This is a genomic window from Phaeodactylibacter xiamenensis (assembly GCF_965229835.1).
GTDB lineage: Bacteria > Bacteroidota > Bacteroidia > Chitinophagales > Saprospiraceae > Phaeodactylibacter > Phaeodactylibacter xiamenensis.
Genome location: NZ_OZ245931.1, coordinates 6310001 through 6367671, shown reverse-complemented (window position 1 = coordinate 6367671; position 57671 = coordinate 6310001). Strand labels below are relative to the sequence as shown.

At 51.0% G+C, this 57671-nt stretch carries 41 protein-coding genes and 2 rRNA genes (2 of these 43 running past the window's edge); 12 read left to right on the top strand and 31 right to left on the bottom strand.

The features are described 5' to 3' along the window. The 12 genes from ACO08I_RS24365 to thyA all read right to left on the bottom strand — a co-directional run. Nucleotides 1–575 carry the 5' portion of a cytochrome c oxidase subunit 3 gene (locus ACO08I_RS24365; RefSeq protein WP_052515653.1) on the bottom strand. Its footprint begins 367 nt before the window's first position, so the window shows 575 of its 942 coding nt (coding positions 1–575); it begins with the start codon at nt 573–575; its stop codon lies off the left edge, out of view. A 39-nt stretch (nt 576–614) separates the two neighbouring features. Continuing rightward, nucleotides 615–1196: a cytochrome c oxidase subunit 3 gene (locus ACO08I_RS24360; RefSeq protein ID WP_044215522.1), complete on the bottom strand. Its 582-nt coding sequence runs from the start codon at nt 1194–1196 to the stop codon at nt 615–617. A gap of 8 nt (nt 1197–1204) precedes the next feature. Continuing rightward, on the bottom strand, nt 1205–2098 hold the full coding sequence (gene cyoE, locus ACO08I_RS24355; protein WP_282777341.1) for a heme o synthase: 894 nt from the start codon (nt 2096–2098) through the stop codon (nt 1205–1207). A gap of 95 nt (nt 2099–2193) precedes the next feature. After that, the gene (locus ACO08I_RS24350; RefSeq protein WP_421947375.1) at nt 2194–4050 is read right to left on the bottom strand and encodes a cytochrome c oxidase subunit I; all 1857 of its coding nucleotides are present in this window, start codon (nt 4048–4050) and stop codon (nt 2194–2196) included. 79 nt (nt 4051–4129) lie between these two features. Continuing rightward, nucleotides 4130–5161, bottom strand: a complete 1032-nt coding sequence (locus tag ACO08I_RS24345) for a cytochrome c oxidase subunit II (protein ID WP_421947374.1) — start codon at nt 5159–5161, stop codon at nt 4130–4132. A gap of 298 nt (nt 5162–5459) precedes the next feature. Beyond that, the gene (locus ACO08I_RS24340) at nt 5460–6785 is read right to left on the bottom strand and encodes a hypothetical protein (protein WP_282783525.1); all 1326 of its coding nucleotides are present in this window, start codon (nt 6783–6785) and stop codon (nt 5460–5462) included. A gap of 192 nt (nt 6786–6977) precedes the next feature. After that, complete coding sequence (locus ACO08I_RS24335) at nt 6978–7913, bottom strand: c-type cytochrome (protein ID WP_282783527.1); 936 nt, start codon at nt 7911–7913, stop codon at nt 6978–6980. 25 nt (nt 7914–7938) lie between these two features. Then, nucleotides 7939–8469 carry a DUF3341 domain-containing protein gene (locus ACO08I_RS24330; RefSeq protein WP_282783529.1) on the bottom strand — a complete coding sequence of 177 codons (531 nt, stop codon included), beginning with the start codon at nt 8467–8469 and terminating at the stop codon, nt 7939–7941. A gap of 31 nt (nt 8470–8500) precedes the next feature. Next, complete coding sequence (gene nrfD / locus ACO08I_RS24325) at nt 8501–9910, bottom strand: NrfD/PsrC family molybdoenzyme membrane anchor subunit (RefSeq protein ID WP_044215531.1); 1410 nt, start codon at nt 9908–9910, stop codon at nt 8501–8503. Between the two features lie 64 nt (nt 9911–9974). Continuing rightward, nucleotides 9975–13319 carry a TAT-variant-translocated molybdopterin oxidoreductase gene (locus ACO08I_RS24320; RefSeq protein WP_421947373.1) on the bottom strand — a complete coding sequence of 1115 codons (3345 nt, stop codon included), beginning with the start codon at nt 13317–13319 and terminating at the stop codon, nt 9975–9977. Nucleotides 13320–13355: 36 nt separating this feature from the next. Further along, nucleotides 13356–14786 carry a c-type cytochrome gene (locus tag ACO08I_RS24315; protein WP_421947372.1) on the bottom strand — a complete coding sequence of 477 codons (1431 nt, stop codon included), beginning with the start codon at nt 14784–14786 and terminating at the stop codon, nt 13356–13358. 268 nt (nt 14787–15054) lie between these two features. Continuing rightward, complete coding sequence (gene thyA / locus ACO08I_RS24310) at nt 15055–15960, bottom strand: thymidylate synthase (protein WP_421947371.1); 906 nt, start codon at nt 15958–15960, stop codon at nt 15055–15057. 141 nt (nt 15961–16101) lie between these two features. Here thyA and ACO08I_RS24305 point away from each other — a divergent pair, with 141 nt between their 5' ends. After that, a complete protein-coding gene (locus ACO08I_RS24305; protein ID WP_282783537.1) occupies nt 16102–16764 on the top strand; it encodes an START domain-containing protein in 663 nt (220 codons plus the stop codon). 162 nt (nt 16765–16926) lie between these two features. Then, entirely contained in the window at nt 16927–18756 is a 1830-nt protein-coding gene (locus tag ACO08I_RS24300) for a UbiD family decarboxylase (protein WP_421947370.1), read from the top strand. A 7-nt stretch (nt 18757–18763) separates the two neighbouring features. On the opposite strand, the gene ACO08I_RS24295 is transcribed toward ACO08I_RS24300, so the two are convergent. Further along, on the bottom strand, nt 18764–19501 hold the full coding sequence (locus ACO08I_RS24295; protein WP_282783541.1) for a DUF3667 domain-containing protein: 738 nt from the start codon (nt 19499–19501) through the stop codon (nt 18764–18766). Nucleotides 19502–19656: 155 nt separating this feature from the next. Here ACO08I_RS24295 and cysM point away from each other — a divergent pair, with 155 nt between their 5' ends. Continuing rightward, nucleotides 19657–20541: a cysteine synthase CysM gene (gene cysM / locus ACO08I_RS24290; protein WP_282783543.1), complete on the top strand. Its 885-nt coding sequence runs from the start codon at nt 19657–19659 to the stop codon at nt 20539–20541. Here the strand turns inward: cysM and ACO08I_RS24285 are convergent. The 7 genes from ACO08I_RS24285 to ACO08I_RS24255 all read right to left on the bottom strand — a co-directional run bounded on the left by ACO08I_RS24285 (nt 20514) and on the right by ACO08I_RS24255 (nt 32401). Beyond that, a complete protein-coding gene (locus ACO08I_RS24285) occupies nt 20514–22583 on the bottom strand; it encodes an ATP-binding protein (protein WP_282783545.1) in 2070 nt (689 codons plus the stop codon). The two genes, cysM and ACO08I_RS24285, sit on opposite strands and share 28 nt — an antisense overlap. Nucleotides 22584–22711: 128 nt before the next feature. Then, the gene (locus ACO08I_RS24280; protein ID WP_421947369.1) at nt 22712–23833 is read right to left on the bottom strand and encodes an FIST signal transduction protein; all 1122 of its coding nucleotides are present in this window, start codon (nt 23831–23833) and stop codon (nt 22712–22714) included. Nucleotides 23834–24491: 658 nt separating this feature from the next. Beyond that, complete coding sequence (locus tag ACO08I_RS24275) at nt 24492–25691, bottom strand: FAD-dependent oxidoreductase (RefSeq protein ID WP_421947368.1); 1200 nt, start codon at nt 25689–25691, stop codon at nt 24492–24494. An 88-nt stretch (nt 25692–25779) separates the two neighbouring features. Beyond that, nucleotides 25780–26640 carry a DUF1641 domain-containing protein gene (locus ACO08I_RS24270; RefSeq protein WP_282783551.1) on the bottom strand — a complete coding sequence of 287 codons (861 nt, stop codon included), beginning with the start codon at nt 26638–26640 and terminating at the stop codon, nt 25780–25782. 307 nt (nt 26641–26947) lie between these two features. After that, nucleotides 26948–27868, bottom strand: a complete 921-nt coding sequence (locus tag ACO08I_RS24265; RefSeq protein ID WP_282783553.1) for an isoaspartyl peptidase/L-asparaginase family protein — start codon at nt 27866–27868, stop codon at nt 26948–26950. Between the two features lie 9 nt (nt 27869–27877). After that, nucleotides 27878–29227 (bottom strand): SusD/RagB family nutrient-binding outer membrane lipoprotein, encoded by a 1350-nt coding sequence (locus ACO08I_RS24260; RefSeq protein ID WP_421947367.1) that lies wholly within the window; start codon nt 29225–29227, stop codon nt 27878–27880. A gap of 21 nt (nt 29228–29248) precedes the next feature. Continuing rightward, the gene (locus ACO08I_RS24255) at nt 29249–32401 is read right to left on the bottom strand and encodes a SusC/RagA family TonB-linked outer membrane protein (RefSeq protein WP_421947366.1); all 3153 of its coding nucleotides are present in this window, start codon (nt 32399–32401) and stop codon (nt 29249–29251) included. Nucleotides 32402–32998: 597 nt separating this feature from the next. Here ACO08I_RS24255 and ACO08I_RS24250 point away from each other — a divergent pair. From ACO08I_RS24250 to ACO08I_RS24240, 3 genes are all read left to right on the top strand, one after another. Then, nucleotides 32999–33865 (top strand): T9SS-dependent choice-of-anchor J family protein, encoded by an 867-nt coding sequence (locus tag ACO08I_RS24250; protein WP_282783558.1) that lies wholly within the window; start codon nt 32999–33001, stop codon nt 33863–33865. Nucleotides 33866–33929: 64 nt separating this feature from the next. Further along, nucleotides 33930–35237, top strand: coding sequence for a Type 1 glutamine amidotransferase-like domain-containing protein (locus ACO08I_RS24245; RefSeq protein WP_421947365.1), 1308 nt, complete (start codon nt 33930–33932; stop codon nt 35235–35237). Between the two features lie 18 nt (nt 35238–35255). Continuing rightward, nucleotides 35256–36641 carry a YfcC family protein gene (locus tag ACO08I_RS24240; protein ID WP_282783561.1) on the top strand — a complete coding sequence of 462 codons (1386 nt, stop codon included), beginning with the start codon at nt 35256–35258 and terminating at the stop codon, nt 36639–36641. A gap of 2 nt (nt 36642–36643) precedes the next feature. Here the strand turns inward: ACO08I_RS24240 and ACO08I_RS24235 are convergent, their stop codons facing one another. From ACO08I_RS24235 to ACO08I_RS24225, 3 genes are all read right to left on the bottom strand, one after another. Further along, nucleotides 36644–37228, bottom strand: coding sequence for an OmpH family outer membrane protein (locus ACO08I_RS24235; RefSeq protein WP_044215556.1), 585 nt, complete (start codon nt 37226–37228; stop codon nt 36644–36646). 111 nt (nt 37229–37339) lie between these two features. Continuing rightward, nucleotides 37340–38956, bottom strand: coding sequence for a T9SS type A sorting domain-containing protein (locus tag ACO08I_RS24230; RefSeq protein ID WP_421947364.1), 1617 nt, complete (start codon nt 38954–38956; stop codon nt 37340–37342). A 422-nt stretch (nt 38957–39378) separates the two neighbouring features. After that, the gene (locus ACO08I_RS24225; protein ID WP_421947363.1) at nt 39379–40263 is read right to left on the bottom strand and encodes a cyanophycinase; all 885 of its coding nucleotides are present in this window, start codon (nt 40261–40263) and stop codon (nt 39379–39381) included. Nucleotides 40264–40533: 270 nt separating this feature from the next. Here ACO08I_RS24225 and ACO08I_RS24220 point away from each other — a divergent pair, with 270 nt between their 5' ends. The 5 genes from ACO08I_RS24220 to ACO08I_RS24200 all read left to right on the top strand — a co-directional run bounded on the left by ACO08I_RS24220 (nt 40534) and on the right by ACO08I_RS24200 (nt 48514). Beyond that, complete coding sequence (locus ACO08I_RS24220; protein ID WP_421947362.1) at nt 40534–41316, top strand: ParA family protein; 783 nt, start codon at nt 40534–40536, stop codon at nt 41314–41316. Between the two features lie 29 nt (nt 41317–41345). Then, the gene (locus ACO08I_RS24215) at nt 41346–41840 is read left to right on the top strand and encodes a hypothetical protein (RefSeq protein WP_421947361.1); all 495 of its coding nucleotides are present in this window, start codon (nt 41346–41348) and stop codon (nt 41838–41840) included. A gap of 173 nt (nt 41841–42013) precedes the next feature. Continuing rightward, nucleotides 42014–44281 (top strand): patatin-like phospholipase family protein, encoded by a 2268-nt coding sequence (locus ACO08I_RS24210; protein ID WP_421947360.1) that lies wholly within the window; start codon nt 42014–42016, stop codon nt 44279–44281. A 324-nt stretch (nt 44282–44605) separates the two neighbouring features. Next, the gene (locus ACO08I_RS24205) at nt 44606–47080 is read left to right on the top strand and encodes a DNA translocase FtsK (protein WP_421947359.1); all 2475 of its coding nucleotides are present in this window, start codon (nt 44606–44608) and stop codon (nt 47078–47080) included. Between the two features lie 96 nt (nt 47081–47176). Further along, nucleotides 47177–48514 carry an MBL fold metallo-hydrolase gene (locus tag ACO08I_RS24200; RefSeq protein ID WP_421947358.1) on the top strand — a complete coding sequence of 446 codons (1338 nt, stop codon included), beginning with the start codon at nt 47177–47179 and terminating at the stop codon, nt 48512–48514. On the opposite strand, the gene ACO08I_RS24195 is transcribed toward ACO08I_RS24200, so the two are convergent. The 3 genes from ACO08I_RS24195 to ACO08I_RS24185 form a co-directional block, all read right to left on the bottom strand. Further along, nucleotides 48511–49674, bottom strand: a complete 1164-nt coding sequence (locus ACO08I_RS24195) for a hypothetical protein (protein ID WP_421947357.1) — start codon at nt 49672–49674, stop codon at nt 48511–48513. The genes ACO08I_RS24200 and ACO08I_RS24195 overlap by 4 nt on opposite strands. Before the next feature lie 246 nt (nt 49675–49920). Further along, on the bottom strand, nt 49921–50274 hold the full coding sequence (locus ACO08I_RS24190; protein WP_421947356.1) for a single-stranded DNA-binding protein: 354 nt from the start codon (nt 50272–50274) through the stop codon (nt 49921–49923). A 118-nt stretch (nt 50275–50392) separates the two neighbouring features. Further along, nucleotides 50393–50722 carry a single-stranded DNA-binding protein gene (locus ACO08I_RS24185; RefSeq protein ID WP_044215573.1) on the bottom strand — a complete coding sequence of 110 codons (330 nt, stop codon included), beginning with the start codon at nt 50720–50722 and terminating at the stop codon, nt 50393–50395. Nucleotides 50723–51087: 365 nt separating this feature from the next. Here ACO08I_RS24185 and ACO08I_RS24180 point away from each other — a divergent pair, with 365 nt between their 5' ends. Beyond that, the gene (locus ACO08I_RS24180) at nt 51088–52254 is read left to right on the top strand and encodes a 3-hydroxyacyl-CoA dehydrogenase NAD-binding domain-containing protein (RefSeq protein ID WP_421949731.1); all 1167 of its coding nucleotides are present in this window, start codon (nt 51088–51090) and stop codon (nt 52252–52254) included. Between the two features lie 83 nt (nt 52255–52337). Here ACO08I_RS24180 and ACO08I_RS24175 read toward each other — a convergent pair whose 3' ends face one another. From ACO08I_RS24175 to ACO08I_RS24155, 5 genes are all read right to left on the bottom strand, one after another. Further along, entirely contained in the window at nt 52338–52787 is a 450-nt protein-coding gene (locus tag ACO08I_RS24175) for a T9SS type A sorting domain-containing protein (protein WP_421947355.1), read from the bottom strand. A gap of 143 nt (nt 52788–52930) precedes the next feature. After that, nucleotides 52931–53821, bottom strand: coding sequence for an IS982 family transposase (locus ACO08I_RS24170; RefSeq protein ID WP_421947354.1), 891 nt, complete (start codon nt 53819–53821; stop codon nt 52931–52933). A gap of 67 nt (nt 53822–53888) precedes the next feature. Continuing rightward, complete coding sequence (locus ACO08I_RS24165) at nt 53889–55085, bottom strand: hypothetical protein (protein ID WP_421947353.1); 1197 nt, start codon at nt 55083–55085, stop codon at nt 53889–53891. 299 nt (nt 55086–55384) lie between these two features. Then, nucleotides 55385–55493: ribosomal RNA gene (gene rrf, locus ACO08I_RS24160) — 5S ribosomal RNA — on the bottom strand. Nucleotides 55494–55598: 105 nt separating this feature from the next. Further along, a 23S ribosomal RNA gene (locus ACO08I_RS24155) occupies nt 55599–57671 on the bottom strand; it runs 712 nt beyond the window's last position.

Here is a 57671-nt window from a genome sequence, read left to right as displayed (position 1 = left end):
TCACCATGACCAGCACCCGCCTTGTGAATCAGATAGCTATCTCCGGCTTCGAATACTTCATCCGTTTCTTTGCCATTAGCATCCAGATACACGCCAGACTCCACATGTGTTCCGAATGGATTGACATTCACCGTCATATGCTCTGTAGCGATCAGGTTAGTCCATTCCCATGCCTGACAGCTTAGGAAGCCAATACCACCAATAATAGTCAGTAGCATCCAGAAAACAACCCCGTTTTTGTTCTCACGGTGCCCTTCCTGCACGGCACGTACCATCGTCACGGAGCTGATGATCAGCAGGAATGACATGATCGTTACGAAAATCAGCGGAGCGTGATGTACGCCGAATGGCGCTGTTGAGAAAACGAAGTCAGGAACAGGCCAGGTCGGGCTGCTGAAACGCAACGCACCGTATGCAATAAGGAAACCTGCAAACGTAAAAGCATCAGAAAGCAGGAAATACCACATCATCAGCTTGCCATAGCTCGCCTTAAATGGCGCTTCACCTCCATCCCAGGAGGAACCGCCCTGATTGTCCAAATCCTGTTTTTCCATTACGGAATCTGTTGTCGCCATCGGTCTTATCTATTTTGTTTGTTTCAGTTGTAGTTGAGATTAAGACTGCTGCAGGGTAAAAAATACCAGCAGGTACACCCACAGAAAGTCTACAAAATGCCAATAGATTAATGTCATTTCAAAACGCAGCTTCCGGGCGGGTGTCACCTTATGCGTTAAAGCAAAAGCGTGAATGATCGCCACAATTAAAGCTGCTATCCCACCCAGTATATGCGCGGCATGAACACCGGAGATCACATACACAAAGGAGCCGGAAGGGTTGGTAGTAAGCTCCACACCAATAGCGGTGAGCGTCTGCCACCCCTGATACTGCAAAGCTAAGAAAGCCAGCCCCAAAATTAAAGTAAACACCAGCAATACTCGGTAAGCCTGCGTTTTACCCCGCTTAAACGCAAGGTAAGAGCCGTGCACTGTTGCGCTGCTCAGCAGAATAACTAACGTATTAATGTAGAAAATGTCCGGTAAACGGAACTCCAGCCAGTTGCCCGCTGCCTGACGCACAATATAGGCGCTTGTGAAAGCAGCAAACATCATCAAAATACTCGCACAGGCTACGCCTAATGCAAATTTCTTGGGATGGATTTTACTTCTTGTATATTCAGTTGCCACAGTTGCATTCATAATTAAACCTAAATTTTATCTGCAAAAAAGGCTAATAGGGAAACAGGAATGTACAGAAAAGAAAAGAACATCAGCATCAAGGCTGACTTCCGGTCCGCTTTACGGTAAAAATTCCAGCTAAATCCTGCGTAAGCCAGGGATAAAACAACGACAATCCCGGCAGATACCACGCCGCTAACACCCATCCAGTAGGGAAACAACCCTACCGGCACGAGGCAAAGCGCAAAAATAAAAGATTGCAGCGCGATCGAACGATCTGGCTGCTGCCCGCTCTTGGGCACCAACTTATAGCCTGCTTTGTCGTAATCCTCAAACCCAAGCCAGCCAATAGACCAGAAGTGAGGGAACTGCCATAGAAACTGCAGTGTGAACAGGCTTAGTGCCAAAGGAGTAAGCGTACCCTGTGCCGCCACACAACCAATAAGCGTAGGCAATGCACCGGGTATAGCCCCAACAAAAACCGCAACGGGTGAAATGCGCTTGAGCGGGGTATAAAGAAAAGCATACAGCACCAGCGAAAACGTCCCAAAAAACGCCGCCCATGGATTGAACATCGCTAGCAGGGTGATGCCAAACAAACTCTGAAGCCCGGCAAACATCACCGCCTCTGAGACGGTCATGCGACCTGCCGCCAAAGGACGGTCAGCCGTACGCTTCATCAAACGGTCGTAATCTTTTTCAAGTACCTGATTCAGTGTATTTGCTGCACCAGTTACTAAAAAACCGCCTGCAGCAAGAATAGCTACAGCGCCCCAGTGCAGAACATCCGCTGCAATAGCGAAAGCCACTACCGATGAAAAAACAACAGTAAGGGTAAGGCGGAACTTCACCAGCATATGGTAGTCCTTTACCTTACGCAGCATCAGGCTGCCCCAACTTAATTGTTCTGCTCTTGTAGACACGTCTGTACCTATTGTATTACAGGAGGTAGACCCTGTACTTGAAGGCTACCTCCTGCAAAGTGAATTTATAATTTTAGCTTGACTGCCGGCTTAGATTAGTGTTCATCCTTAGACTCATCAGCGCCAACTGGCTGAATCTGAGGAATGAAATCCTTACCGTCCTTGCCGTAGTCATATGCCCACCGCTGAACAGTAGGAATCTTGCCTGGCCAGTTACCGTGGATGCCCTCGATCGGAGTAGTCCACTCCAGCGTTGAAGCTTTCCATGGGTTGCGGTCAGTCATCTTCTTACCTTTCCAGATGCTGTAGAAGAAGTTTACTACAAACAACAGCTGGAAGCCGAAGGTGATGATCGCAGCTATAGTAATGAACTGATTCATCAGGTCGAAAGAGCCAAAGGCTGCGAAACTGTCAAAACGGTAGTAACGACGTGGCACACCTGCCATACCAAGGTAGTGCATAGGCCAGAATACAGCGTAAGCACCCACTATCGTACCCCAGAAGTGCAACTTGCCAAGGGTCTCATTCATGAAACGGCCATACATCTTGGGGAACCAGTTGTAAATCCCCGCGAACATACCAAAGAAGGCCGCAACACCCATCACAATGTGGAAGTGAGCAACAACGAAGTAAGTATCGTGCAGCTGAATGTCAATGGCGGAGTTACCCAGGAAAATACCTGTCAAACCACCAGAGATAAACATGGATACGAAACCAATGGCAAATAAGCTGGCAGAGTTAAAGCGGACGTTACCGCCATAGAGGGTTGCAATCCAGTTGAACACCTTTACTGCTGATGGCACTGCAATAATCAGGGTGAAAATCACGAAGAAATTCGAGATGAATGGATTCACACCTGACATAAACATGTGGTGCGCCCACACAATAAAGGACAGGAAGGCAATTGCCAAAATAGAGTAAACCATCGCCTTGTATCCAAAGATTGGCTTACGGGAATGTACAGAAAGTACTTCCGATACAATACCCATTGCCGGCAGGATGATGATGTATACTTCAGGGTGACCCAGGAACCAGAACAAGTGCTGGTACAGAATCGGGCTGCCACCTACGTGGTCAAGCGCCTGACCACCAATGAAAATTTCACTAAGGAAGAAACTCGTTCCAAGGCTGCGGTCAAAAGTAACCAGCAGGAATGCAGATACCAGAACGGGGAACGAAAGCAGACCAATAATGGCGGTAATGAAAAACGCCCAGATGGTCAGTGGCATACGCCACATGCTCATACCCTTGGTACGCATATTAAGAACAGTAGTGATATAGTTGATACCGCCAAGCAGCACCGATACCACAAAGAAAACAAGGCTTACAATCCATAGAGTCATACCTGCACCAGAACCACTGGAGGCTTGAGGCAGCGCACTCAACGGCGGGTAAGCCGTCCAACCGCCTGCAAACGGTCCTGTATTCAGGAACAAAGAGAAAAACATGACCACTCCTGCCAGGAAAAAGAACCAGTAGGAAAGCATGTTCATGAATGGGGAAGCCATGTCCCTTGCACCAATCTGCAACGGAATAAGCAGGTTGGAGAATGTGCCACTCAGACCGGCGGTCAATACAAAGAATACCAGTATGGTACCGTGCATCGTCACCAGTGCATAGTAGAATTCAGGTGCCAGTGAGCCAATGCCCGCATCATTTACGGTAATCCATTTGCCCAGTACCGGCTTCAGCCATGCCATATTTTCCTCCGGGAAACCCAGCTGAAGACGGAAAACGAGAGACATCAGACCACCAATAATCGCCCAAAACATACCTGTGATCAGGAACTGTTTAGCGATCATCTTGTGATCCTGACTGAAAAAATAAGTTGTTACAAAATTAGATTGAAATTTATCGCCGTGGTGATGGTCATGAAAGTGATCATCGTAACCGTACTCTTCGATCAAAAGATCGTCTTCGTGTACTAGCGGCTTGTCTGCAACATTAGCCATCTGCTGAAAAATTTTATTGTTATCCGTTCTAATCGTTCTTGCAATACTCTAACACAAATGCCTGGTTCTTGTTCCGGAATTATTCGGCAGAACCGTCACCCTCGGGAGCTTCCTCCTGAATCGAACTGGCATCTGTGAGTTCGGCTTCCTCTTCTGCTGTTTCAGCAGCAAAAGGATCGTCCTCTGTACCTTTGATGGTAGAATCATAGTAAGACTGCTGTTCTGAAAGCCAGTTTTTGTACTCCGCTTCCGAAACAATACGGACTGCGCGGCGCATCGCGTAGTGGCCCTTGCCACAAAGCTCTGCACAAGCCAGTTCAAAGTTGAAATCTTCAAACTTTGTCGGGCCTTCAGGGTCCTCAGGATCCAAAGGTGCATGCCACTCCGGGTATTGAGGTTCTCCGCGGTCATTCAGAGCACCAAGCTTCGCACGGTACTCCTCTGTAGTCGTTGTCGGAGTGAAAACAAAGTAAGTCGGCATACCTGGCACAGCATCCATTTTTACACGGAAGTGAGGCAGGTAAAAGTTATGTAAAACGTCGCGGGAAGTAATCCGCACACGCACTTTCTTACCTACTGGCAGTACAATCTCACTCGGGTGGAAATCATCCAGGTTTTTCTCATCTGACCATACCTGACCAAGTGGGTTAGTCGCTGAGATCATCTTGTAATCCCGCGCACCCAGCTTTCCGTCGGGCCCGGGATAGCGCAGGTGCCAGGCAAACTGATAACCTGTCGCTTCGATTTCGATATAATCTTCACCCTCTTCCACATCAGCCATTACGTCATTCCAGGCATCAAGCCCTCCAACTACGAGGAAGGTCATTACTACCGCAGGAATGGCAGTCCAAATCACCTCCAGGCGGTTGTTGTGCGAAATGTACTCTGCCTTTGAGCCACGGCGTGCGCGGTACTTGTAAGCAAAGTAGAATAGCAGTATCTGTGTGATGAAGAATACAATGCCCGTGAAGAACAGTGTGATATTAAAAATGTAATCAATGCTGCTACCGTGAGCAGAAGCAGATTCATTAGGACCATACCATAGCATGCTGTCCTTATAATAAATGGCAGACACGGTACAAGCCAGAAGGAACACAATCATGAAAATCATGGAGTAGCCCGCCTGTGTACGGTTGGTCCGCTCCTGTGCTTCCTCTTCACCGCGAATTTACCCGCCAGCTCTGTCACCTTGCCGATCTGAACGACAATAATGCCAATGAGAATAACGCAAAGTAGTACGAATAAAGCAGTCATTATTCTTTATCTGATTTTGTGTGTAATCAATTCTTCTTGCTGTTGCTAAAATACACTCATTCAACAGCTTTAACCCCGTTTCTGATTTCAGACTAATTTTGTTTAGAATCAGTCTAAATAAACCAGTTTTTGCAGTTCCTGCTGAACCTCTTTGTTTAGTGTGCCTCTTCCCCGTGCAGCTCTACATGATGGTGCAGAGACTCCTCGAGGTAAGGATCGTTCTTTGGTGTCAGCGGTGCTTTAGACAGCTGATTCAAAATTACATAGATGAACAAAGCCAAAAAGCCCAGCATCGTTCCCAGTTCAAGCAAGCCAGGGATGGTAAAGCCCATCTCGAATGGCATAGCGTGCATAGCTGCTTCGGTGTGCCCGGCAAGCTCTGCACCGTGCTCTGCTCCATGGTGCGCACCTTCACCTCCGTGATGCTCCATCGCATGCATGGCAGTCAGTCGTGCACCAGGCTTGATCATCTGGAAGAAATCCCACCAGTGACCAAAGAAAACCACAACAGATGCAAAAACCATAGTACCGTACTTACGTTTGGTGTCATTGCGCATCAGTACAAAGAAAGGCGCAATGAAGTTCAGCAGCAGGTTACCGTAGAAAAGCACAGGGTAGTTCTCCTGACGCTCCTGGAAGTATACAGTTTCCTCACCGACGTTGCCGTACCAAATCAGCATGTACTGAGAGAACCATAGGTAGGTCCAAAAGATACTGAACGCAAACAGGTACTTACCGAGGTCATGCAGGTGCTCCTGCGTAACGTTCTGCAGATAGCCTTTGCCCTTCAGGTAGGCAATCAGTACAATAGTGGAAGCCATTGCGGCCACGAACCAGCTCGCCCCGGTGTACCACGCAAACAGCGTAGAGTACCAGTGGGCATCAATGGACATAATCCAAAGCCAAATTACCGCTGCACTGGAGAATCCTGCAATAGGAAGGAATGCGGCTGAATAAATCCGGATTTTACGGTGGTGCTCAAAGGAAGCGTCACCATTCTTGTCTTCATCAAGAGACAGCTGCCGCATTTTCCAGGCAAAAAAGATCCAAATGCCCATGATGATGATCGTTCCGGCAGAGAACCAGGTGAGGTTCAAAAAGCCAGACTTCCCATTCAGGATCGGATCATTAGCCACTTCCGATGCATCGGTCCAGTGATACAGGTGGTGCATGTGGCCTACTGTGGCAATTACCACAACTGCCATCAAAATTAAGCCCGGTATCAAAAACATGGAATATGCTTCCCAAATACGCTTAATCAATGTATGCCAGCCAGCCAGTGCTGTTGTAAAGGCAGACAGGATAAAAAGCGACATCAATGCAATACCCGTAAAGAAAACGGAATTGTGCAGGTAGTTCGTCCAGAAACGGGTATGGAACATATCGTCACCAAAAAAGGTGATGATCATGCACAACAAACCCAGCCCCATGAACCCAAAAAGGACGTTCCGCTGATTGCCAGTAATCGTGAATTGGTCCATTAGTTATTTTGTTTGAATAGTTTTTTCGATTGCTTTTCTTAAGGACGGATAAAAATAAAGGATGCAATTTTGATTCGTTAAAGTTTTCAATACAACTGACCAAAGGGAGGTTGCGTGGAAATTTTAGCGAATCCTAAAAGAAAATTGTATCATGTATTTCCGTTAAACTACTTGTGTAGCCCTTTCACAGAATTACTTTTTACCATGACCACCGTCGCCGTGGCTATGATCTCCACTGTGGTCACTTTCTTCCCCGCTGTGGTCGCCATCGCTGTGCCCTTCAGCTTCAGCAGGCATGCCCGCCTCATCTGTCATTTTCTGTGCCAGTGAAGGTGCCTCGCTTGCAGGCGTACCAAATTCCGGGTTAAGAGTATTGGCTTCGGCGTTGTATTCCAGCTTCTTCTCCTTAGCCTGCAAGGCACGGATCCAGTGGATCACCTGCCAGCGCTCTTCGTAGGAAATTTTGTCAGCGTAGCCGCCCATCACGTTCTTGCCATACATAATGGCATGATAGTAACGACCGTTGGAAGCTTCCAGAAACTGATCAAGCAGGAAGTTCGCAGGAGCAGCTGGGTAAGCCGCGTTGGGGTTTTCATCGGAAACCAGATAGCCCACGCCGTCCCCTTTCTCTCCGTGGCAAATGCCGCAGAACTTATTGTAAAGGTCCTCTCCTTTTGCCAGCCCTTCAGCAGTGATTGGGAAAGGGTTATTAATGATCTCAGCAGTAGCACGCTCGCGCTCAGGTTCTGTATCCTCGTAATAATAAGGTACAGAGCCATTGACGGGCACCGCGATACCTTGGATCTGATCTTTGCCATTCATATAGGCCATTACGGCATCTGTAGAGGCGCCGCCTTCCTGATTCGCAGCCAGATAAGCACCTGCGTAACCACGGGGCACGGCACCTTTAGCAGGCAGACCTGCAATGGGCAGCTCCTTGAGCTTTACCACACTGGCACTGTCCCAGGTATTGTAGTAATAATCGGTAAAGACGTTCGCTTCCTGAGCAATGGAATGCCCCATGTCAGGCATGTATTCACTGCCCGGATAGTTGCCATCCGCAGGAGCACAGGAGTGTAATACCACCACTGCAACGAATGCCCAAAGTATATGCTTGATGTTTTTCATCACATCTGTTGTTTATAGTTCTTTCTTAAATGTTCTTGGTATTCACCTCCGCTGCACCCGTTTGTGAAAAGAAGCCTTTTAGCTTTTCAGTCAGGGATTCTTCTGCATTCGTCACATCAAATGCAATGCAGAATTTATCATCTGTAATGCGGTCGTCCAGCGTCGGGATAGTGACGCCCGGACCAAGGCCACAGATGATGTAGAAGGTAACCACCATACCTACCGCTGCAAACAGTACCGTCAACTCAAAGGTGATCGGAATGAATGCCGGCGCAGAAAAGTAAGGCTTGCCTCCAAAAATGATCGGCCAGTCCCGGGTGAAAACCCAGGTCATGAACAGAAAAGCCGTTAGTGTACCGAGCATGCCATATACAAAACCGGTAATGTGCAGGCGGCTTTCCGCAAAGCCCAGCTTAGGATCAAGCCCGTGGACCGGAAAAGGCGTAAACACTTCTGTTATTTCAAGCCCTTCGGCATTGGCATGGTCTACCGCCTTGAGCAGGTACTCCTCGTCGTTGTACAATCCGTACAGAATATCTTTATTTTGATTGCTCATTATTCTAGCGTTACAGATTCTTCAAATTGGATTAGTGGGCGGCTTCTTTGCTGCCGTGGTGGGTTTTATTGGCATTTGGGCCAATGTACTGATCACCACCCGCCTTTAGGATACTCTTGACTTCCGCTACCGCAACCACTGGCGCTACACGCACGAAGATGAGGTAAAGGGTAAAGAACAGCCCCAGAGAACCAATGAAAATGATGATTTCCACCCAGGTTGGCACGTAGTAGCTCCAGCTTGATGGGAGGTAATCCCGTGCCAGTGTGGTCGCAATAATCACAAAGCGCTCAAACCACATACCGATATTCACGAAGATGGACATCACAAAGGTAACGAAGACGTTCCGGCGCAGGCTCTTCCACCAGAAAATCTGCGGTGAAAGTACGTTGCAGGACATCATACCGATGTAGGACCAGTAATACGGCCCCAGTACACGGTTGTAAAAAGCAAACTGCTCATAAATGTACCCGGAGTACCAGGCGATGAAGAGCTCCGTCAGGTAAGCCACACCAACGATGGTTCCGGTGGCCAGGATTACCTTGTTCATGCTCTCAATATGCTCAAGTGTGATGTAGTCTTCCAGTTTGAGAATCTTCCGTGTCATGATCATCAGGGTCTGTACCATGGCAAAACCGGAGAAGATCGCGCCCGCAACAAAGTAGGGCGGGAAGATCGTGGTATGCCAGCCCGGAATCACGGAAGTGGCGAAGTCAAAGGATACGATGGTGTGCACCGAAAGTACCAGTGGCGTCGCAAGACCTGCCAGTACCAGGGAGAGTGCTTCCCAACGCTGCCAGTGCTTGGCGCTGCCCGTCCAGCCGAAGGACAGAAAGTTATAAAGCTTGCGGCGGATGCCTTTTGCCCGGTCACGTACCGTCGCAAAGTCAGGCACCAGACCGGTGTACCAGAACAACAGCGATACCGTAAAGTAAGTCGAGATCGCAAATACGTCCCAAAGCAGCGGTGAGTTGAAGTTTACCCACAGCGGTCCGCGTGTGTTCGGGTAAGGGAAAATGAAAAACGCCAGCCAGATACGCCCCATGTGAATAAGGGGGAACTGACCTGCGCAAATAACCGCAAAGATGGTCATCGCCTCCGCAGCCCGGTTTACACCAGTCCGCCAGCGTTGACGGAATAGCAGAAGAATGGCTGAGATAAGTGTACCGGCGTGGCCAATACCCACCCACCATACGAAGTTGGTAATGTCCCAACTCCAACCGATAGTCCGGTTGAGGTCCCAGGTACCAATGCCCTGCCAGATCGTCCAGGCTACACCAAAGACGAACAGCGCCAGGCCGGTCACCGCTACAATGAAAGCCAGCACCCAGGCAGCGCTCGGCGTACGCTCCGTTGGCGAGCAAATATCTTCAGTAATCTGATGGTAGGTCTTACCACCGGTTACTAAGGGTTCACGAATTGGAGATACTACTGCACTCATTATAATCGAGTCGTTAAATGTTATTTAATTATAGAGGCGGTGGGGAGCCTGCTCCCCACCAGCTTTATGCATCGAGTTCTTCGTTCTTGTTGTTGACACGTGCCTGGTAACGCACTGCGGACTGGGTGTTGATTTCTTCAAGCACCAGATAGTTCAGTGGGTTTTCCAGACGCTCTGCCAGGATGCCTTCCTTGTCGTTGTCGTCACCAAAGACGATAGCGCCGGTTGGGCATGCCGTCTGACAAGCGGTCTTCACGTCCTGATCGCGCAGTTTACGCTGCTCGCGCTTAGCCGTCAGCTTACCTTCCTGAATACGCTGTACGCAGAAGCTGCACTTCTCAATCACACCGCGTGAACGAACCGTCACGTCAGGGTTGAGGACCATACGGGTCAGGTTGTCCGCACCGAATGGAATGGCTTCTTCGCCGTTCAGGTCGTACTCGTTGGCACCAAACAGGTCAGCGGTAGTGTAGTCGAGCCAGTTGAAACGACGTACTTTGTAAGGGCAGTTGTTCGCGCAGTAACGCGTACCGATACAACGGTTGTAGGTCATCTGGTTCAGACCTTCTGAGCTGTGGTTGGTTGCAGCTACCGGGCAAACGTTCTCACAAGGCGCGTTGTCGCAGTGCTGGCACATCATCGGCTGATAAACCACATTCGGGTTCTCATAGTCACCGTAGAAGTAGCGGTCAATCCGCAGCCAGGTCATCTCGTGGTGGCGTGCCACCTCGGTCTTGCCAACTACAGGTACGTTGTTTTCTGCAATACAAGCTACCTGACAGGCACCGCAGCCGATGCACGCATTCAGGTCGATGTGCATGGACCAGTGATGGCCCTGATCATATACCTGCTCCTTGTACTCATCGTAAGGGTACAGGGTGTGGCTGTTCAGTTTCTGTGCCTCGGTACGCTTTTCTTCAATATGATGAGAAAGGTCCTCAAGCTCAGACAAGCTGCCCTGATAGATGATGGAACGGTTAACCAATCCACCCTGGAAACCTTCTCCGATGGTCATTACCGTCTTTTCATCGACGTTGATTTCCTCTCCGGTTTCTGGATCTTCACCGGTAAGGCCCATAGAGTGGTGGTACTGTACGCAGGCAAAGCGGTCTTCTTCAGCTACCTTTTCAGACACGCTGTCTACAGTAGCGTAGTATTGTACATTGCCGTTCTCATCGTAGGAAGTCCACGGGAAAACGTCAACCCCGACATTATTACCAATTGCGCGGCCAAGCATGCCTGTCTCGGTGCGGCCGTAGCCCAATGCAATGGCAAGCGTGCCCTGCATTTGGCCAAACTGCCGTACAACAGTGCAGCGTTGCGCCGTACCGTTCACGGTTACATCCACTATATCAGCCTTACCCTTGCTTTCGTCCGGGTTCAGCCCCATAAAGGAAGTGAACTCATTGCCACCGTCCCATCCAACAGGGATAGCCAGGTAGTTGCCCCAGGTACAGCGGTTGACCGGGTCCGGCATCTCAAGAAGCCAGGGGTTGTTGCTGTATACACCACCGCCCATATTGACGGTTTCGAAAAGGGAGATTTCGAGTTCGGCATTGGATGGCTTGCGCACCATGCGGGCTGCAGCGTTTACATCGCCGGCAAAAGCAGGTGCATCAGTAGTATCTTCAGCTACAAAGACGCCATCGTGCAGTACGCTGTCCCAGAACATTTTGAAGGTCGCAAAACCACTCTGCTTAGGGAACAGGTTTTCCTGCCAGTGCTTCTTCATGTAGTTGAAGATGAAAGCACCAACGTCTTCTTTAGACTTTTCGTAGTAAGGATTAGACTTTGCTGTAACTGCAACGCTGTCCGTGCTGCTACCGCCCATCACGCTCATCATATCGTACTTCGCCCAGCGGAGCAGGCTCTCTTCTGTCTGACGGCTACCTGGACGGCCAACCGTATTGAAGATCGGTGCGATAGTGGGTTGAATCAGGCTGTAGTGGCCGCGCTTAGGCTCCACATCGCCCCAGCTTTCCAGGTAGTGGTGCGTTGGCGTGATGTAGTCGCAAAGTGCCACCGTCTCATTAGGTACCATGGAGAAGGAAACCTTCAGCCCTACCTTTGAGGCAGCTTCGCGGAACTGTGATGCATTGGGCAGGTCGAATGCAGGGTTGGCACCATCCATTACGAACAGCGCGTCTACCCGGCCGGCGCTCATCGCCTTCACCAGGTCCTGTACCGGCTTGTCCATACCCTGACGCTGCATGGAAGCGGCGTTGAAGCCCAGGGTACTGCCATAGTTGCCGAGCATATTGTTGATCGCATTGATCAGGATCTGCTCGCCTTTATTGTTAGAGCCGGAAACCACCAGGGACTTGCCGCGGTTGCTGACCAGCTCGTCTGCTACTTTTTGAATTTTGCCAGCCGTGGCACCTTCAAGGTTTGGTCCGCTAACACGGGCACCACCTGTTTTGGCAGCAACAGCGTTGTACAATGCAACAATAGCTGCGCCCTGCTCAGAAGGCTTCACCATGATGCGGTTGTCCGCGTTGGAACCAGTCAGGCTCATGTGGCTTTCCACCTGAATGTGGCGGGACATCTTCGCGCCTTTCACCTTCTTAATACGGCGGTTGGTCGCGTATTGGTTGGCAAACTCGGTTGGAGAAATCCAGGTGCCCAGGAAGTCAGCATCAAAGCTAACGATCACATCAGCTTTGTCGAAGTGGTAAGCCGGGATCACCGCCTGACCGAAGGAAGCTTCGTTCGCTTCCAGGATGGCAGAGCTTGAAACCGGGTCGTACATGACCACTTCTGTATTGGGGTAAGCCGCTTTGAAATCTTCAATGGCTTTCTTAGTCGTTGGGCTCATGATGGTGTTCGCCACAATCCGAATGCTGGAACCAGCAGTCAGTTTGCCCATAATTTCACCGTCGATTTCCTCCCAGGACGGGCCCCGCTCATTGCGGTCAGCAGAACGCTGAATCTTGCCCTCTTTCACCCGGTAAGGGCCATCGAGACGGTTGGTATCGTAAAGGCTGAGCACGCTGGCCTGCGCACGGGCGCTCGTACCGCCTTTTGTTATATTGGAAAGGGTGTTGCCCTCAATCTTGATGGGACGGCCCTCGCGAGTCTTCACCAGCACGGGGCAGTAATCACCGCCCTGCACAAAGGAAGAAGCATAATAAGTAGCGACGCCCGGTACGATTTCATCCGGCTTGACCACATAGGGTACCGCGCGCTTCACAGGGATTTCGCAACTGGCGGCCAACGTGGCAGCACCAAGGCCAAATCCGAGGTATTTCAGGAAGTCCCGGCGGGAAGCTTCCGTATCCATCGCGCCCTGCTTAGACAGGGTGTCAACGACAGGCAGTTCTGTGAATTCGTTTTTGTTTGTTTCCAGGTAGCTGGGATCGTTTTGCAGTTGGTCCACACCGATCCAAACACCATTGTTTTTATTCTTCATTGCTACTTTTTTCAGATTCAATTCAGCTAATGAGGTTTAATAGTGGCACTTCTGGCACTCAAGACCGCCAATGTCTTCGACCGTCACCTTTTCACGCTCGCCGCTGGCGATTTCCTCATGGTAACGAGTGTAAGACTTATAATACTCATTGTCATCAAACTGTACCTCCGTCTGACGGTGGCAGTTGATGCACCAGCCCATAGAAAGCGGAGAATGCTGCTTGGCAACTTCCCATTCTTCCATTGGGCCGTGGCAGGTCTGACATTCCAGCTGACCGACCGTCACGTGCTGTGCGTGGTTGAAGTACACGTGGTCCGGCAGGTTGTGAATGCGCACCCACTCAATAGGTCCCTGAATCTTCTTTTTATGTGGATTGGTCAGTGAGGAGACAATGCCCTCCCACTGCTCTTCGATGAGCTCTTCTCCTTTGCTGTCAATAGAGCCATTCTCTTTGACGTAAGTATCAGCGATCCATTTTTTGTAGACCTTCTCGATGTCGTCCTGATTCATCTCCTCGTAGTTGTCGAGGTAGGTATCAGAAGAAGGATCGTAACCGATAGAAGCATATATTTTAGTCAGCTCGGCAGTACCGTACTGAGAGCCGACCTTGATAGCACGGTGGCAGTTCATACAGGTGTTTGCTGCAGGAATGACGGAGTGCTTGGAGCGGCGGGCACCATCGTGGCAGTACTGACAATCGATTTTCTGAATGCCGGCATGCGTTTGGTGTGAGAATTTGATCGGCTGCTCCGGAGCGTATCCCTGCTGACGGCCGAGCATAATTGCGTTGTTGACGGTAGTGTAACCACCCAGTACAACCAGCGCGAAAATAACAAATGCGATCAGCCCTTTGCTCGTCAGAATCTCAACCAGAGAAGTACGGCGGGCGTCAGAGTTGCCCTCACGCACTTGTAACATATAATTAAGGTTGGAAACGATGCGCGCCAGTACGACTGCAAGGATAGCCAGGATGACAGCAAGTGCGATGAATAGAGGTGTGTTGTTGGGTTTTTCTTCCACAACAGCCACCGCAGCTTCGCCCCCGGCAACGTTCTTTTTGTCCGCTCCGGTATAAACGGCTTCGATATAGGCCAAAATGTTATCAATTTCCGAATCGCTAAGGTTCAGGAAGTTGTTCATCACGGTTGGCTTCCACTCTTCCCAAAGCTCAACGGCACGGGGGTGCCCTTCGTTAATCATGGCCTGAGACTGACGGATCCACTTGTAGAGGTCTTCCTGTGGATAATCCGCCCAGCGTTCTTCAACGCCGCCCAGTGCAGGGCCAGTCAGGTCATCCTTCATGTTCTTGTTGTGGCAGGTCGCGCAATAATTACGGAAGAGCGTTTTGCCCTCGTCAATATTTACGGCACCTCCACCATCACCTTCTTCCTGAGCCATTGCCGGCAGTGCAAAAACTGCCATCGCCAAGAGGAAAAGGACTCGGCTAATCAACTGCTTATATGTCATCTCTATGATGCTTATAGTTTTATGGTAAATCGACAATTGCTTGTTCTGTCATTCTATTGTCAGCGCAAATATAGAATGCACTGCACTCATTTAACAATAAAAGTCCGAAACCTTCCACTATTTAGATCTTATCTAAACAAGGCGTTAACCGCCCGAAAAACTTGACTTGAGGAAGGCTTTAAAATCCTCGTTTGCGCAATATTGTTTGCTCAGAAAATATATGAACAAAATTAAATTAATATATACCGCTTGGGTATGATTCTAACACTCAGACTGCCACTTGCGCACGGATAGCAGGATGAGGGTCGTAACCCTTCAGTTCAAAGTCTGAAAAGGTAAACCCAAAGAGGTTTTTCACCTCAGGGTTGATATTCATCATTGGCAACTTACGCGGTGTTCTCGTAAGTTGCAGCCGGGCTTGGTCTATGTGGTTACTGTACAAATGCACGTCTCCAAATGTATGGACAAATGTCCCGGGTTTCAGTTCGCAAACCTGTGCCACCATCATCGTTAAAAGTGCATAGGAGGCGATGTTGAAGGGCACGCCCAGGAATACATCGGCTGACCTCTGGTACAGCTGACAGGACAGCCTGCCCTCCGCTACATAAAACTGGAACAGCACATGGCAGGGCGGCAGGCCTGATTGAGCCATAGCCGGTATATCCTGCGGGTTCCAGGCCGTAACGATGTGGCGGCGGGAATCCGGGTTGCGCTTAATTTGCGCTACAACATCAGCAATTTGGTCTACCCCCCCGAAGTTGCGCCACTGCCGGCCATATACCGGGCCCAGCTCTCCCCATTTCTCGGCGAAAGCTCCATCTTCCTTAATTTTTTCCTCAAACGCTTTCAATTCATTTTTCCACTCGGGGCTGTATTTGGGGTAGCGGTCTTCCAGCCCATTTGCACTAAGGTAATACTGAAAGGGCCACTCGTTCCAGATCCGGACGCCATTTTGGACGAGGTAACGAATATTGGTGTCCCCCTGCAGGAACCACAACAGTTCGTGCAGAATAGACTTATAATGGACTTTCTTGGTGGTAAGCAGCGGGAAGCCTTCAGCCAGATCAATATGCATTTGGTACCCAAAGACACTGATTGTACCTACGCCGGTACGGTCACCTTTGCGGACTCCATTGTCCAGGATATGCTGCAATAGCTCGTGGTACGCCTGCATGCTAAATGCTTTTTGTTTGCGCCAATTTTGTGGCTTTGGCTTGATGGGACTATGCGCCGGGTGGTAAAAATGTTGGACAAAAATAAAAAGGTCCGACAACCAGCACAGTACTTAAGCGTTAAAAATAAAAATAATTTTTCGATGACAAACAGCACTTCCGCGCTTAAACTTCTTGTTTTCAGCCTTTTATGTCTTTTCTATGGCCATTCTGCCGCACAGGATAACAAAGGGTGGGAACTCAAACGCCAATCTGACGGGCTGAACGTTTACGTCAGAGACGCCGCCAACTCGGATGTCAAGGAGATTAAAATTGAAACGACGCTTGATGCTTCCCTGCATGCGGTGGTGGCCGTACTTAAAGATGTCCCCGTGTACGAAGAGTGGATTTACAAGTGCCAGGAGGCTTACCGGTTAAAGCCTGCGGAGGACAAAGCCAGCCTCTATTATTGCAGGGTGGACTTCCCGTGGCCTATGAGCGACCGGGACTTTATTGCGCAAAGCCGGCTGCGGCAAGACCCGGAAACCCGGATGGTCTATATTGATGTAAAGGGCAAGCCCGACCAAAAGGAACAAACGGAAGATGTCGTCCGCATCCGAAACCTCGACATCCACTATGAACTGACCCCCATTTCGAACAGTAAAACCCAAATGAGCTACCGCCTGCATTCTGACCCCGGAGGCGCCATTCCCACCTGGCTCGTCAATATGGTGGTGGACAATGGCCCGGTGAATACGGTAAAAGGTATGCGGGAAATGCTAAAGTCAGAGAAATATCAGAATGCGAAGTTCGCCTTTTTGAAGTAAGACTTCGCCCAACTTTCCTGCACCACCGGTGTTGACTTTCCCGGAAAAACGACTACACTAGTGCGACTGGCCCGAATAACTTGCTGGTTTTTCCACTTATGAAGCCGCTGTTCATGTTGCACTTTAAATAGTCAGGTATTTACGACTTAACCCATTGGAATTATGGCTTACCGCAGTATGATGGAAGCGGTGCGCGACCTGGAACGCCACGGCAAACTTGTCCGCATCAAAGAGGAAGTAGACCCCAATCTGGAAATCGCCAGTATCCACCGCCGTATTTATGATGCGGAGGGGCCTGCGCTGTTTTTTGAAAACGTAAAAGGCAGCCCTTTCCCTGCCCTGTCTAATATTTACGGGACTTTTGAGCGGACGGAGTTTCTGTTCCGTCATACTATAGACAAGGTGCAAAAAGTCATTGAGCTCAAGGCAGACCCGGCCAATCTCCTCAAAAACCCTATGCGTTACCTGTCGGCACCCTTCACCGCTGTTTCGGCCCTGCCCATGCAAAAACGGATGGGCGCGCCTATACTGCACGGTACCACTACAGTCAGCCAGCTGCCGCAAATTAAGTCCTGGCCGATGGATGGCGGGGCTTTTGTCACTCTGCCTCAGGTGTTTACTCTGCCTCCGGGGGAAAAAAGTATCATGCAGTCCAACCTGGGCATGTACCGCATTCAGCTGTCGGGCAACGAGTATGTGCCGGACAAGGAAGTGGGCATGCACTATCAGATTCACCGGGGCATCGGGGTGCACCATACCCAATACAACAATAGCGACGAACCCTTCCGGGCGTCCATTTTTGTAGGCGGGCCACCTTCACATGCCTTCTCGGCTATCATGCCGTTGCCGGAAGGGCTTTCGGAGCTGACCTTCGCCGGGATGCTGGGCGGGCGGCGTTTCCGCTATGTACGGCAGAACGGGCATGTCCTTTCTGCTGATGCCGACTTTGTCATCACGGGCATCATCCGCAAAGGAGAGAAAAAGCCGGAAGGGCCATTCGGTGACCACCTGGGCTACTATAGCTTAGAGCACGACTTCCCGGTGATGGAGGTGGAGAAAGTATACCACCGCAAGGATGCCGTCTGGCACTTTACGGTGGTGGGCCGGCCACCGCAAGAAGACTCAAGCTTTGGCTACCTCATCCATCAGCTGGTCAAATTGCTGACACCTCAGGAATTTCCGGGGATCAAAGAGATTAATGCGGTGGACGCGGCGGGCGTGCACCCTTTGTTACTGGCAATTGGCAGTGAACGGTATATGCCATTCCGGGAGCGCAAGCCGGAAGAAATCCTCACGCAGGCGAACCGCATCATTGGCTCCGGGCAGACTTCCCTGGCCAAGTTCCTCTTTATCGCTGCCGATGGAGACGCGCCAAACCTTAGCACGCATGACATTCCCGCCTTTTTCCGGCACGTGCTGGAGCGCATTGACCTGACCCGGGATTTGCACTTTCAGACTAAAACAACCATTGACACGCTTGATTATTCCGGTAGCGGGTGGAATGCCGGTTCCAAGGTCATTGTGGCCTGCTGCGGGGATAAGCGCCGCGAGTTGAGCGCCGAACTTCCGGTTGATCTCAGCCTGCCCAGCGGATTTAGCAATCCGAAGTTTGTGCAGCCGGGGATACTGGCGGTACAGGGGCCTGCATTTAACGGTGAAGCTTCCTATGAAGAAGCGGAAACCCTGGCTCATCACCTTCGCCCCTTTGACTGGTCGGGCATCCCGATGATTGTCCTCTGCGATGACAGCGACTTCCTCAGCGGACCGGTCAACAATTTCCTTTGGGCGGCTTTTACCCGGGCCAACCCCTCTCACGACATTCACGGCGTGGATGCCTTTGTGGAGCACAAGCATTGGGGCTGCCGGGGCCCCGTGATTATTGATGCGCGGATTAAGCCGCACCATGCTCCGCCTTTGATTACGGACAAGGAAGCGGAAGCGAAGGCCGACCGTTTCTTCAAAAAAGGTGGATTACTGGAAAAGTGGGGGTAATATGCAACTACCCCTGCTCTATCGCCCCTTCCGGGTCCAGCAAATAGGCAATGCCGAGCAGGATAGCGAAAATAAGGGCAAGCATAAGGATAGAAAGGACTGCATTTAACAACACCCGGTACCAGGCGCTGCCTTCGGGGCTAAACACTCGTGCACTCCAGAGGAATACTGCACCAAAGAACCAGAAAGGCAAAGACCCCAGCTCCATGCCTAAGAGCAGGTAGAGCGTATCGGTAAGCAGAGTGAACAGGATGGCCCAAAGTGCAAAAAGATAGATAGCGGCAGTGAAATGCTCCGGGAAACTATGCTTATGCCGGTAGTAGACAGCAGCTGTGGAGAGGCCCAGCATCGGGATCATCAGCAGGAACAGGAATAGCTGAGGCGAAAGGAACGACTTTAGGGAATCTGAAACCCCACTCACATTCACCGTAATGCCCAGGATTTCCTGGTTGACCAAAGCCAGGTGAAGACCGAAAACGAAGAGCATGTACACCACCAGCTGGCTGGGCGACAGGTAGTACCCCCGAAACCCGGACCAGTAGTTATTGACGATGTAGCGGGGATTGGCCAATAATTGCCGGAAGGTGCCCAGCAGGGAGCGCTCCGGCAGCAGCAGGCCTGACAGCCAGCCACCGATCACATCCCAGGCGTTGACGCGCCTGCCAAGGTAGCGCTGACCGCAGGAGGAGCAATAATCGCCCTGTAGTTTGGTTTGGCAGATGGTGCAGGTGGTTGAAGCAGACATATTCGAGCTTTGAGCTATGAAGTTAAGGCTTTTTTGGGCGTGGGATCCATTTTTGACTATTTTGGTCGTAAAACTTTAGCGGGTGCAAATCCAACCCAAATATCGAAAAGATCGTTATCTAAAACTATAAGTAACCTCAAGATAAAACTCAAGCCATGTCTTCCATCCTTCAGCTCGTTGGCAATACCCCTCTGGTAGAAATCAAGAATATCATTAACAAACCGGGCGTACGCGTCTTTGGGAAGCTCGAGGGGCAAAACCCGGGCGGAAGCGTGAAAGACCGGGCGGCTTATGGCATGATTAAGGGAGCCGTGGACCGGGGAGACCTGAAGCCTGGCATGAAGCTGGTGGAAGCCACAAGTGGGAATACCGGCATTGCGCTGGCGATGATTGCCCGGAGCTTTGGTATTGAAATCACGCTGCTCATGCCAGATACGGCTACTGCAGAGCGGGCACAAGCCATGCGGGCTTACGGGGCAGAGGTCATTCTTACGCCGGGGGAGAAAGGCGGGATTGAGTATTCCAGGCAGGTGGCGGAAGAGATGGTAGCCGAGGGCGGTTATTTCATGCTCAACCAGTTTGCCAATCCTGACAACTGGGGCGCCCACTACCATACCACCGGGCCGGAAATTTGGCGGGACACCAAAGAGCAGGTCACCCACTTCGTTTCCAGCATGGGCACGACTGGCACCATCATGGGCACCTCCCGCTTTTTGAAGGAGCAGAACCCGGATATTCAGATCGTAGGCGTACAGCCAACCGATGGCTCCAGCATACCCGGTATCCGGCGATGGTCACCGGAGTTTCTGCCCAAAATTTATGACCCGGAGCGGGTAGACCAGATCATTGATGTCTCTCAGGACGATGCGCAAGCTATGATGCGCAGGCTGGCGCAGGAAGAAGCTATCTTTGCCGGCATGAGCAGCGGAGGGGCGGTTACGGCGGCTGCCCGCCTGACAGAAAACCTTGATGAGGGGCTGATCGTCTGCATCATTTGCGACCGTGGCGACCGCTATCTTTCTTCCGGTATTTTTGAATGATGGTGCTGCAGGTCGTGCTGGGCTTTGCCGACCACGCTTAAAAGCTTATGGCAGGCTGATCGCAGCGCCGTCCAGTCAGGTAGGTTCTCTTTGGTCATCCGTTCTATCGTGGCGCAGGCTTTTTCCTGCTGTTTTAGCCCAAGCATAGACAAGCTGGGCTTGAATTTGTGAACAACGCTGTAGAGCCCTTCCGCAAGTTGATCCTGCAGGTTTGTTTCCACCTGCTGGATCATCTCAGGTATTTCCTTCAGGAAAGTCTGAATCATATCCTGGATAAATGCCTCATCGCCACCACTCATCGCGTGCAGGTACGAAAGGTCAATCTGCTCTGCCGGGGACTCTTCCGCCTGCGGTGCATGATCCTCTTCGCCCTGCGGAGCGGTATCCTCCAGCCATTTAACCATCACCCGGCGGAGTAAATCCGGAGCAAAAGGCTTAGTCACAAAATCGTTCATGCCGGAAGCCAGCCCATGATTGCGCTCTTCAAGCAGGGCGGCTGCCGTAAGGGCCACGATTGGTGTCTTTTTGTTCTTGCCGGCTACCCGGATACGCTTCGATGCCTCCAGCCCGTCCATTTTGGGCATATGAATATCCATCAAAATGATATCGTACTTCTTATGCAAACAGCGGCGTATAGCCTCCAGCCCATCGGGGACGATTTCAGCTTCGCAACCAAATTTTTCAAGAATCCGCTCCACGAGTTTCTGGTTCATCCGGTTGTCCTCAGCCACCAGTACGTTGATGCCCGCCAGCTTGTTTTGGCCAGCTGGCGTTGGAGCGACCGGTGCTGTGGCGACCTGCTTTTGAACCGGCAGGGTCAGATCAATGGTAAATACGGACCCTTTCCCAGGTTCGCTTTCCACGGAAATCACGCCATCCATCAGGGCCAGTAACTCACGTACGATAGACAAGCCCAGGCCTGTGCCGGCATGTCCCTGCCCTACCGCTTTCCGCCCTTGCTTAAACTGATCGAAAATATGTGGCAGATGCTCCGCTTCAATGCCCTGCCCGGTATCGCCTACTTTTATTTGCAGGTCGGCCTTGTCCCCCCGCTGGCTGAGCATGCGTACAGACAAGGTAATAGTACCGGATTCAGTAAACTTGCTGGCGTTATTCAACAGGTTGTTCAGGACCTGTTGCAGGCGCATGGAGTCTCCGATAAAAGAAGTGCCCTCCGGCAAGTCCTGCTCATACAGCACTTGTACCGGCTTATCTTTGATGCGCAGTTGCCAGGACTGATGCAGCCCACTGAACAAGCCATGCAGATCGAATGGCTTTGGGTCAAGGACAACCTCCCCGGCTTCAATTTTGGAAGCATCCAGGATGTTGTTGATGAGGTCCATGAGGTTGTCAGAAGCAAACCGCATGACATTGAGGTATTCCTGCTGATGGCTGTCCAAATTGGTGTCGCGCAGTAGGTGGACCATGCCCAGCATCGCATTCATAGGCGTGCGGATTTCGTGGCTGACATTAGCCAGGAATTGTTGCTGCGCCCGTCGGGCCACTTCCGCCTGCTCCTGAGCGGCTTTACGCTGACGCGTTTCCTCCCGCAACCGCTCGTGTGCCATGCAACCTTCAATAGCTACAGCAAACTTCTTGAGCACCGGCCTCAACTGCCGCAGGGAACGGACCGACAAAGCAGCCTCCGCAACGCCCTGAAGAAGCATAAACGCTCCGGGGCCCAATAGCAAAAGGGCAACGTAACCTTTGTTGATTTGATTAGCCTCCAGAAAGCCTGAGAAAGGAGCTTCTTTAGCAGGCCAGACCTGTATGGCGTCCTGGTCTAATGCCCTAATAATTGGATGAGCAGCCGGTAGCATGGCCTGAGCAGCCTTGCAGGCAGGCCGTGCACACAACAGTTGATAAGACTCAGGTTCCAGCTGAAGCCCCTGCTGTGCCACCCATACCGCACCGTAAGCCAGGTTGCGGCGAGCTAACAAGACGGAGAGGAACTGCTCGCAGTTGGAGTAAGCATCAAGGCCTGCACCAATGGACAGCGACAATTCATACAGATCGGATATTTCGCGAACGATCTTATCCATTTTTATTAAGTGTTGTTGTTCAGAGCACCTGTTCACAGACCAAGTCCATTGGTTTGTGTCGAGTGTGCTGTTTCAGTGTTTGTGTTTGTTTGCTGGGTTTTTGGGTGTATGCTGCAAAGCTGTTGGCATCAGTAAAGTGAGCCTATAACGATTGTTTTATTAAAAAATTCCAGATAGCCCTCTCCGTAAGAAGAGATCTCGCCCAGACTAAGCATGCCCTGCGGGCTAACTTCCGGGCGCACTGCTTTGATCCGCCTGCTGATCTGTTCCAGCTCCTCTTCGTGCCGGTCCTCCAGAAAAAGTGCCCGCGATACACAGTCAACCACCATTGTATGCCTCACATAGTCATTGTGCGCGGATTGGTTTAGGGTCTCTTCCACGGCTTCAGCAGCAGCGGCAATGAGGTTTTCCGGAATACCTTTCATAATATTCAGCACTGTGTTTTCCGGGACCTCGCCCACACAAACCAATCCTCCATCACTGTTGACGGAAATGGGATCTCTCACGACTTCCTCAGCATTTGATTTTGAAATCCCGAATGGATAGCACTTCGAAATTTCAAAAAAATTAGCCGGGCTCATTTTACAGTCGCAATCCTTTTCCACGTAGTTTTTATAAACAGTAAAAGCCTCTTCCCAATTGAGCTCGTAAATGATATTATGGGAAGTCCGGGTCGCTACAATCGGCCCGGCCAAACGCTTCCAACCATGCTTAACGCCCAGATGAGTATCATAATCCAGTAATGCGATAACGGCCGCATCCTGTAGCAGTCCATTAGGCGTAAGCAAACATGGCTTTTGTTCAAGCGTCAGTGACCCTGCACCGCCGCCTATAAAGTTGACCCGGTCTCCGAGCCGGTCATAAAGGCCGGAAAGAAAGGATGCTATGTTGGGCATCAGGCCATCAATCATAATCCATGCCGTCACTTTCTTTTCCAACCCGGAAAGCGTAGGGGTGAAATCTGGCCATCTATAATCAGACGTATTCAGCCCTTGTATGATAACCGGTGCACTGACAGACTGCAGTTTTTTAACCACAACCCCCACTTTGTGCAGGGTACTGTTGTGGATAACCCCCGGAAAAATGCCCCCTATAAAAGAGACGCCGGCCTCATTAAGCCTATCGATTAAAGCCTGAAGATTCAAGTTGTCTGATTCAGCCACAAGTAAAACGATAAGGTCCTTCGGACGTATATCCATCTTCAGGATCGCCTCGGTGATTTCAACAGGATTTTCTGACTGAACGTACATTTTCCATATAGATTTCGCATTGAGCAGTGCGCACAATGCCTTTTCAATAGCTTTGGAAGTAGAATGGCTAAGCAGACAAGTGGTCTTCGCAAACTATTTAGTTTACGTAGTTGAGGGAGATATAGACCGGACGTAGTAAGGCGCGCTACCCTGTCGTAACAGTCTGTCTCTCACGTTGGACAGGGGCTGCGGCTGGAAAAGCCTCCGGCATAAATCAGGAAAGGTATACTAGGTTAAGAAAGGTGGACTTTGGAGGTGTCCTGAGGACTATATGGGGGAATACTCTAACAGGTAAATGTATAGCTAGCCATAAAGGTATAAAAACTACCCCACATTCAAAATTTTTTTTCGCTAATGTGAGCGCAAAGGGGCGCATTCCCTCCCAATTTCACTGGTTTACCCTCCTAAACCATCCATCAGCTGACATAGGTCTCCCGGCAATTGAAGCTTCCGCTCAGGCTATATTTGCCGCCTGCACCACTTGCTAATCAGGGGCTTTTGAATACCGCAGAATGGAGTACAGGCTCTCCGTTATCTTACCACAGCGAATTGACTTTCATAATAAAAACCACGCCAGGCACAGCCATACAACCACAAATGCCCGGATACTGAATTACCAGCACCCGGGCACTAAAGCTAATGGTAAGTGCTACACCGGCTAAAACTCCCGCCCTTTGAGCATCCCATGCCAGTACATTCGCGGCAAGCCATAGGCTTTTAAGGCATACATGCTGTACCGTTCCTTCGACTGATCGAAGGGGAAGGACTCCATGGGCTGCTTGTCGTAATCAAACTCAGCCAGGATCAGGCTGCCATAGCCCGTAACTAACGGGCAGGAGGTATAACCGTCATATTTTTTGCTCATCTCTTTGCCTCCAAGATAAGCCAGTACGTTTGCGACTGTCACAGGGCCCTGCTTGCGGATAGCTGCGCCTGTCTTGGAAGTTGGAAGGTTGCTGCAATCGCCCAGGGCAAAGACATTATCAAAACGAGTATGCTGTGTGGTTTCCTTATTGACCTCCACCCAACCGTTTTCCGCAGCGAGCGGGCTGTTGGCGATAAAAGCCGGTGCACTCATCGGTGGGGTCACGTGGATCATTTCGTAAGACATTACCGTTTCTTCAGCGGTCTCCAGGTTTTTGAATACCGCTTCTTTCTGGTCCGGGCGCAGGGCGATCAGCTCAGTTTGCCATACGCGCTCTATGTTTTTGCGGTCGGCCACTTTAGTCAGGGACTCGGCATACTTTTTCACCGCAAAGATGCCAGGGCCGGCTTTGACAAACTTGACGTTAACGTTTTTGCGTACGCCGGCTTTTGACCAGTGCTCTTCGGCCAGGAAACAGATCTTCAGCGGAGCGCCCCCGCACTTGATCGGCGTGGAGGGGTGGGTAAAGATGGCGTTGCCGCTTTTGAGGTTTCGGATCGCCTCCCAGGTGGCATCTACCGTTTCGTAAGCGTAGTTGCTCACGACGCCGGTGCCCGGCTTGCCGACGCTTTCCTTCAGCCCCGGGATTTTATCCCAGTCGATCTGAATACCGGCAGCGACGACCAGCACCTCGTAGGAAATACTTTCTCCGTTTTTGAGGGTCAGCGCATTCTTTTTCGGCTGGAAGCTATCGACGTATTCCTTTATCCAGGTGGCACCGTAGGGGATAAAGTCAGCCTGATCGCGTTCGGACTCTTCCTTCGGGAAAATGCCGGCGCCGACAAGCGTCCATAAAGGTTGATAGTAGTGTTTCTCAGCCGGGTCGATAATGGCAACCTGCGGCGGTTTGGGCGTATTCATAAGCTGCGAGGCAACGGTAAGGCCTGCAGAGCCTGCCCCGACAATGACGACTTGATAATGTGCCATGTTCATTCACTTTTTTAATTTGGAAAGGATTCAGCAGGTGCGCCCTGCAGCAAGCCAGTACCGCAGAGCGTACCCGTGCTAACGTTGCGGCAGATTAGAACCGCTTGCCAAAATGTTTGGAGAAGGACAACAGGAAGCCCAGTGCCCGCTGACGGTCCTTGTCCGCCATGCCGGTAAGCATAGCCCAGATACCCGCTGGCTTAACCGGCTCCCGGTTACTGTCCACCATCGCTTCCCCTGCCTTGGCGACCACCCTGATCGTACAAGGATCAAGGACGCCACTCTGCATGAGCGCCTTGAACTCTTCAGAAGTCAGCAGTTTGGTCAGGGCAGTGAGCATTTCCAGGCCATGCTCATTGAGCGTCGTCCAGTCTACTCCACGGGCAGCGGCCCTCTGATAACCCTCGTCGAGCATATCTATGCCCATAGAGGCAAAGCCAGGCAATTTTTCGGAAAGCTCAATGAGTTGATTGATTTTGCTGAGGGTCTCCGGGCGGGTCACTTTCTCTACCAGCTCAGCTACAGCACTTAGACGGGCCGGGATATCAATGCCATTATCGGCAGCCTGACAGCAGCCGTCATCCAGGATATCGCCCATCATGCTCATAAGCCCGGGGACCTGATCCGTCATGGCAATCACTTTGTCCAGTTTCTCTACCATTTCCGGAGCCGTGAGCTTTTCTGCAATATGAAGGGCATTTTCGAGGCGCTCAGCGGGGTCCACGCCCCGGCTGCGGGCTTGCTGTATGGCATCATCTGTGATATCAGCAGCCATGCTAATGAGACCCGGCCCCTGCTCCAAAGCAGTAGCCAGCCGGTCTACGGCTGTTTCCATTGTTTCGATGCGTGAAAGAAGGTGATCCAGCGCCTTTAGTGTTTTTTCACTGTTCAGCCGCTCCTGTAGTTGGTACCCGGCTTCCGTTTCGGTCCAGGTTGCGGTTCCATTAGCTCCCATAATGTTCTTTGTTTTGCTTTCAGTATGTCGCAGCCAATGCTTTGAAGTGTTTCCCTCAAACCCAATCAGTGGTGTCCAGGACCAAAATATCCGGATTTCTGATTAGACTATGACTACACTTTCAAATATATGAAAGTATGAACATAGATGCCAGCAACACTCCGCCGGATCAGTAAAAAGTACTATAACTCCCCGGGATAGGGCTATAGCGGCTATCAGTTATCAGGCAACAACAACCCAAACATAAGCGGCGTCGCCCGTACAATCAGACAACGCCGCTCTTCAAAGCATTAGCCCGGGACATGAATCACGATCGGTAAATCGCAACACCAGCCTTTCCACCTTTCCGGACCCAGCCCCGGTACATTCCCTCGGAATTGAAAGGCAGGGCAATCTGCCCCTTTTGGTCTACGGCGATCAGGCCGCCATCACCGCCCATAGCGGCTTGCTTGTGGTTGATGACGCGGTCGGCGGCTTCGGCCAGGGAAAGCCCCTGATACTCCATAAGGCAGGAAACATCGTAGGCAACCACACCACGCAGGAAGTACTCGCCGTAGCCAGTGCAGGATACGGCGCAGGTCGCATTATTGGCGTAGGTGCCTGCCCCGATAACGGAGCTGTCCCCTACCCTGCCGTAGCGTTTGTTGGTCAGCCCTCCGGTGGAAGTGGCTGCTGCCAAATTCCCCTGTAAGTCAAGGGCTACGGCACCAACGGTCCCAAATTTATCACTGTGGTCAAGCTGCACGCGGTTCTTCGCCCGGGCTTCTTCCAGTTGCTGATAGCGGAAATCTGAAAAGAAATAATCGGGTTCGAGAATAGGCACCTCAAGGTCGCGGGCAAATTCCTGAGCACCGGGGCCGCAGAGGAATACATGGTCGCTGCGCTCCATCACCATGCGGGAAAGGGAGATGGGGTTTTTCACGCCTTCCACCATGGCTACAGCGCCGGCGTTTAGAGTGGCCCCGCACATGATAGAAGCATCCATTTCATTGCGGCCATCGTGGGTGAAGACAGAGCCGCGGCCAGCATTGAAGTACTCACAGTCTTCGAGGCTTTTGACGGCAGTCTCCACCGCAGTGAGAGCGCTGCCCCCGGCGGCAAGAACCTGCTCGCCGGCTGCGAGGGCTTGCAGTAAGGCGCGGCGGTGGGACGCCTCCTGATCTTCGGTCATTTCAGAACGGAGGATAGTGCCGGCACCGCCGTGTATCGCTAGAGAATAAGTTGACATAAATTGGTTTTACTCGGCATCCCACCAGAACCGGTCCTGAAGGTTGGGGTTCTCAGCGGGGAAGCTGTTATTGAATAGGCGTTCGTTTTGGGGGTAAATGAACCGGCGCGGGATATCGCCACCGGGATTCTGGGGGTTTTCACCATTTGGATTGGGGGAAAGTTCCGGGAAGCCCGTACGGCGGTAACCGGTCCAGCCTTCCACCTGCGTGAAATGGGCGATGTAGAGCTGCTGCAGTACGGTGCGCAGGTTGTCTTCCGTATCGCCCGACAAGGTGGCGTGGGCATCCAAATAGGCATCCATTTCCTCATCCGGAATGCCGCCGGTGACTTCCTCGATGTGGGTGCGCACGCCTTCCTGCAGGGCGGCTTCAGCGTCCCCCTCCCCTGCTCTCAGCCGGGCCTCTGCTTCCAGCATCTTTAGCTCAGCGTAGGTGATGATGGGCACGGAAGCATCCTCAGCAGCATAGAAATCGCCTACGCGCTCCAGCCCAAAGGACCGGCGGATGAGCCTGCTTTCCCTGGGGTCTTCCAGCTCATCGAGCAAGTCAGAGAAAAACGGGTCGATTTCTACGTAAGGCGTGTTTTTGAAATAGATGAACCAGGGGTTTTGTTCGGCTTCGGTAAAACCAAAGGTGTAGATCAGGCTCTCTGAAGATGATTGAAAAGCATTGGCGATGGCATCCAGCGCTTTGGCAGGAGCCTCTGCATCCCGCTTGATAGTGTGCATGTAATAGCGGGCTTTGAGCGCATGGGCCGCTTTGACCCAGCGGCCCAGGTCACCCTGATAGATGACATCATCATCACCGGGAGAGACCGTGCTTTCGGCCTGCAGGTTCTGAATAGCTTCGTCCAGCAAGGCTTGTACTTCAGCGTATACGGTTTCCTGCGGATCGTAGGATGGGCTGAAGTTGGCCCCGCCCTGAAAGGCCTGCGTGTAGGGAATATCGCCCCAAAGGGAAGCCGCAGTGCCCAGATTGAGCGCCATTAGCACTTTGGCGACGCCAGCGTAATGGGCCGATCCATCGGCTTCCGATTTTTCGATGATGATGTTGAGGACATTGAGGGGGCCGTTGTAGAAGTCCTGCCAGATAGGGTTCATATTGAAAGCCTCGTCAAGCAGGTAGCTTTCCACGGTGAGCGCCCGGTTGTCCACTCCGGTAAAGTACTGACTGAAAATACCGGCAATGACAGCCGCTTCTTCAGACAGGTTCTCGGCAGCTTCCTCCATTGCGGTAGGCAGGAGGACGGTTACCGGCACGTCGGTGGGGTCGTTGGGGTTGATATTGGTTTCCTCCAGCTCGCAGCCAGCCAGAAAGGCGACTGCCAGGAAAAGGAAGGTTATATTTCGAAGTGTCATAATACTGATCTTTTGGTCTGATTAAAATCCGATTTTCAGGTTGAAGCCCAGGCTTCGGGTGTTGGGGGTGTTGAAGTAGTCCCGCCCGAAACTGTTGCTCGCACCGGCCAGGTTGGTCTCCGGGTCGATGCCACTGTAATCGGTAAGCAGGAACAGGTTACGGCCGCTCAGCCCCAGTTCCAGGCTGCGTACGGGCAGCTTGCCGACAACCGTTTCCGGAAAACGGTAGCTGACTGTCAGTTCGCGCAGGCGCACCCAGGATCCGTCTTCAACCGAAGCTTCGGAAACCCCGGCAAAAGGATAACGACCGTAGTAACGGGAATCCAGGCGAACGGGCGTGGTATTGGGCTGACCGGAAACATCTTCGCCGTCAATGACGGTGCCTTCTGCGTACACGCCTTCGACGACCACCTCTTCCTCCCGGTTTTCGGTACTCTTGTGAATGCCCAGGTTTTGCATAACGCCCACGGTACCATTGTAGATATCGCCGCCCTGACGGATGTCCAGCAAGGCGGACACATAGAGCCCTTTGAAGGTGAAACTATTGCGCAGCCCCATAATCCAGTCCGGGTTCGGGTCGCCCACGATGCCGGGGTCCTGAGGGTTAAATATGGGGTAGCCATCGGCATCAATGAGGCGGTTGCCGTTGTCATCCCTCGACCAGCGGGTGCCGTAGAGTACGCCGAAGGGCTGCCCTTCGATAGCCCGGTTGTTGGTAGACGCTACGCCGGCGGAACCGAAACTGAGGTCAGGCACCCCTTCGCCCAGTTCTTCCACAGTGTTCTCATTGGCGGTGAAGTTGAGGTCAACATCCCAGCTGAAGTTGCGGCCTTTGACCGGAGTACTGCGCAGCTGTATTTCCACACCGGTATTGCGTACCCGGCCCGCGTTGGTAATAGCTGAAGCGAAGCCCGTGGAAAAGGTAATGGGCACAGCCAAAATCTGGTCTACACTTTCCAGGTCATACCAGGTGAAGTCAATACCCAGGCGGTTTTGAAAGAAGCGTAAGTCCGCTCCGATTTCCAGGGTCCGGGTTTGTTCAGGGCGCAGATTGGGATTGCCGATGGAAGTCGCCGGGCCGAAAGCGGTTTGCCCCTTGACCGGGCTGCCGAGCACGAAAAAGTTGTCCAGTGCATAGGCAAAGGCATCTTTACCAATACGGGCATAGGAAAAGCGCAACTTACCAAAAGAGAAGGTCGGATTCGTGGCCAGCCCCAGCGGCTCGGTGAATACAAAGCCCAGGCTGTAGCTATCGTAGAAGAAAGGCAATTCGGTAGCAGGCAGGGTCGAGGACCAGTCCCAACGCCCGGTGAAGCTGAAGTAAAGGTAATCCCGGAAGCTCAGCTGGCCGTCATAGAAGGTGCCCAGGATGCGGCGGCGGGTCACGTTGTCGTCCGCAAAGGTGACCTGAGAGACGTTGGAAATGTCGTAGAAGTCCGGTATGATGAAGTTTTCCCCTTCCGTTACATTAGAAAAACCCCGCTCGCTGAAGTAGTTGTGGCCCAGGGTCAGGCGGCCATCAAAGTCCTGTGACAAGGCGCCCTGAGCGGTAAGCAGGAAATCGGAGTTGAAACTGCGATAAGAGTACAGGTCGCTGAAGATCACGCCTGTACCGAATTCGTTGCTGTTGTTGTCCCAGTAGGAAGTCCGCTCCTCAAAGTAGTAATCCGTACCGGCCCGGTAGGAAGTGCTGAGCCAGTCTGTGAAGGTATACTCAAAGCCGGCATTGCCGATAATCCGGTTAACGCGGTCGCGGCTCAGGTTACGGTTGACGGACCAGTAGGGGTTGTCGTAGGCGCTCCAATAGGTGCGCTGTGTGCCATCCGGGAAGGAATAGGCAGCGGGCTCATCTTCCGCATTATCAAAACCATTAGCCATGTCGAAGGTTACGGGCGCGCGGGTCAGGCCCAGCATTACGCCAGACAGGTTGGAGCCCCGGTTGGTGCGGTCACCGCCAGAGTTGGTGTAGTTGGCAGAAGCGGAAACTTTGAGGCGGTCGTTGATGCGGGTATCGCCGGAGACCTTGAGGGTAAAACGCTCGAAGGTACTGTTGGGCACAATACCCGTTTGGCGCAGGTAGCCGCTGGAGACGAAGTAGTTGGTTTCTCCGTCGCCACCGCTGGCACTGAGGTAGGTATTGGATGTCACTCCGGTATTGAAGAAGTTGTCGAGATTATTAAAAGGCACGACCCGGCGATCGGTAGCGGAGGGATCGCTTTGGCCTACGATGCGTCCGAGAGCGCTGTAGCGGTAGGATTCATCCCCATCGTAGCGCAGGGTATCGATGCGCGGGCCCCAGGAGCGGTTCGACTCGCCAGGGCCTGCGTAGACTGGTACGCCTCCGGAGAGGGCGCCTTGTGCGAAGAGTTGTTGTTGTTCCGGCAGTTTGTTTACCTGATCGAAAGTCACGGACTGAGAGAAGCTGATGCCCCCGCCTTTTCGCCCCTTTTTGGTGGTGATGAGCACGGCACCGTTGGCGGCACGCACGCCGTAGAGGGCGGTAGCCGCACCACCTTTGAGGACGTTGATGGTTTCGATGTCGTCGGGGTTGATGTCGATGGCCCGGTTGGACTGATCGGTGAAATTCGAGCCCGCGAAGCTGTTGTCGATAGGCACGCCATCAATGATGAACAACGGAGAGTTTTCATTGAGAGAAGTCCGTCCGCGGATGACGATGTTAGCGGAGGCGCCCGGGTTGCCCGAGCTACTGATAACCTGAACACCCGCCACCTTTGAGCTTAGGGCATTGACCAGGTTGGTCTCCCGGGAACTGACCAGCTCTTCGCCCCCCACTTCTTCAGCAGAGTAGCCCAGGGCTTTTTTACTGCGCTCAATGCCTACTGCAGTGACCACCACCTCATCGAGGACTTCGGCAGACTCGCTCATGCGGATGTCAATTTTCGTCCGGCCATTGAGGGGTACTTCGAGGCGGTTGTAGCCGATGTAAGAAAAGATTAGAGTGGAAGCGTTCTCCTCTACATCTAGAGAAAATGCCCCGTTGAAATCAGTAATAGTGCCCACATTTGGGCTGCCTTTCACAAAAACACTCACGCCAATGAGCGGCTGAGGCGGATCGGCATCGTCCGTTACGGTGCCGGTTATGGTCTGCTGCGCAGCGAGCGGCAACATTCCCAACAGGCACAAGCCGACCAACAAAAGGATGGGTCTGAACATGTTTACAATATTTTGAAGACTGAGTGAATCACATCAGCCAGATAGAAAAAGGGAACAGGCCATTGCAGTAGCTGCTGATGACCGATGGAAAGCTGGAAAACGAGTAGTATGACTAGCAATCAAATATGGGCTGCAAGCCGGAGAGACTGGGCGTCTCCTGCAGGAAGCGGGTCGTTTTGACCGGTAAAATGGCTTGCTGGATTTGCATAGTTAGCGTTTATATCCGGATGCAAAAATATGGATTTGTGACTGAACTGCAAAATCAAGCCCCGCCTGCCCTGCCTTAACTACCAAAATCACCCGCTGAGAATCAGGAATACCATCTGAAATATGGAACAGAATTATTTTTTTCGTACTTTTGGGTTTCGACTTTAAGCAGTCCCAATTTATGAGTACCTCATTTTGCGTTAAAACTCAGGCCACTCAACCTACCCACAAGCAGCTCAGCCTGATGGGCCTGCAGCCTATTTTCGACTGCTAAACCAAGCTTCCTGTAAAGTTTTTTCCCTGTACTGCGATTGACAGCACCTTCTGGTCTGTTGATGCCATTCACAGGGCATTCATATTTTCCCTATTTGTTTATTTAAATTTTTTGCGATGAAAAGACTAGTACAACTTGTCTGCGTAGCCGTAATGCTGGCTACCCTGTCTGCTACTGCACAGGAAACGATTGTTTATGATTTTGAAGACGGGGTTATGCCCGAAAGTTTTACGCTGATCAACCGGGACATGCTCGTACCTAATCAGCCAGATGATGCGGGCTTTGCCGATACAGCCTGGATGGTGATTGAGAGCGGGCTGCTGGAAAGCTTTGCTGCCATTAGCATTTCCTGGTATGTGAATGATGCCGGCCCGGCGGACGACTGGATGATCCTGCCGAAAATCAGCGTGACAGAGAACTCTATGCTAAGCTGGACGGCCATTTCCACCACTTCTTCCGGTGATTTCCCGGACAGCTATCAGGTGCTGATTAATGCAGAAGAGCCGACTTTTGAGAGCTTCGAAGCCAATGGTGCTATTTTGGCCAGCTTCGACCCCGAAGAGTGGGAAACCCCACAAATGCGGGAGGTGAGCCTGGCGGACTATGCCGGACAGAGCGTGCATATTGCTTTCCGCAACGTCACCCCCAGTGGCGATGCTCTGCTGATTGACGACATCACTATCACCGAGGGTGAGATTAGCAGCGTAGCAGAAGTTGATAATGCCGCTTTTGAATTCAATCTCGCGCCTAACCCGGCAATCGATGCGGGCACCGTGCTGCAGTACACGCTGGAGCAGGCGGCCGATGTAGCGATCAGCATTCAGGATATGAGCGGGCGTCAGGTGCAGGAACTGCGCCAGGGCCGCCTCGGTGCGGGCCGCCACAACGTACAGTTGGAGACGAGCAGCTTGCCAGCAGGTGTTTACGCGGTGAGCGTACGCACGGCTGACAAAGTGGGCACTACGAAACTTATTGTTCGATAACCTCTTGACTATAAGGGCCGGGGCACCCCCGGCCCGATTTTTCCTTACTTTTATCCGATCTACCATGCTTACCAGAACGCTCTTTTTGATTTTGACCGTCCTGCCTGCTTTCTTACACGGACAGGGGTACACTCGTTTTTTTACCGGCGACACCACGGATGTGGAGACCGACCCCATACCCGGCATCGTGCTCGCGGGCGGCGGGGGCGATAATGACCAAGCCATGCAGTGGATGCTGGAACGGGCCGACAGTGGTGATGTGGTCGTCCTTCGGGCCAGTGGTTCCGATGGCTACAATCCCTACTTTTTTGAGGACCTGGGTGTTTACGTCAATTCGGTGGAGACCATTCGTTTTGACGATGCGTCGGCTGCGAATGATCCTTATGTGGAAGCCCAAATCCGTAATGCCGAATGCCTGTTCTTTGCCGGAGGCGATCAGTACGACTACCTTTCCTACTGGCAGGGCACACCGGTACAGGAGGCCATCAATTACCTGATTAACGAGAAAGGGGTACCGGTTGGTGGCACGAGTGCGGGCATGGCTATTCTTAGCAACTGGTACTATGCGCCTTCCAGCTTTTCGCTGGATGCGGAAGAAGCCCTCTCCGACCCTTTCCACCCGGACTATGAAGTGCTGGGGCAGAATGACTTTTTGGAAGTGCCCTACCTGGATAACACCATTACCGACACCCACTACGAGCAACGGGAACGGCCCGGCCGGCATATGGGCTTTCTGGCACGCATAGCGGAAGCCACCCAAAGCCGGTCTTTCGGCATAGCCGCCAATGAGTACACCGCAGCCTGTATTGATGAAAACGGCATCGCCCGGGCATTTGGTGAATTCCCGGAATTTGAGGAAGATATTGTATTTTTCCTGCAGTCTAATTGTCAGGAGGAATTCCTGCCGGAAGTGATGGAAGCGGGGACGCCCTTAACCTGGAACAGGGGGCAAAGTGCAGTGAAGGTGTATGCTATTCCGGGCCGGACGGATGGCTCGGGCAGCATTGACCTGAATGACTGGCAAACAGTGCAGGGTGGCAAGTGGCAAAACTGGTATGTGGAGGCGGGTGAGCTGACCCGCATTCCGGAGACCAATGGCGACTGTGCGGATGTGCTGAGTTCAACGGCTGACCGGAGTGACAATACTGCTTTCCGTGTCTTCCCTACTCCGGCTTCCGGGCAGCTGTTTTGGGAATGGAACGGCGCATCGGCTACCGGGCAGTTGTCCTTGCGCATGATAACCGGCCAGGAAGTGCGCGACTGGCCCAATGCAGTTTCTCCGGTTGATATTTCCGGGCTGCCCGCTGGCGTGTATACCCTGGAAGCCATTATTGACGGGCAGCTGGCGGTCAAAAAGATTATCATTGAATAGCAATACCCCTCTTCGAATATGAAAAAATTCCCGGATACCCTGCTGATCATTTTTGGAATTATGATTGTGTTTATCGGCCTGACCTGGCTGGTGCCCGCTGGTGAATTTGAGCGGACGGTAGTCAATGGGCGGGAGGTGCTCGTGCCCGGTTCGTACGAACGGGTGGAGGCCAATCCGCAGGGGCTGGGGGCGTTGTTGCAGGGGCCCGTCCGGGGGTTTATTTCGGCGGCGCAGATCATTGCCTTTGTTTTTTTGGTGGGTGGTGCGTTTGGTATTATTACGCGGACCGGAGCAATTGATGCCGGGCTGCAAAGCATTATAAAGTTCAGTGAGCGGCACCCGAAGTACCGGCACTGGATACTGCCGGTGGTGATTACGCTGTTTTCGCTGGCGGGCGCTACCTTCGGGATGAGCGAAGAGGTGCTGGTCTTTGTGCTGATCACGATTCCGTTGGCCCTGGCGCTGGGTTACGATTCCATAACCGGAATAGCCGTTTCCTTTGTTGGGGCCGGGCTGGGTTTTGCCGGGGCGTTTATCAATCCGTTTACGATTGGGGTGGCGCAGGGCATTGCTGAGCTGCCCCCGGCAAGCGGGATGGGCTACCGGCTGATGGTCTGGGCGGTCACTACAGTGATTGGCATTATCTACATTATGCGCTATGTGCTAAAGCTGGAAAAGGACCCCACGCTGAGCCCGGTGTATGAGCTTGATCAGCAGCGCGACCTCAGGCAATTGGGCAAAACTGAGCACCAGGAATTTACCCGGGGGCACCGCTATGTTTTGCTGGCACTTACGGCGGCACTGCTGCTGCTAGTCTATGGTGTGGGGCAATGGGGCTGGTACATCAATGAAATTGCCGGGCTGTTCATTGGATTAGGAATTGTAGCCGGGATGATTTCTCACCTGGGGCTGGAAGAAAGCGTTGATGCCTTCAAAGACGGTGCTAAAGATATGCTGACCGCGGCATTGGTGATCGCCATGGCCAAGGGGCTGATCGTCATTGCGGAGGATGGGAAAATTATTGACACCCTTCTGCACACGATAGCAGGGTTATCGGAAGGCCTGCCCAAGCCGGTCACCGTGGAAATCATGTTTATCTTTCAGACTTTGCTCAACTTCTTTGTGCCTTCCGGGTCCGGGCAAGCCGCCCTGACGATGCCGATCATGGCACCGCTGAGCGATCTTTTGGGCATCAGCAGACAGACGGCGGTGCTGGCTTTTCAGTTTGGGGACGGACTTTCCAATCTGATTATCCCCACGAGTGGGGTAACGATGGGTGTACTGGCGATTGCCAAAATTCCCTACAACGTGTGGGTGAAGTGGTTCCTGCCCCTGTTCCTTATCCTTTGTGCCGCCTGCATGCTGATGTTGCTTCCGCCGGTCCTCTTCTTTGAGTGGCCCTAAGGTTACTTATCGTTTGCGTTGAGGATATTCAGTACCTCATTGGTGATATCAAATCCGTCACGAGCACCGAGGAGGCTTGAGCCTTGTCCGTACTGCAGGATGAAGTCGTAGCCCCGGGCTTCCTGCAGACTATCCATGAGATTGCGGAGATTGTCCTGGAAGTCAGCGGCCAGTTGCTGCTGCTCTGCGCCGAGGGTAGCGGATAGCTGCTCCTGTTCTGCGAGCAGTTCCTGTTGTTTTTGACCGAGGCGTTGCTCCTCTGCTGCAATCTGATTAGGAGCAAGCAGCCCCTGCTGCACTTTGGCCTGCACCTGACGAAATTCCTTTTCCAGAGCCTGCATACGCTGATTGAGGCCTTGGGAAGCGGTTTGCTGACGAGCCGCCAGGTCTTCCTGTTTTCTGCGGAAATCCTTGTAGTTGTTGAGCAGGCTGTCGGCGTCGATGTAAACGATGTCTAACGTCTCATCTGTACTGGCAGCGGCCGTGGCAGAACTATCGGCTGAGGCAGTGCCCGATTGCTGCGTGAACAAATAGATGACTGCGATTAGCAGGATGGCATTAAGTGCCAGAGAAATATTGGCTTTCATTAGATTGATTTTCCGCAAAGGTAAAAAAATACGGGCTACCCTTCCGAAGAAGAATAGCCCGCAGTGAAGATTTACCTTTCCCATAGAGGGAAAAGGTTCATCCTATGTCATTTAGGGACGTGCCGTACCCAGGATGACGCGCTCTACGTGGCTTTCACCACCTGCCACATCAACGTGGATAAAGTACATGCCCGCCTGCTGATTCGACAGGTCGAAACGCTCGGTTACATTCTCAACAGCATCAATCTGACGCTCTTCGATGAGCTGGCCTACTGCATTCATGATGCGGATGTTTGCTTCCTGGCCCATTACGGAGCCCAGGTTCACGTTCACATCACCCGCAGTTGGGTTCGGGAATACGCTGATTTCGTTCAGTGTAGCCTCGCTCGTCAGGTTGCCAGGCGTGGACAAGCTGGTGTTGCAGTTGTCAGTCAGGCCTTCAAGCACAGTGATACAAGCCGTGTTTTCCTGGTCATAGATGCGGATATCTACCTCCTCTCCAATTTGGAAAGGACCAACGAAATATCTTCTTGGGAAGAAGATGTTCTGCAGTGCAGGCTGGCCACCACTATTGGAAATGGTTACAGCGTTTGCGCTGCCCAGGCTACCCAGGTTCACCATAACCATGAATACGCCGTTGTTGCAGTAAGATACAACCATTGCAGATGCTGTAGGCGCTACGCAGTCTGGGCCCGGATCTGTGCAAACAAGTGTTGTTTCGGATGATCCGAAATCACCTCCTGAAGCTACGACGCTTCCATCGCTGTTCGTGAGTGAGTAGCTGCCATTACCGAAGCTACAGCAGATACCGTCACCGAAGCTATCGAAGATCGTGTACTCGTAGCAACCTGGGTCCAGGCAAATGTCTTCGACCGTTGTCGTACCACTTGCGGAAGCAGAATAGCTATTGGAAGCCGCCAGGGCACCATTGATATTGGTCATCTCCCAGGATGTTTCGCTAGCGTAGTCGTCGAAGTTGATGGTGAGCTCGAAGTTCTCACAAGTCACCTGGCAGGGTGCGCAGCTGGAACCGCCACAGTCAACGCCCTCTTCGTCTCCATTCTGAATACCGTCGTCACAAGTTGGAGGCGTTACGCAAGGTGCGCAAGAGCCACCGCAGTCAACACCGGTCTCGTCGCCGTTCTGAATGCCGTCATCGCAGGTTGGACCGCCACCGCCACCACCGGTGACAACGATTTCGTAGTCTTCGGAGTCTTTGAAGCTACTAGTATTGTCAGCATTACATGGGCCTGGTACCGGACCAAAGAAGTCCAGAACAACACGCATGCGGTAGGTACCTGGTGTACTCGGCATAGTAACCGTGTTGGAGCCACCGGGAGCAGTAGAAGCGTCAAAAATTGCACCTGCTGTACCTACAGGTTGTGTTCCCAAGTCTAAAGATGTTTCGAAGGTGAAATCGTTGTCGAAATCAAAGTAAATTACTACTGCCTCAGTAAATGAATTGAAGTCAGTAGTCACTTCAACAGAAAAATCTACAGCTTCACCAACTGTAACGTTACCTGTAGCATTAATCTGGTTAGCGGTATTTTCGCTAAATGCAGTATTGTGGCTGACATTTGCAAAAGTCACATTTGTGATCCATTCGTCATCAGCTGCGTTGACTGGACCCTCGCAATACTGCGCCTGTAGCGCTGCCGGAGCCAGGGCAAAGAGCCCAAAGGCAAAAACTGCCAGGCAACAGGATAAAGTGTAATTTAATCTCGTCATAGAGTTTGAAGGTTTTTTTATTAAAAAATTGAGTGAGTTAAATATGATCAAGCCAATGCTGCGATTCCGGGGGTAAGACACGTTAGTGGAAGATTACATACATCAGCAGGAACATTAAGCTTACTTTGCTAATACGGCTTTACATCGAAAGCAGGAACTCCTGCAAACGGAAGTAAAGAATTAGCTGGGTGGAATCAGCATAAACCGTGTACATAAGCAGCAGATAGCTACTTATTTTATTAGCATGTTATGTAGGACAGCCTTATTAGCAGGGGGGAGATTTTGACTAATTATTGTCAAATATAGTAAATAGTTTAATAAAACCCTAACATAAAATTGAACAAAAATTTAAAATTTTGATTTCTTACCGAATGGCTTATGCTCAAATGGCTCGTATAGCGCTCAGAATTTGGGTTTCCGGCTCAGTCCAGATTTAAGCTATCGCCCGGCAGTAAAATATTGAGTTCAAGGCCTCTGCCGCCAAGTAAACTGTCTTGAGTGACCGTTTGACCTTCAGGGTGGCGTAAAACGATAACCTGATAGCCGCCATATACTGTTGCCGCATTACCGTTCTCCACTAAAATAGCGGTGGACTCATCAATACCAATGCCCGTCTGATCGGGATGATCGAGCACAACGGTAATCAAACGGTTCATCCGCATGCGCCAAATGAAGTGCTGATCGATAATGGCTGTATTGAGCAGGCCCAGCCCTTCGCCAATTTCTATGTTATTGGATTCAATCGTTCGGAAATTACCGGTGTACTCCGGATGGCGCCGCTCATTGCCGGTTATCATTTTTTCACTCATGACAGCTGCACCTGCGCTGGTCCCGGCAATCGTAGCACCGGAATGGTACGCTTCACGTATAGCATCGTACACCGGGCTGTTGGCCACCACATCCATAAAGCGGTTCTGGTCACCACCGGTAATGTAAATCAGGCGGGCATTGCGCAGGGAGTCTATGGCAGCCTGCGGGTATGAACCTTTCCGGAAATTGTAGCTGCGGAATTTGGATAAGGCCAGTCCAAGGTCTGTGAACTGCTTTATAGCGTAAAAAGCGGACGTATCCGGCTCTCCGCTTGACATGGGCAGGATAATTCCGTAGCCTCCTTCCTCCATCCCGGAGGCATTAATCAGGGTTTGTACAAGGGCTGGAGGGCGCTTGCCGCCGCCGATGATAAAAAGTTTTCCCTTCGGCCTATCCGTAACCGAAGGAGCTGTTGTTCCCGATTGGGGTACTTCGGGCTCCTGAGTACAATGGGCAAAGAAGAAGCTAAGAATCAGTAGGCTTAAGGTAAGGCGCATTACATTTCATAATTTGGTTTGGGGTCAAAGTAAGATTTCTTTTCCAATTCGGTTAGCCCTTTGAGCAACAAAATCCACTCCCGGCACCAGGCTTAGCTGTCAGGTTAGGAGGGGCATCCCATGGTTAAGCCAGGAGCAGTTTTTTCGAATTACAGGAAATTCTCAGGCCAATTTTGCAGGTATTGTTTTTGAAAGCCTATTTTTGTCCACTGCAAGCGGCCATATTAGTATTTTTTATTACCTTAGAAAAAAGCCACCAATAAACGGAATATGGGAAAGGTTATTTCATTACTGAATCACAAAGGCGGCGTAGGCAAAACGACGAGTGCCATCAACATCGGAGCGGGCCTGGTCGAACTGGGGAAACGGGTGCTGTTGATCGACCTTGACCCTCAGGCCAACCTCACTCTGGCGCTTGGCGTACCGCGCCCTCCCGTGACCATATACGAAGCTATGCGGGGAGAATCGGGCCTGCAGCCTGTAACGGCAAAAGAAAACCTGGATGTGGTGGCTTCCACGCTGGACCTTTCCGGAGCAGAAATGGAACTGATCAATGAAGCCGGGCGGGAATTTATTCTGCAGGAGCTTTTTGACCCGTTTTTGGAAGAATACGACTTCATTATTATCGATTGCCCGCCATCCCTGGGCTTGCTTACGCTGAATGCCCTCACCAGCAGCGATTTCGTTATGATCCCGCTTCAGACTGAGTTCCTCGCCATGCAGGGGCTGGCTAAAATCAAGCAGGTTATACAAAAGGTAAAGTTCAGGCTGAACAAGAAACTACAGATCGGCGGCGTTATTGCCACCATGTACGACAGCCGCAAGGTCCTCAACCGGGATGTGGTCGAGACGATAACAAAGTACTTTGGCAATCTGGTTTTCGAAACCAAAATCCGGGATACCGTAGCTCTGGCTGAGGCACCCGCGCAACGCAAAGACATCTTTGCCTACAGCCCCAGCAGTTCCGGCGCGAAAGACTACCTGGATCTCAGCAAGGAACTATTGCAGCGTATGGAGCAGTTTGACCAGATGATGACAGAAAAGAGACAGTAGGGTATCTATCAGCTTTTAAACTTTTGATCGTGAGCAAAAAGAGATTTACAGAAGGCATGGAAAACCTCTTCGGGCCAACCGATAAGCAGGAACCGGACAAAGGCTGGTTTGGCGCTCAGGAGGCAGGAGACCAGAGTGCCCACGAGCAAAACAATAAGCGCTCAAAATCTGGTAAGAACTTTACCAACGACTTGCAGTCTTTCCTGCAGGAAGCCTTTGATAATTCTATGGAACGGCAGCTCGAAGAACGGCAAAGACGGGATGAAGCCGCCCCGGCTACGCCGAGTGTCAAAAAGAAGCAACGCCGGCCAATGGCGGGCCTCGACGCACTCATCCGGAGTACGGTAGACCCACAGCCCGAACCTGAAGAAGACCGTAGCCGCCCCAAGCGGATTACCCTTTCTTTTGACCCGGTTAAGCTCGAAAAACTTAAGAGCATTGCCCGCAACCAAAGGTCACTGCTCCGTGATGTAATTGATGAAATCGTTGAGGATTACCTCAACCGCATGGAAGCCAATTCCTGATTTCATGCTTTTCCCCTCCCCTTATCGCTAAATTGCTGGTTATTATAGACTAACGGGCTGGACTTCGATGGGTAAAGCCGGTACCTTTGCAGTACCCTGACCTGCAAAAGGTGCAGCCGTACCGCACTGAACTGCCACGGCTGCCACTGCCTAACGAGTAACCCCACAAAACCATGAGCACCCCTGCAAACCTGGCACGGATTTACGTGCTGTTTTCTATAATATTTTTACTCCCTTTGGGCCTGACAGGCCAGCAAACTCAGGTACGCCCCACAGTAGGACTTGTGCTCAGTGGCGGAGCTGCAAAAGGTATGGCACACGTAGGGGTATTGAAAGTACTGGAAGAGGCCGGCATAGAGCCGGACATTATTACAGGAACTAGCATGGGCAGTGTCATTGGCGGATTGTATGCGATTGGGTACCGGGCAGATACGATGGAAACCCTTTTACTGCAGCAAGACTGGGAACAGGTCCTGAGCGACCGCATCGAGCTCGAAAATGTCATTCTCGAAGAAAAAGATTACTTCGAAAACCAGCTGTTCGAAATTGGGTATAATAACGGGCAGTTTATCCCGCCTTCCGGATTGATTTACGGGCAGCAGGTGGACAATCTGCTCAGCCGGTTAGCCATTCCGGCATATAAAACCAAAGACTTCCGGGATTTCCCGATCCCTTTCCGGTGCGTAGCCGCTGATATTGTGGAAGGGCAACCTGTAGTACTGGACAGCGGCGACCTGGCCGGTGCGATGCGGGCGAGCATGGCGATCCCCACAGCTTTCACCCCGGTAGAACGAGATGGGCAAATCCTGATCGATGGCGGGCTGATCCGAAATTTCCCTGTGGAAGAGGCTAAAGCCTGGGGTGCAGATATCATCATCGGGGTTTATACCGGATACGTAAAAGCAGATGCCGATAAGCTGAATAATTTCTCCCAAATACTCATGCAGTCGGGCTTTCTGATGAGTGTGAAGGACGCGCAGGAACAAATGCCTATGGTAGACCTCTACATTGAGCCTGATCTGAAAAAGTACGGTGCTCAGGATTTCAGCAAGGCAGATTCCATCATCGCAAAAGGAGAACAGGCTGCCCGGGCAATGCTTCCTGAACTGCAGGCCTTAAAAATGTGGTTGGATACGCTGGGAGCGCATCAGCCTGCCCAACGGATGAAGGTACCGGAAACCCTTTGTTTTGAGCAAATACTTGTACGAGGCAATGAACGCTACACCGCCGAGGAAATCATTGGGCGCAGCGGGCTGGAATCAGGAGAGAGCTATCCTCCGCAGGCTATTGAAACGGCCATCAACCGCCTGGTGGGGACCAACAAATTTGAGAAAGTCACCTTTCAGCTGCAGCAGGAAGCCGGGGAAACGGCTCTGGTCTTGCAGTGTCTTGAGCGGGCCCCCACCGTATTCAAGACCGCCATCAACTATGACAACTACAGCAGCGCTGGCTTTCGGTTTAATATGACGAGCCGGAATGCCTTATTACCAGCCTCCCGGCTAATGATCAACAGCGTGGTTGCTGAGAATTACAGGTTTCAGCTGAATTATCTGAAGTACCTGGACGAAGCCCAGGCGGTAGCATGGGTTACGGATGTGCAACTGACCCGGGATAAAATCCCGATCTTCCAGAACGGCACCCAAAACGAAGAGTACAGCCTTATCGAGGCCGTTATAGATCTGCATGTACAAAAGCGGTTGAGCACCAATACGGCACTAAGCATGGGCCTACAGCAGGAAAACCTCATTTTCCGCCCTAAAGTCGGGGCCGGGCTGCTGTTTAACCGGCTAAGCTATACAAATTATAACCTGTACGCCCGTCTTGAGCACAACAGCCTGAACCGGAATATCTTCCCGACCAAAGGCACCCGGCTTTCCCTGGAGCTCAAAGGGTTGCGGAACGGAGGGTACGAAGTAAGCGGGCTCAACCCTGAAGTGGGGCTGAATAGAGATTCACTGTTCTCCTTCAGGCCCTACACCAAGCTCAGTTTCCGGGCGGAGCGTTTTCTGCCACTGAGCAGCAGAGGCTCATTGAAATCCAGTGCATTTGCCGGGTTAGTAACCAACCCCAGCAACACCTTTGGAGACTTCTTCCTGGTGGGCGCCCCTGAAGCTCTTACCCGGCGGTCGATCCCGTTTTATGGGTTGAATACCAACCATCTTGTTGCTCAGGCGGCGGTAGGGGCAGGCATAGGCTACCAGCACTTCTTCCGGCGCAATATGTTCTACTCGTTGGATGCCAATGCCGGCTTTTTTGACGAGCCCGACCGCGCGGGTGAGGACCGAATTGATCTACAGCAGTTTATTCTCGGCCTGGGGCTGACCGGAGGTATCAATACCATCATTGGACCAGTAAAGATGACCCTGATGTACCCGTTTGCCGGAAATGTGAATACCTCGCAGGAGCTTAGGTTGTTCCTTTCCATCGGGCACCGGTTTTGATGATTTGGTGAAACAAAGGCGGCCGCATCAACAAATTGTTGACATCCATGCCGTAACAATCAAACAGAATCGTTATAATTGCCACAATTTATGCCTATTTTTGTGAACAGCTACCCCAATGCCCGGCATCCGGGCTAAGGGAAAATGAGTGGCGGAGAAAAAATAAATGATTCAATTTTGATTTTCTAAACAACTGAACAAAGAGAGGTTGAGTGAACTATTAGCGAATCCTAAATAAAATTGAATGATTCATTCCTGCCTGCCCGTGAGGCCACGGCCGAGCAGACAGGTCCGTCAAACTACTAAGAAAGTTACTGATTGAGCATGGCGGCAAAAAAGCGCAAGAAAAAAGGGCAACTAAGCCTGAAGCTGGGAATTAACGATGAGCGGATACCGAAACTGGTTGGCATTTTGCTGCTGTTCCTGGGTCTGTACTTCATTATTGCCTTTACCTCTTACCTGTTTACCTGGGCGCTGGACCAAGACAAGGTGTTACGTTTTTCCTGGAAGCTGCTGCTTGACAACACCGAAGAAATGGCGAATTGGCTGGGCAGGCTCGGGGCTATCGTTTCTAATATGTTTTTCTACTGGGGCTTTGGGCTGCCTTCCTTTGTGATAGTAGCTATACTTATGGTCAGTGGGCAGGGGCTGGTCCGGAGGCAGCAACTGAGTATCTACTGGCCAAAATTCCGGCTCTGGATTTTGCTGATGCTGATTTTCAGTGTATTTCTGGAATTCATTGCGGGTGATGCGGCTTTTCCATGGGGCGGTGCCTTTGGTGAGGCGGTCAGCGAATGGCTGATCAGCTTTGTGGGGACTGCTGGCATGATTATTCTACTGATTTTCTTATTGGTAGGCGTGCTGGTTTGGAATGTGAATCCGAATTTTAATGAAATGACGCCTCAGGGTGCGGTTAAGGATACGCAGCAGTACATCAATGACTGGTTTAGCGGCAGGCTTCCCGGTAAGAAGAATACAACAGGTAGCAGTGGTTCGTATCAAGACCGCCCCAGGCCGGAAACCCTGCGCCCGGGCAGTTCAGAAAGCCAATCTGACCCCAGCACTATTGAACCGCCGTCCAAAGCCCCGGAACCTAAAACACCCCCTAAGCCGCATCAGCAGGATCTAAGCTTCGAATTGGTGGAAGACGTATCGGTAGAAAAACCCGAGCCCCTAACCGCTGAAAACAGCGAGCTGGAAATCAAGGACCCTGACGCCGCTGCCAGTGATTCCCATAAGCCTCCTTTGTCGGTTACCCAGGAAAACCAGGACCACAGCGAGCCCTATGATCCAACTTTGGAGCTTTCCAGCTACGAGTACCCGGTCAGCAGCCTGCTCAAGGACTACTCCGGGCAACGGGTGGAGATTGACCGCTCTGAGCTGGAATCGAACAAAGAGCAGATCATTGAAACCCTGTTGAACTATAAGATTGAGATTACGAAAATCCGGGCTACCATTGGGCCGACGATTACACTCTACGAGATTGTACCAGCTCCGGGCGTTCGGATTTCCAAAATCAAAAACCTGGAGGACGATATTGCCCTAAGCCTCGCAGCACTGGGTATCCGCATCATAGCGCCTATTCCCGGGCGGGGCACCATCGGTATTGAAGTCCCCAACCGTAAGAAGCAGATTGTCTCCATGCGGGAGGTACTGGTATCGGATAAATTCAAGCGGGCAAAGATGGACCTGCCAATTGCATTGGGCAAGACCATTTCGAATGAAGTCTTTGTAGTGGATCTGGCCAAAATGCCCCACTTGCTGGTAGCCGGTGCGACCGGACAGGGTAAATCCGTGGGTGTCAATGCCATTTTGATTTCTTTGCTTTACAAAAAGCACCCGTCTCAAGTCAAATTGGTCCTGATTGACCCTAAGAAAGTAGAATTGTTCCCCTATAGTAAGCTGGAGCACCACTTCCTTTCCTTCCTCCCCAATCAGGAGGAGCCAATCACCACGGAGACCAACCGGGTCGTGCATACGCTTAACTCCATGACTATTGAGATGGATCAGCGGTATAACCTGTTGAAAAAAGCGGCAGCACGTAACATCCGGGAGTACAATGAGAAGTTTGTGCAGCGCCGGCTGAATCCAAATAAAGGGCACCGGTTCATGCCGTTTATAGTGCTGGTTATTGATGAATTTGCGGATATGATTATGACGGCAGGCAAGGAAGTGGAATTGCCGATTGGCCGTTTGGCGCAGCTTGCACGTGCAGTGGGCATTCACCTGATCATTGCCACACAGCGCCCATCGGTGAATATTATTACCGGTGTGATTAAAGCGAACTTCCCGGCACGGATTGCCTACAAGGTGTCCTCCAAGGTAGACTCCCGGACGATCCTCGATGCCGGCGGGGCCGATCAGCTGATTGGGCAGGGCGATATGCTGTTGTCGGTAGGTGGGGAAATGGTCCGCCTGCAGGGTGCCTTTGTGGATACCCCGGAGGTGGAGCGGGTCATTGACTTTATTGCCGATCAGCGGGGGTACCCGGAGCCCCACTACCTGCCCGAATTCCATGGCGATGATGAAGAAATTGAAGGCTCTGCGGGCCTGACCTATGCCGATCTGGATGAAATGTTCGAAGATGCCGCCCGTTTGATTGTACAAAATCAGCATGGCTCCACTTCTATGATCCAACGGCGTTTGAAGCTGGGCTACAACCGCGCCGGCCGGATTATGGACCAACTGGAAGCGTTGGGAATTGTGGGCCCAAGTGAAGGCAGTAAGGCACGGGAGGTATTGGTCTATGACGAGATGGAGCTGGAGAAATACCTGGAGGATATCCGGAACAGGAATTAAAAGCTCCCGGCAAAACATGAACACTCCTTCATGCTTTACTGTTGTTTGGATAGAGCAGTACTGATATTCAGGCTGCCTACCAAAACAAACTACTTTATGCATATCCATCAGTTTTATGATGAGGGGCTGGCACATGCCTCCTATGCGATTATTGATAGCGGGAAAATGGCATTGGTTGACCCTGCACGCGACCCTCAGCCTTATATTGCTTTTGCTAAAGAACACGGGGCAGATATCGTTGCTGTATTTGAGACACACCCACACGCGGATTTCGCGAGCAGCCATCTCGAATTTCATAAGATGACCGGGGCGGTCGTTTATGTGCACCCTGACATGGGCGTTTCCTATCCGCATGTAGCATTGAAAGATAAAGAAACGGTAGAACTCGGGAAGTTGAAAATCCAGGCTTTGCATACACCGGGGCATTCCCCCGACCACCATTCTTATCTGCTGCACGATGAGTATGGGAAGCCGTACGCCATTTTTACCGGCGATAGTCTGTTCATTGGCGATGTAGGACGCCCTGACTTGCGGGAAGATGCGGGGAAATTTAATCTGACCCGTTCGGAGCTGGCAGGAAAGATGTATGAAACGATGCAAACGGTTTTCAAGCCCCTGCCTGATCATGTAACTGTTTATCCGGCGCATGGTGCCGGCTCACTGTGCGGTAAGAACATGAGCGATGAGACGGTAAGCACAATCGGTGAGCAGCGGCAGACCAACTGGGCCTTTTCTGAAACCGATAAAACCGCCTTTGTAGAAGAGCTGTTGTCCGGGCAGCCCAATGTACCGAAATACTTCCCCTTCTCCGTGGAAGAGAACCGGCGGGGCGTAGCCGCCTACCGTAGCAGCCTGGAAAAAGTGGCACGGGTACAAAGGGAAGATGACCTGCAAAAGGATATTCTAATCGTAGATACGCGTCCTGCTGATCAGTACAAAGCAGGGCACCTCAGCAACAGTATCAATATACCGGATGGAGGGAAATTTGAAACCTGGCTCGGTACGCTGCTGGCGCCCGGCACTGCATTTTATTTGGTTGCTGGCTCTCAGGAAGGTCTAAAGACTGTTATGGAAAAAGCCGCGAAGATCAGCTATGAGCAATTTATCAAAGGCGTCTACCTGCTGACGGAGGCACCGGCAAATGGCCATATACAGTCAGCAGACCTGGAAAAAGTTAAATCTAACCCAGAGGCTTATACCATCCTCGATGTGCGGAGCCCGAAAGAGCATGAGCAGGAACCCGCATTTGAGTCCAGCATTAATGTCCCTTTGGATCAGCTACTCGACAAAGCCGGACAGGTAGGGAACGGCAAACCCATTGCTGTACACTGCGCCGGCGGTTACCGGTCTGCTATTGCAGCCAGTATTCTGGAGCGCGCACAGGAAAACGAAGTATTGGATATCGGTGATAATATCAAGAAAATCCTGGGTTAATAAGGCTCCGTGAATTCGAATGACTCAACCGGTATACCCTCCTTGAGGGGCTTACGGTAAGCGACGTGTATGCGGTCTACCTTGACATTTAACTTTTGGTAAACGCCAACTGCTTCAAAGTTATGGGCCCGCACTGTAGTCAGGTACATTTGTGGGTACCGGCTGATGTTGCGGGTATTTGCCATGTGCTCAACGATAACGGCATACGCCCCTTTGTTTTGAAAATCCGGGTGAATACCGAACCCTATACCTTTGGCGATGAATTGTTTCTTCATCGCCTTTTTTATAAGCAAAATGGGGATTTTCCACCAGGAAAGCTTGCCTTTGGCAAAACGAATGAGTTCATTTATATCCGGCAGTACCGCGCAGAAAGCTGCCGGCTTGCCATCAAAATAGGAGATAGAGAGGGTATTGGTATCTGCAATCGCTTTGGCTTCCAGCAGTATTTTCTGGACCTGCTCAGGCTGTAGAGGCTTAAAGTGCCCGTACTTGCTGAAGGCAGCATTGTATATCTCACAAAAGTCTTTGGTGTACTGCTCCAGTTGGCTGTAGTCCAGGTTTTTGGTTTCAATATTTGATCTTTGCTTCAGGCGTTTGACCACATTACGGAGCCGTTCTACCGGAATGGCATTACTTTCGCCGCGAAAAGTCAGGATTTGTTCGTACGGAATGAATCCCCAGTTTTCAAAGAAACGGCGGTAATACTTCGGTTGGTAATTTTCCTGGAATAAGGGTGGATAAAACCCCTTAACGAGCAGCCCCCAGAACTTTTCACGTTCTCCAAAGTTGACGGGCCCGTCCAATACGGTAGCCCCCCGGGCTTCCACCCATTCCCGGGCTTTTTCGAAGAGCGCGAAGGCAAAAGTTTCGTTCTCTACACATTCAAAAAAGCCCAGCCCTCCAATAGGGTGCTCCTGCATTTTATTTCGGGCGTGATCCATAAAGGCTGCTACCCGCCCTGCAAGCTGCCCGCTGTCGTCGCGAAGGACCCAGCAAACGGCTTCTCCGGCCTTGAAGGTATCATTGACTTTGGGATCAAAAACAGCCTCGATATCTCCCTGAAGGGGAGCAATCCAGTGGGGATCATTTTTGTATACGATATGCGGAACCCGGTGAAAGTCTTTCCAATCCTGCTTCGAGCGAACTTCAGTAAACTTCATATGCCTTTGAAATTAATGGAGCAGTTCTTAACGGGCGCCCCTTCCCTACTCTGCGAAGGTAGCGTAAATTCGCTTTTTCTAAAACAATAATAGGCTAAGCCAATCTGAGTGCAAAGCCGTAGGCCCGCTGCGCAGGTCATTACCTGACAGGGGCCTACTGCATAAACCCAACTTGCTATACCCCTGCATTACGCGCTCTGTGAGTCGCAAGTGGGCTTGGATTTGGTCAATTGGGGTTGGTGGTTCTTATGCCGCTTCTTCCATCTTTTTGCGGTCGAGCAGTACAAATTCCTGTACCACGACCTGAGGGGAAGTGCGCTGCACACCGTTTTTGTCCTCGTAGGAATTGTAGGTGAGTTTGCCGCGTACGGCTACCTCCTTACCTTTTTTGCAGAGGTCGCCCATAATCTCGCCTAATTTGCCCCAGGCAATACAGCGGTGCCACTCGGTAGTAGTGATGCGGTCGCCGCGCTTGTTGCGGTAGCTGTCGTTGGTAGCGATTGAGATATTTGTGACAGTCTTGCCAGATGCCGTCTGGAAAATCTTTGCATCTTGTCCGAGGAAACCAATAAGGGTTACACTGTTTCTAATTCCATTCATGATTTTGAGGTTTTTTGGAGGCACCAGCCTCCCATCTACTGCCTGAGCAGTAGCTAATGATTAATAAAAAAGGTTGAAAAATTTAGCGTTATACAGAGTTAGCGGCGTAGGAGCCTGCTTAATTAATGGGCATGAATTCGCTTACAATAACTTCTGAGACGTAGCGCTTCTTGCCATCTTTGCCTTCAAAGGTGCGGTGGGCGAGCTTGCCTTGTACGGCTACTTGTTTGCCCTTTTTGAGGAGCACCTGCATGATTTCAGCAATGCTGTCCCAGCCAACCAGGTTGTGCCACTGCACGTCTACGACTTTCTCGCCATTTTTGTTTTTAAAGACCTCGCGGGTGGCGATTGTCGCACGGGCTATGGACTTGCCTTCGCCCAGCTGCTTGAATTCGATTTCTTTGCCCAGGTTACCAATCAATTGTACGTGGTTGCGTAAGTTGTTCATGACTAATTGTTTTTTGGTGATGAAATATGTTGTTGACAACTGACATCACAAAGGTGGGGGCAAAAGCAAGTCCTAGTCGACAAATAAATGGTTACTTCCGTTTGTACTCGTTTGTATTCGTTTGAAAACTTTTAATAAGCTGCAATAAATTGATTTACAGTATCTTGCAAAAAACTGGAATTTCAACCTATTTTACCCGCTTTGTATAGATTTATACGTTTACAGCAACTTAAAGGTAGGGTTAGGCCATTTTTTGCGACGATCTGAGCAACCTACGGTGCTCTCCTATTTTCGATTTTGACGACGCCTGCATCATTTCCACCTTTTTCGTACCTTCCGGCAAACTCAACCAAGATAAAACCATGATGAATGTAGGCGTGATTGGGAGCGGAGCTATGGGCAGTGGGATTGCACAAGTGGCAGCTACTGCCGGGCACACCGTATTTCTTTACGATAACAATCCGGCGGCTTTGCAACGCTCTAAGGACAAGCTGGCTAAAATTATGAACCGCCTGGTGGAGAAAGGGCGGATGGATGATGCTACGGCGCAGGCCATTCAGAGCCGTATTCATTACGTTGACAGTTTGTATGATTTCAAAGAGCCGGGTATGGTCATTGAGGCAATTGTTGAGAACCTGGAAGTTAAACGTAATATCTTTGAGCAATTGGAGCTGATTGTACCAAAGGACTGTATCATTTCATCCAATACTTCTTCGCTTTCCATTGCCGCTATTGCGGCAGTATGCAAAGACCCCAGCCGGGTACTTGGCATACATTTTTTCAACCCCGCTCCTTTGATGAAGCTGGTGGAAATCATCCCGGCTATACAGACGGATTCCGCTGTTTTGGAACAGGCCTGTGAGCGGATTGAAAGCTGGGGTAAAATTACGGTGGTAGCGAAGGATACGCCCGGGTTTATCGTCAATCGGGTGGCCCGGCCTTTCTACGGAGAGGCGCTGCGTATCCTTGAAGAGGGGCTGGCGGATGCCGCTACCATTGACTGGGCGATGACAGAGATCGGAAAGTTTAAAATGGGGCCATTTACCCTGATGGATTACATCGGTAATGATGTGAATTATACGGTTACGGAAACGGTCTTTCGGTCCTTCTTTTACGACCCACGGTATAAGCCTTCGTTTACGCAAAAGCGGTTGTCGGAGGCAGGCTATCTGGGCCGAAAGTCGGGAAGAGGTTATTACGATTACCGGGAAGGGGCACAAAATCCGGAGCCCAATAAGGATAAGAAGCTGGGGCAGGAAATCGTGTGGCGGATTCTGGTCATGCTGATCAACGAAGCAGCCGATGCCCTCTACCTCAATATTGCCTCCCGGGAGGATATCGATTTGGCGATGACCAAAGGCGTGAACTATCCGAAAGGGCTGCTGCAATGGGCGGATGAGAAAGGCATACACCACTGCGTGGAAACGATGGACCGTTTGCATCATGAATACCTGGAGGACCGGTACCGTTGCAGCCCGCTGTTGCGGAAAATGGCGAGAGATGGGATGAAGTTTTATGAGGAAGTAGAATAATCGTTATCTAAATCTTTGCGGCCATTCAGGAAATAGAAAAGCCTCTGACCATTATACTTATGTTTCAGAGGCTTTTTATTGAATCATTTCCCACCCCAGATCAATCGTTGTACACCCTGCCGGTTACCACTCTGCAATCTAATGAGGTAGACACCTGAAGGCATTCCTTGCCTCTCCAGTACCGTATTGTATGCTCCTTCTAAGTCCTGAGTTCTAACTAAACGCCCAAGCACGTCATAAAACTCAACTTTATCAATAGGCAAATCAGCACTTAAATGCACCAGCCCATTGGCGGGGTTTGGGAATAGCTTAAAGGCTGTTTCAGAGATCAGCATACGATCAAGGTTAGTAACTATTAGTCCTCCCGTTATAGTATCATTGCTATAGTTAACATCAAGGTAATGATTAGGCCCAAAAGTGTTAAAGGTATAAACTAGACTATCAGTGATAATTGGCTCCGAGGTAGAAAAGTTATGCCACAACGTATCCTCAACGATTTGAACATCACCAGGGTGCATCACCAAATCAGTCATTTTGCGATACCCTGGTATACTGCACCAATCGTGACGGGTATTCCATTCCAGTACAAATTCATTGATTATTCCTTCGCCGTAATTTTCAATTTCGACATTTTGCCGGAAAGCAATACTATAGTTACGTGAGGTTTAATGAGAATTCAAGTTTTGCTAATAAGGTTAGGCAGTATGACAGTTGGTTTTTGATCCAGGTAATCATAGGCTACTAAGCATGCGTTCATATGAACCATAGCATTGACAGGGCTACGGTGTCTGGTATGCTCTATGTCCAAGACGGTCATGAGAATATCATTAACGGATTCAATAACCCCTCTTTTCATTAACGCATAACGCTCGTGAAGCTGGATAAGCTTGGCTTTCATATTCCTGCGCACTTTAGTGATGAGTCGCAGCCCTTGAGAAAAGAAATATTCAAAAAGCTTAGTGATATACCCTTTGTCCCCATAGCAGTTCCCTTTGAGGCCTTTAAAAAGCGTGCGGAGGACGTCTTTGTTATTATCCGCGAAGTTAGCAGAGGTGAATAAAAAGTTGACCACCTGTCCTAAATTATTGATAACCAGATGCACCTTCAACCCGTAAAACCAGCCTGTAGAGGACTTCCCACGCCGGGCGACCCCCTGGAAGACCTGGTTAGAATGGATACGCTGGTTCTCACAAACAGGCAGCTTTTTGCTGTCCACATAATATTGGCCGGTACGTTCATTACGGGCGCAGCGCCATTGTAGGAAGATATGCATAAGGGGGTATAGCTTTGGGATGAAGCTCAGGAAATACTTGTAATTGACTACCGCAGGGAAGTAGCTCTTTAAGCTTGGGCGGACTAACCTTTCGTAGTAATATTGAAAGCATTTGTAGCCGGAATGATGATAGAAAATAAGGACCGTCATAGCCTCGCTATAATGTAAGGCAGAGCTCCACTTAAAGTCATGCCCATTACCAGATTGGCGCAACCATTTATCTGCTTCCTTGCAAAAATCGTCCACGTCGATAAAGATTTCAATTAGCTTATTTTCATTAATTTGCACGCTCATGAGGTTGGTGATTGAGTTGATGAAATTGGTCTTTTATCAAATTTCTCAATTTCCAACCTCTTTTTCCTTATACCTGACTGAATTTCAGATCTTTCCCGTTAAACCTCACGTTATAGTTGTAAGTTTCTCCGCTGACTTCCACATCTTCTCCAATGTTGAGCAATTCTAAATCTATGCTGCGGATACCAAGATCATAAGGATGCTGAAAAGTGAATGATGAAGGAGTAGCTTTTTTCACAAAACCTCTCCTTCCATTATCCAACTGTCCGGATACTAAGAAAGTGTCTTGCCGAAACGGTTCAACTGCAAAGATTTCTACGCCCTCTATTTCCCAATCGATTAGCAAGTCAAAGGTCTCTGTCTGCCTATTGAATAGCCAAGCTTTAAAATCTGGTTCGCCGGGTATATATACGAGTGGCTTGTCCTCGTAAGTAGTTAGTCGAATTTGCGTTGCATCGCCATTTGGTAGTGGCCAAACTCCCGTAGACAGATCGGCTCCAATATGAAAAAGGCTTCCTTCACTGATAAACCAAAACACACCATCCGCTGCTGTCATAGCAGTAGCTTCATGCTCCATAGATAACAGAATACTATCCGCTGCCCAATCTACTATCGCCACTTCTGTAGAGGTAGAAACGCCCAAATTGGTTCCAGGTAGATCAATAACTCCTACTAGAGAATCAATATCAATATCTACGGTTTGAGGAAAAAGGGTTCCACTAGCTTCCAATTTCATTAAGCCAATAGTTGTGGTGAAGAATACTGTTCCGTCTTCGTCAACTGCAAGGATTGGGCAAGTATTATCTTGCTCTCGTGGCTCAACCACAAAGATCGGGGCGTTATCCAAACAACTGAAATAGGATGCTGATGCCAGCAGATTACCAGAGGCATCAAATTTCCCTACTTTTGAAATCAGGGTGGGCCCCAGGAAGCAAGGTTCGATACCGAGCACAATGAGCGTATCCCCATGCCATACAGCCTCTACTGGTCTGGACACGTCTTCCTCTTTTATGCCGATTTCCCAACTCTGAATAGGAGCTAAATCTTTTTGCCAGTAGAAACTACTTGGAGCCTGACAATCATCGACAACACTATTGACTATCCACGCAGTTGATGTTGAAGAAAAAAACTGCTCTCCATTGGTACATAAATAAGGATGGTCGACTTCTGAGGTGAGCTCATGAAAGAAATAGTCCATTCGGTCTTCCTGTCCGGTGAGCAAGCAGGTTAACCCACAAAATAATAGGGTAAGCGCGTATTTCATGTTGATGTGGTTTAGTTCAATTCTAAAATACTTTGCATATCCATACCAGGCAACCTGCAATGTCAAAACTGCAATCTAACCAACAAAATTAGCTCGATGGGAAAAAGGAAAAATGGTCTAAGGAGCGGGGAATCAGGCTATCATGAGATAGCAACATTCAGCAAGGCTGGGGGGAGGGGATTGCCCTCAACGGCAACCGGGCTGCCGGGCAGTAGTGCCAAGGTAGCCCGGTTGTGGAGAGGCTATAAAACCAGAAAGCCCCGCTGCGGTATTCTGCAACGGGGCTTAAGGTTAGATTGAGCTGGCAGCGACCTACTCTCCCACTTTCGTAGTACCATCGGCGCTAGGGAGCTTAACTGCTCTGTTCGGAATGGGAAGAGGTGGAACCTCCCTGCTATAACCACCAGCAATTCTTGCGCTGCCCTTTGGCAGGCTATATCTTGACAAGTTGGGGTCAGAAAGTTCTTTGAAATCAAGCCTTAGTAGCGCTGTAGTGTGCGCTTGCTCCCTTTCACGGGAAGCTTTCGGGCAATTAGTACTACTCGGCTCCACACATCACTGCGCTTCCACCTGTAGCCTATCTACGTAGTCATCTTCTACAGCCCTCTAGGAATACTCATCTTGGAGCCGGCTTCGCACTTAGATGCTTTCAGTGCTTATCCGTTCCGTACATAGCTACCCAGCACTGCACCTGGCGGCACAACTGGTACACTAGCGGTACGTCCAACACGGTCCTCTCGTACTAGTGTCAGCCCTCCTCAATATTCCAACGCCCGCAACAGATAGGGACCGAACTGTCTTGCGACGTTCTGAACCCAGCTCGCGTGCCACTTTAATGGGCGAACAGCCCAACCCTTGGGACCTTCTCCAGCCCCAGGATGTGACGAGCCGACATCGAGGTGCCAAACCTCCCCGTCGATATGAGCTCTTGGGGGAGATCAGCCTGTTATCCCCGGAGTACCTTTTATCCTTTGAGCGATGGCCCTTCCATAAGGGACCACCGGATCACTTGAACCTGCTTTCGCACCTGTTCGAGGCGTCCCTCTCTCAGTCAAGCACCCTTATACTCATATGCTCTGCGCATGATTACCAACCATGCTGAGGGTACCTTTGTAAGCCTCCGTTACTCTTTAGGAGGCGACCACCCCAGTCAAACTACCCACCACGCACTGTCCCCCGAAGGGTTAGGACCAAAGTATAAAAAGGGTGGTATTTCAAGGACGGCTCCACTACCACTGGCGCGGCAGCTTCTAAGCCTCCCACCTATCCTACACATTTTATACCCTAGCACAATACGAAGTTGTAGTAAAGGTTCACGGGGTCTTTCCGTCCCGTTGCGGGTAACCGGCATCTTCACCGATACTTCAATTTCACCGAGCTCGTGGCTGAGACAGTGCCCAGATCGTTACACCATTCGTGCAGGTCGGAACTTACCCGACAAGGAATTTCGCTACCTTAGGACCGTTATAGTTACGGCCGCCGTTTACCGGGGCTTCAGTCAACGCCTTCTCCGAAGATTAGCGCCTCCCTTAACCTTCCGGCACCGGGCAGGTGTCAGACCCTATACTTCGCCTTTCAGCTTCGCAGAGTCCTGTGTTTTTGCTAAACAGTCGCCTGGGCCTCTTCACTGCGGCTCCGGGATTAACCGGAGCGCCCCTTCTCCCGAAGTTACGGGGCTATTTTGCCTAGTTCCTTAGCCACGGATCACTCGAGCGCCTTAGGATACTCTCCTCGACTACCTGTGTCGGTTTACGGTACGGGCTGCATACTTCGGCTTTTCTTGGAAGCTGCTTCTTGCTACTATCAGCTCGCCTTCGCAGGCTTGCTGTACTATCCCCCGAAGGGTTTAACGCACTATTCCATCAGTGCGCGGGCAATCCACAGCTCCGTCCCCTTTTTAGTGTATGCAGGTACAGGAATATTAACCTGTTTGCCATTAGGTTCGCCTTTCGGCTGCCCCTTAGGACCCGACTAACCCTGATCTGATTAACATCGATCAAGGAACCCTTAGTCTTACGGCGACAGAGTTTCTCACTCTGTTTATCGTTACTCATGCCTACATTTTCTTTTCCAGCCGCTCCACAATACCTCACAGTACTGCTTCAGCGCAACCAGAATGCTCCCCTACCATACTGACGATCCGAAGATGTCAGCATCCATAGCTTCGGCGGCACGCTTGATGCCCGATCATTTTCCGCGCAGGAACGCTCGACTAGTGAGCTGTTACGCACTCTTTAAATGAATGGCTGCTTCCAAGCCAACATCCTAGCTGTCATAGCATCCCCACCTCGTTCATTCAACTTAGCGTACACTTGGGGGCCTTAGCTGATGGTCTGGGTTCTTTCCCTCTCGGCAATGGACCTTCGCACCCACTGCCTCACTGCCAGTGCAGTATCATGGCATTCGGAGTTCATCAAGGGTTGGTAGGCGGTGAAGCCCCCTAGCCTTATTGGTAGCTCTACCTCCATGATACTCTTCCTGACGCTGCACCTAAATGCATTTCGGGGAGTACGAGCTATCTCCGAGTTTGATTGGCCTTTCACCCCTACCCACAGGTCATCCGAACATTTTTCAACATGTACCGGT

What these genes read in the sequence shown, in the direction of transcription:
- ACO08I_RS24360 (WP_044215522.1), bottom strand. Translation starts at nt 1,196, where the DNA reads ATGAATGCAACTGTGGCAACTGAATATACAAGAAGTAAAATCCATCCC.
- ACO08I_RS24350 (WP_421947375.1), bottom strand. Translation starts at nt 4,050, where the DNA reads ATGGCTAATGTTGCAGACAAGCCGCTAGTACACGAAGACGATCTTTTG.
- ACO08I_RS24345 (WP_421947374.1), bottom strand. Translation starts at nt 5,161, where the DNA reads ATGATTTTCATGATTGTGTTCCTTCTGGCTTGTACCGTGTCTGCCATT.
- ACO08I_RS24340 (WP_282783525.1), bottom strand. Translation starts at nt 6,785, where the DNA reads ATGGACCAATTCACGATTACTGGCAATCAGCGGAACGTCCTTTTTGGG.
- ACO08I_RS24335 (WP_282783527.1), bottom strand. Translation starts at nt 7,913, where the DNA reads ATGAAAAACATCAAGCATATACTTTGGGCATTCGTTGCAGTGGTGGTA.
- ACO08I_RS24330 (WP_282783529.1), bottom strand. Translation starts at nt 8,469, where the DNA reads ATGAGCAATCAAAATAAAGATATTCTGTACGGATTGTACAACGACGAG.
- nrfD (WP_044215531.1), bottom strand. Translation starts at nt 9,910, where the DNA reads ATGAGTGCAGTAGTATCTCCAATTCGTGAACCCTTAGTAACCGGTGGT.
- ACO08I_RS24320 (WP_421947373.1), bottom strand. Translation starts at nt 13,319, where the DNA reads ATGAAGAATAAAAACAATGGTGTTTGGATCGGTGTGGACCAACTGCAA.
- ACO08I_RS24315 (WP_421947372.1), bottom strand. Translation starts at nt 14,786, where the DNA reads ATGACATATAAGCAGTTGATTAGCCGAGTCCTTTTCCTCTTGGCGATG.
- thyA (WP_421947371.1), bottom strand. Translation starts at nt 15,960, where the DNA reads ATGCAGGCGTACCACGAGCTATTGCAGCATATCCTGGACAATGGAGTC.
- ACO08I_RS24305 (WP_282783537.1), top strand. Translation starts at nt 16,102, where the DNA reads ATGACAAACAGCACTTCCGCGCTTAAACTTCTTGTTTTCAGCCTTTTA.
- ACO08I_RS24300 (WP_421947370.1), top strand. Translation starts at nt 16,927, where the DNA reads ATGGCTTACCGCAGTATGATGGAAGCGGTGCGCGACCTGGAACGCCAC.
- ACO08I_RS24295 (WP_282783541.1), bottom strand. Translation starts at nt 19,501, where the DNA reads ATGTCTGCTTCAACCACCTGCACCATCTGCCAAACCAAACTACAGGGC.
- cysM (WP_282783543.1), top strand. Translation starts at nt 19,657, where the DNA reads ATGTCTTCCATCCTTCAGCTCGTTGGCAATACCCCTCTGGTAGAAATC.
- ACO08I_RS24285 (WP_282783545.1), bottom strand. Translation starts at nt 22,583, where the DNA reads ATGGATAAGATCGTTCGCGAAATATCCGATCTGTATGAATTGTCGCTG.
- ACO08I_RS24280 (WP_421947369.1), bottom strand. Translation starts at nt 23,833, where the DNA reads ATGTACGTTCAGTCAGAAAATCCTGTTGAAATCACCGAGGCGATCCTG.
- ACO08I_RS24275 (WP_421947368.1), bottom strand. Translation starts at nt 25,691, where the DNA reads ATGAACATGGCACATTATCAAGTCGTCATTGTCGGGGCAGGCTCTGCA.
- ACO08I_RS24270 (WP_282783551.1), bottom strand. Translation starts at nt 26,640, where the DNA reads ATGGGAGCTAATGGAACCGCAACCTGGACCGAAACGGAAGCCGGGTAC.
- ACO08I_RS24265 (WP_282783553.1), bottom strand. Translation starts at nt 27,868, where the DNA reads ATGTCAACTTATTCTCTAGCGATACACGGCGGTGCCGGCACTATCCTC.
- ACO08I_RS24260 (WP_421947367.1), bottom strand. Translation starts at nt 29,227, where the DNA reads ATGACACTTCGAAATATAACCTTCCTTTTCCTGGCAGTCGCCTTTCTG.
- ACO08I_RS24255 (WP_421947366.1), bottom strand. Translation starts at nt 32,401, where the DNA reads ATGTTCAGACCCATCCTTTTGTTGGTCGGCTTGTGCCTGTTGGGAATG.
- ACO08I_RS24250 (WP_282783558.1), top strand. Translation starts at nt 32,999, where the DNA reads ATGAAAAGACTAGTACAACTTGTCTGCGTAGCCGTAATGCTGGCTACC.
- ACO08I_RS24245 (WP_421947365.1), top strand. Translation starts at nt 33,930, where the DNA reads ATGCTTACCAGAACGCTCTTTTTGATTTTGACCGTCCTGCCTGCTTTC.
- ACO08I_RS24240 (WP_282783561.1), top strand. Translation starts at nt 35,256, where the DNA reads ATGAAAAAATTCCCGGATACCCTGCTGATCATTTTTGGAATTATGATT.
- ACO08I_RS24235 (WP_044215556.1), bottom strand. Translation starts at nt 37,228, where the DNA reads ATGAAAGCCAATATTTCTCTGGCACTTAATGCCATCCTGCTAATCGCA.
- ACO08I_RS24230 (WP_421947364.1), bottom strand. Translation starts at nt 38,956, where the DNA reads ATGACGAGATTAAATTACACTTTATCCTGTTGCCTGGCAGTTTTTGCC.
- ACO08I_RS24225 (WP_421947363.1), bottom strand. Translation starts at nt 40,263, where the DNA reads ATGCGCCTTACCTTAAGCCTACTGATTCTTAGCTTCTTCTTTGCCCAT.
- ACO08I_RS24220 (WP_421947362.1), top strand. Translation starts at nt 40,534, where the DNA reads ATGGGAAAGGTTATTTCATTACTGAATCACAAAGGCGGCGTAGGCAAA.
- ACO08I_RS24210 (WP_421947360.1), top strand. Translation starts at nt 42,014, where the DNA reads ATGAGCACCCCTGCAAACCTGGCACGGATTTACGTGCTGTTTTCTATA.
- ACO08I_RS24205 (WP_421947359.1), top strand. Translation starts at nt 44,606, where the DNA reads ATGGCGGCAAAAAAGCGCAAGAAAAAAGGGCAACTAAGCCTGAAGCTG.
- ACO08I_RS24200 (WP_421947358.1), top strand. Translation starts at nt 47,177, where the DNA reads ATGCATATCCATCAGTTTTATGATGAGGGGCTGGCACATGCCTCCTAT.
- ACO08I_RS24195 (WP_421947357.1), bottom strand. Translation starts at nt 49,674, where the DNA reads ATGAAGTTTACTGAAGTTCGCTCGAAGCAGGATTGGAAAGACTTTCAC.
- ACO08I_RS24190 (WP_421947356.1), bottom strand. Translation starts at nt 50,274, where the DNA reads ATGAATGGAATTAGAAACAGTGTAACCCTTATTGGTTTCCTCGGACAA.
- ACO08I_RS24185 (WP_044215573.1), bottom strand. Translation starts at nt 50,722, where the DNA reads ATGAACAACTTACGCAACCACGTACAATTGATTGGTAACCTGGGCAAA.
- ACO08I_RS24180 (WP_421949731.1), top strand. Translation starts at nt 51,088, where the DNA reads ATGAATGTAGGCGTGATTGGGAGCGGAGCTATGGGCAGTGGGATTGCA.
- ACO08I_RS24175 (WP_421947355.1), bottom strand. Translation starts at nt 52,787, where the DNA reads ATGACTGATTTGGTGATGCACCCTGGTGATGTTCAAATCGTTGAGGAT.
- ACO08I_RS24170 (WP_421947354.1), bottom strand. Translation starts at nt 53,821, where the DNA reads ATGAGCGTGCAAATTAATGAAAATAAGCTAATTGAAATCTTTATCGAC.
- ACO08I_RS24165 (WP_421947353.1), bottom strand. Translation starts at nt 55,085, where the DNA reads ATGAAATACGCGCTTACCCTATTATTTTGTGGGTTAACCTGCTTGCTC.